The organism is Niveispirillum lacus, assembly GCF_002251795.1.
Taxonomy (GTDB): domain Bacteria; phylum Pseudomonadota; class Alphaproteobacteria; order Azospirillales; family Azospirillaceae; genus Niveispirillum; species Niveispirillum lacus.
On the sequence record NZ_NOXU01000031.1, the window covers coordinates 283052 to 340148 of the forward strand.

54 protein-coding genes (1 of these 54 only partly in view) are annotated in these 57097 nt (G+C 61.5%); 33 read left to right on the top strand and 21 right to left on the bottom strand.

Annotation, left to right across the window (positions count from 1 at the left end):
• The first annotated feature begins 280 nt into the window (after nt 1–280).
• On the top strand, nt 281–2089 hold the full coding sequence (sppA, locus tag CHU95_RS17075; RefSeq protein ID WP_094457542.1) for a signal peptide peptidase SppA: 1809 nt from the start codon (nt 281–283) through the stop codon (nt 2087–2089).
• A 213-nt stretch (nt 2090–2302) separates the two neighbouring features.
• Here the strand turns inward: sppA and CHU95_RS17080 are convergent, their stop codons facing one another.
• From CHU95_RS17080 to CHU95_RS17105, 6 genes are all read right to left on the bottom strand, one after another.
• Entirely contained in the window at nt 2303–3919 is a 1617-nt protein-coding gene (locus CHU95_RS17080) for a GGDEF domain-containing protein (RefSeq protein ID WP_094457543.1), read from the bottom strand.
• 79 nt (nt 3920–3998) lie between these two features.
• Nucleotides 3999–4508, bottom strand: coding sequence for a hypothetical protein (locus CHU95_RS17085; RefSeq protein ID WP_094457544.1), 510 nt, complete (start codon nt 4506–4508; stop codon nt 3999–4001).
• The gene (locus tag CHU95_RS17090) at nt 4505–6577 is read right to left on the bottom strand and encodes a protein kinase family protein (protein WP_245838356.1); all 2073 of its coding nucleotides are present in this window, start codon (nt 6575–6577) and stop codon (nt 4505–4507) included. Before CHU95_RS17090 ends, CHU95_RS17085 begins: the two co-directional genes overlap by 4 nt.
• Before the next feature lie 183 nt (nt 6578–6760).
• The gene (locus tag CHU95_RS17095; protein ID WP_094457546.1) at nt 6761–8089 is read right to left on the bottom strand and encodes a putative bifunctional diguanylate cyclase/phosphodiesterase; all 1329 of its coding nucleotides are present in this window, start codon (nt 8087–8089) and stop codon (nt 6761–6763) included.
• 133 nt (nt 8090–8222) lie between these two features.
• Complete coding sequence (locus CHU95_RS17100) at nt 8223–9488, bottom strand: GGDEF domain-containing phosphodiesterase (protein WP_165772240.1); 1266 nt, start codon at nt 9486–9488, stop codon at nt 8223–8225.
• Between the two features lie 392 nt (nt 9489–9880).
• A complete protein-coding gene (locus tag CHU95_RS17105; protein ID WP_094457548.1) occupies nt 9881–10741 on the bottom strand; it encodes an N-formylglutamate amidohydrolase in 861 nt (286 codons plus the stop codon).
• Between the two features lie 190 nt (nt 10742–10931).
• Between CHU95_RS17105 and CHU95_RS17110 the strand changes: the two genes are divergently transcribed.
• Complete coding sequence (locus CHU95_RS17110) at nt 10932–11894, top strand: M14 family metallopeptidase (RefSeq protein WP_245838357.1); 963 nt, start codon at nt 10932–10934, stop codon at nt 11892–11894.
• A complete protein-coding gene (locus tag CHU95_RS17115) occupies nt 11891–13006 on the top strand; it encodes an AbrB family transcriptional regulator (protein ID WP_094457550.1) in 1116 nt (371 codons plus the stop codon). Before CHU95_RS17110 ends, CHU95_RS17115 begins: the two co-directional genes overlap by 4 nt.
• Nucleotides 13007–13058: 52 nt before the next feature.
• On the opposite strand, the gene CHU95_RS17120 is transcribed toward CHU95_RS17115, so the two are convergent.
• Together CHU95_RS17120 and CHU95_RS17125 are read right to left on the bottom strand one after the other, a co-directional pair.
• Nucleotides 13059–14801 carry a hypothetical protein gene (locus tag CHU95_RS17120; protein ID WP_245838358.1) on the bottom strand — a complete coding sequence of 581 codons (1743 nt, stop codon included), beginning with the start codon at nt 14799–14801 and terminating at the stop codon, nt 13059–13061.
• 152 nt (nt 14802–14953) lie between these two features.
• On the bottom strand, nt 14954–15439 hold the full coding sequence (locus CHU95_RS17125) for a CreA family protein (protein ID WP_094457552.1): 486 nt from the start codon (nt 15437–15439) through the stop codon (nt 14954–14956).
• Nucleotides 15440–15623: 184 nt separating this feature from the next.
• Between CHU95_RS17125 and CHU95_RS17130 the strand changes: the two genes are divergently transcribed.
• Nucleotides 15624–16679: an SPFH domain-containing protein gene (locus CHU95_RS17130; RefSeq protein ID WP_094457553.1), complete on the top strand. Its 1056-nt coding sequence runs from the start codon at nt 15624–15626 to the stop codon at nt 16677–16679.
• A 21-nt stretch (nt 16680–16700) separates the two neighbouring features.
• Entirely contained in the window at nt 16701–17141 is a 441-nt protein-coding gene (locus tag CHU95_RS17135; protein WP_094457554.1) for an NfeD family protein, read from the top strand.
• A 5-nt stretch (nt 17142–17146) separates the two neighbouring features.
• Here CHU95_RS17135 and CHU95_RS17140 read toward each other — a convergent pair whose 3' ends face one another.
• Nucleotides 17147–17920 carry an NAD kinase gene (locus CHU95_RS17140; protein ID WP_207762528.1) on the bottom strand — a complete coding sequence of 258 codons (774 nt, stop codon included), beginning with the start codon at nt 17918–17920 and terminating at the stop codon, nt 17147–17149.
• A 57-nt stretch (nt 17921–17977) separates the two neighbouring features.
• Nucleotides 17978–19009 (bottom strand): GTP 3',8-cyclase MoaA, encoded by a 1032-nt coding sequence (moaA, locus tag CHU95_RS17145; protein WP_094457555.1) that lies wholly within the window; start codon nt 19007–19009, stop codon nt 17978–17980.
• Nucleotides 19010–19155: 146 nt separating this feature from the next.
• Here moaA and CHU95_RS17150 point away from each other — a divergent pair, with 146 nt between their 5' ends.
• Nucleotides 19156–21063 carry an AsmA family protein gene (locus tag CHU95_RS17150; protein WP_094457556.1) on the top strand — a complete coding sequence of 636 codons (1908 nt, stop codon included), beginning with the start codon at nt 19156–19158 and terminating at the stop codon, nt 21061–21063.
• Between the two features lie 49 nt (nt 21064–21112).
• Here the strand turns inward: CHU95_RS17150 and CHU95_RS17155 are convergent, their stop codons facing one another.
• Nucleotides 21113–22213 (bottom strand): aspartate-semialdehyde dehydrogenase, encoded by a 1101-nt coding sequence (locus CHU95_RS17155; RefSeq protein WP_245838359.1) that lies wholly within the window; start codon nt 22211–22213, stop codon nt 21113–21115.
• A gap of 304 nt (nt 22214–22517) precedes the next feature.
• On the opposite strand from CHU95_RS17155, the gene CHU95_RS17160 reads away from it, so the two are divergent.
• A complete protein-coding gene (locus tag CHU95_RS17160) occupies nt 22518–22877 on the top strand; it encodes a hypothetical protein (RefSeq protein ID WP_094457557.1) in 360 nt (119 codons plus the stop codon).
• Nucleotides 22878–22985: 108 nt separating this feature from the next.
• On the opposite strand, the gene CHU95_RS17165 is transcribed toward CHU95_RS17160, so the two are convergent.
• Nucleotides 22986–23168, bottom strand: a complete 183-nt coding sequence (locus tag CHU95_RS17165) for a DUF3553 domain-containing protein (protein ID WP_094457558.1) — start codon at nt 23166–23168, stop codon at nt 22986–22988.
• Nucleotides 23169–23268: 100 nt separating this feature from the next.
• Here CHU95_RS17165 and CHU95_RS17170 point away from each other — a divergent pair, with 100 nt between their 5' ends.
• The 7 genes from CHU95_RS17170 to CHU95_RS17200 all read left to right on the top strand — a co-directional run bounded on the left by CHU95_RS17170 (nt 23269) and on the right by CHU95_RS17200 (nt 30770).
• Nucleotides 23269–23883 (top strand): histidine phosphotransferase family protein, encoded by a 615-nt coding sequence (locus tag CHU95_RS17170; protein WP_094457559.1) that lies wholly within the window; start codon nt 23269–23271, stop codon nt 23881–23883.
• A gap of 309 nt (nt 23884–24192) precedes the next feature.
• Nucleotides 24193–26898, top strand: a complete 2706-nt coding sequence (locus CHU95_RS17175; protein WP_094457560.1) for a hybrid sensor histidine kinase/response regulator — start codon at nt 24193–24195, stop codon at nt 26896–26898.
• Nucleotides 26895–27392 carry a chemotaxis protein CheW gene (locus tag CHU95_RS17180; protein ID WP_094457561.1) on the top strand — a complete coding sequence of 166 codons (498 nt, stop codon included), beginning with the start codon at nt 26895–26897 and terminating at the stop codon, nt 27390–27392. The genes CHU95_RS17175 and CHU95_RS17180 overlap by 4 nt, the downstream gene beginning before the upstream one ends.
• Before the next feature lie 27 nt (nt 27393–27419).
• Nucleotides 27420–27785 carry a response regulator gene (locus tag CHU95_RS17185; protein ID WP_094457562.1) on the top strand — a complete coding sequence of 122 codons (366 nt, stop codon included), beginning with the start codon at nt 27420–27422 and terminating at the stop codon, nt 27783–27785.
• A 21-nt stretch (nt 27786–27806) separates the two neighbouring features.
• The gene (locus CHU95_RS17190) at nt 27807–29018 is read left to right on the top strand and encodes a protein-glutamate methylesterase/protein-glutamine glutaminase (protein WP_245838360.1); all 1212 of its coding nucleotides are present in this window, start codon (nt 27807–27809) and stop codon (nt 29016–29018) included.
• Nucleotides 29015–29827 carry a CheR family methyltransferase gene (locus CHU95_RS17195; protein ID WP_094457564.1) on the top strand — a complete coding sequence of 271 codons (813 nt, stop codon included), beginning with the start codon at nt 29015–29017 and terminating at the stop codon, nt 29825–29827. Before CHU95_RS17190 ends, CHU95_RS17195 begins: the two co-directional genes overlap by 4 nt.
• 193 nt (nt 29828–30020) lie before the next feature.
• Nucleotides 30021–30770: a substrate-binding periplasmic protein gene (locus CHU95_RS17200; RefSeq protein ID WP_094457565.1), complete on the top strand. Its 750-nt coding sequence runs from the start codon at nt 30021–30023 to the stop codon at nt 30768–30770.
• Here the strand turns inward: CHU95_RS17200 and CHU95_RS17205 are convergent.
• The 3 genes from CHU95_RS17205 to CHU95_RS17215 all read right to left on the bottom strand — a co-directional run bounded on the left by CHU95_RS17205 (nt 30745) and on the right by CHU95_RS17215 (nt 34150).
• Entirely contained in the window at nt 30745–31569 is an 825-nt protein-coding gene (locus tag CHU95_RS17205; protein WP_094457566.1) for a hypothetical protein, read from the bottom strand. The two genes, CHU95_RS17200 and CHU95_RS17205, sit on opposite strands and share 26 nt — an antisense overlap.
• 88 nt (nt 31570–31657) lie before the next feature.
• Nucleotides 31658–32326, bottom strand: coding sequence for an MlaC/ttg2D family ABC transporter substrate-binding protein (locus CHU95_RS17210; RefSeq protein WP_245838361.1), 669 nt, complete (start codon nt 32324–32326; stop codon nt 31658–31660).
• A 234-nt stretch (nt 32327–32560) separates the two neighbouring features.
• Nucleotides 32561–34150 (bottom strand): peptide ABC transporter substrate-binding protein, encoded by a 1590-nt coding sequence (locus CHU95_RS17215; protein WP_165772241.1) that lies wholly within the window; start codon nt 34148–34150, stop codon nt 32561–32563.
• Between the two features lie 212 nt (nt 34151–34362).
• Between CHU95_RS17215 and CHU95_RS17220 the strand changes: the two genes are divergently transcribed.
• Both CHU95_RS17220 and CHU95_RS17225 read left to right on the top strand, forming a co-directional pair.
• Nucleotides 34363–35004, top strand: a complete 642-nt coding sequence (locus CHU95_RS17220) for a beta/gamma crystallin-related protein (protein WP_094457568.1) — start codon at nt 34363–34365, stop codon at nt 35002–35004.
• Nucleotides 35005–35078: 74 nt separating this feature from the next.
• Entirely contained in the window at nt 35079–35942 is an 864-nt protein-coding gene (locus CHU95_RS17225; protein ID WP_094457569.1) for an HpcH/HpaI aldolase/citrate lyase family protein, read from the top strand.
• A gap of 97 nt (nt 35943–36039) precedes the next feature.
• On the opposite strand, the gene CHU95_RS17230 is transcribed toward CHU95_RS17225, so the two are convergent.
• The 3 genes from CHU95_RS17230 to CHU95_RS17240 form a co-directional block, all read right to left on the bottom strand.
• Nucleotides 36040–37854, bottom strand: coding sequence for an ABC-F family ATP-binding cassette domain-containing protein (locus CHU95_RS17230; protein WP_094457570.1), 1815 nt, complete (start codon nt 37852–37854; stop codon nt 36040–36042).
• Nucleotides 37855–38056: 202 nt separating this feature from the next.
• Nucleotides 38057–38695: a guanylate kinase gene (gene gmk / locus CHU95_RS17235; protein ID WP_094457571.1), complete on the bottom strand. Its 639-nt coding sequence runs from the start codon at nt 38693–38695 to the stop codon at nt 38057–38059.
• Between the two features lie 54 nt (nt 38696–38749).
• Complete coding sequence (locus tag CHU95_RS17240) at nt 38750–39682, bottom strand: YicC/YloC family endoribonuclease (protein WP_342744750.1); 933 nt, start codon at nt 39680–39682, stop codon at nt 38750–38752.
• A gap of 88 nt (nt 39683–39770) precedes the next feature.
• Here CHU95_RS17240 and CHU95_RS17245 point away from each other — a divergent pair, with 88 nt between their 5' ends.
• Nucleotides 39771–40532 carry an SDR family NAD(P)-dependent oxidoreductase gene (locus tag CHU95_RS17245; protein WP_094457572.1) on the top strand — a complete coding sequence of 254 codons (762 nt, stop codon included), beginning with the start codon at nt 39771–39773 and terminating at the stop codon, nt 40530–40532.
• Nucleotides 40533–40578: 46 nt separating this feature from the next.
• On the opposite strand, the gene CHU95_RS17250 is transcribed toward CHU95_RS17245, so the two are convergent.
• Nucleotides 40579–41385, bottom strand: coding sequence for a hypothetical protein (locus tag CHU95_RS17250; RefSeq protein WP_094457573.1), 807 nt, complete (start codon nt 41383–41385; stop codon nt 40579–40581).
• A gap of 252 nt (nt 41386–41637) precedes the next feature.
• Between CHU95_RS17250 and CHU95_RS17255 the strand changes: the two genes are divergently transcribed.
• From CHU95_RS17255 to CHU95_RS17315, 13 genes are all read left to right on the top strand, one after another.
• Entirely contained in the window at nt 41638–42300 is a 663-nt protein-coding gene (locus CHU95_RS17255) for a Fe2+-dependent dioxygenase (protein ID WP_094457574.1), read from the top strand.
• A gap of 125 nt (nt 42301–42425) precedes the next feature.
• The gene (locus tag CHU95_RS17260; RefSeq protein ID WP_094457575.1) at nt 42426–43175 is read left to right on the top strand and encodes a phosphocholine cytidylyltransferase family protein; all 750 of its coding nucleotides are present in this window, start codon (nt 42426–42428) and stop codon (nt 43173–43175) included.
• 147 nt (nt 43176–43322) lie between these two features.
• Nucleotides 43323–43835, top strand: a complete 513-nt coding sequence (locus CHU95_RS17265) for a MarR family winged helix-turn-helix transcriptional regulator (protein WP_165772242.1) — start codon at nt 43323–43325, stop codon at nt 43833–43835.
• A gap of 220 nt (nt 43836–44055) precedes the next feature.
• Complete coding sequence (locus CHU95_RS17270) at nt 44056–44499, top strand: protein tyrosine phosphatase family protein (RefSeq protein WP_094457577.1); 444 nt, start codon at nt 44056–44058, stop codon at nt 44497–44499.
• 279 nt (nt 44500–44778) lie between these two features.
• Nucleotides 44779–45009, top strand: coding sequence for a hypothetical protein (locus CHU95_RS22155; RefSeq protein WP_133065558.1), 231 nt, complete (start codon nt 44779–44781; stop codon nt 45007–45009).
• 355 nt (nt 45010–45364) lie between these two features.
• Nucleotides 45365–45988, top strand: a complete 624-nt coding sequence (locus CHU95_RS17280; RefSeq protein WP_207762529.1) for an energy transducer TonB — start codon at nt 45365–45367, stop codon at nt 45986–45988.
• A 53-nt stretch (nt 45989–46041) separates the two neighbouring features.
• Nucleotides 46042–46944, top strand: coding sequence for a MotA/TolQ/ExbB proton channel family protein (locus CHU95_RS17285; RefSeq protein WP_094457580.1), 903 nt, complete (start codon nt 46042–46044; stop codon nt 46942–46944).
• A gap of 2 nt (nt 46945–46946) precedes the next feature.
• Nucleotides 46947–47390 carry an ExbD/TolR family protein gene (locus tag CHU95_RS17290; RefSeq protein WP_094457581.1) on the top strand — a complete coding sequence of 148 codons (444 nt, stop codon included), beginning with the start codon at nt 46947–46949 and terminating at the stop codon, nt 47388–47390.
• A 44-nt stretch (nt 47391–47434) separates the two neighbouring features.
• Nucleotides 47435–47869 carry an ExbD/TolR family protein gene (locus CHU95_RS17295; RefSeq protein WP_207762530.1) on the top strand — a complete coding sequence of 145 codons (435 nt, stop codon included), beginning with the start codon at nt 47435–47437 and terminating at the stop codon, nt 47867–47869.
• Between the two features lie 173 nt (nt 47870–48042).
• The gene (locus CHU95_RS17300; RefSeq protein WP_094457582.1) at nt 48043–49317 is read left to right on the top strand and encodes a hypothetical protein; all 1275 of its coding nucleotides are present in this window, start codon (nt 48043–48045) and stop codon (nt 49315–49317) included.
• A 137-nt stretch (nt 49318–49454) separates the two neighbouring features.
• Nucleotides 49455–49751, top strand: coding sequence for an energy transducer TonB (locus CHU95_RS17305; protein WP_094457583.1), 297 nt, complete (start codon nt 49455–49457; stop codon nt 49749–49751).
• Between the two features lie 98 nt (nt 49752–49849).
• Entirely contained in the window at nt 49850–50053 is a 204-nt protein-coding gene (locus CHU95_RS17310; protein ID WP_054167050.1) for a twin-arginine translocase TatA/TatE family subunit, read from the top strand.
• A 162-nt stretch (nt 50054–50215) separates the two neighbouring features.
• Nucleotides 50216–51421: a DUF2336 domain-containing protein gene (locus tag CHU95_RS17315; RefSeq protein WP_165772243.1), complete on the top strand. Its 1206-nt coding sequence runs from the start codon at nt 50216–50218 to the stop codon at nt 51419–51421.
• Here CHU95_RS17315 and CHU95_RS17320 read toward each other — a convergent pair whose 3' ends face one another.
• Nucleotides 51422–52228: an ABC transporter ATP-binding protein gene (locus CHU95_RS17320; RefSeq protein WP_245838363.1), complete on the bottom strand. Its 807-nt coding sequence runs from the start codon at nt 52226–52228 to the stop codon at nt 51422–51424.
• The gene (locus CHU95_RS17325; protein WP_094457965.1) at nt 52225–52995 is read right to left on the bottom strand and encodes an MlaE family ABC transporter permease; all 771 of its coding nucleotides are present in this window, start codon (nt 52993–52995) and stop codon (nt 52225–52227) included. The genes CHU95_RS17320 and CHU95_RS17325 overlap by 4 nt, the downstream gene beginning before the upstream one ends.
• 544 nt (nt 52996–53539) lie before the next feature.
• Between CHU95_RS17325 and CHU95_RS17330 the strand changes: the two genes are divergently transcribed.
• The 3 genes from CHU95_RS17330 to mreC all read left to right on the top strand — a co-directional run.
• Nucleotides 53540–55099 (top strand): 2-isopropylmalate synthase, encoded by a 1560-nt coding sequence (locus CHU95_RS17330; RefSeq protein ID WP_094457585.1) that lies wholly within the window; start codon nt 53540–53542, stop codon nt 55097–55099.
• A 311-nt stretch (nt 55100–55410) separates the two neighbouring features.
• Nucleotides 55411–56448 (top strand): rod shape-determining protein, encoded by a 1038-nt coding sequence (locus CHU95_RS17335; protein ID WP_054167055.1) that lies wholly within the window; start codon nt 55411–55413, stop codon nt 56446–56448.
• Between the two features lie 112 nt (nt 56449–56560).
• Nucleotides 56561–57097, top strand: the 5' portion of a protein-coding gene (mreC, locus tag CHU95_RS17340) for a rod shape-determining protein MreC (RefSeq protein WP_094457586.1). It continues 342 nt past the right edge of the window; the window shows 537 of its 879 coding nt (coding positions 1–537); the start codon lies at nt 56561–56563; its stop codon lies beyond the right edge, outside the window.

Sequence of the window (57097 nt, forward strand, 5' to 3'; positions counted from 1 at the left end):
TACAGCATATGGCGCGGGCGTTGCGGGCGGGAAAGCCCCTCAGCACGCGACAAAACAGGCGACATGCAAAAAACCTTTGCCGACGCGACGGATCTTTCCGGCATCGAATCGGCTGCGCCGCATACGCTGGACGCCCGGCCGGATCGCGCCATATTGCATCTGTGGTACGCGCCCAGGCTGCGTGCGCAAGAACAACATCGTAACCGGGTTGTTTCACCGCTAGCCCTTAGGGTGTGATCCCAGCTAGACTGTGACGGTTCGGCATCAATCGGAACGGGTCATGCGGATCATTCTTCGCGTCTTTGCGATCATCGGCTTCCTGTCGGTGCTTCTCGTCGCCGGGGCCATCGGTCTTGGTTACCATCTCGCCAGTCGGCAGCCGAAGTTGCCGGACACCATTGTCCTTGAACTGGATCTGGAAAAGCCATTGGCGGAAGCGCCGGCCACCGATCCAGTGGCGGGCTTGCTGGGCAACCAGCGGGACACTGTGGAGCAGGTGGTGCGCACACTTAACCGGGCGGCCAAGGACCCGCGGGTGAAGGGCATCATCGCCCGCACCGGCAATGGCGTTCATTCCTTTGCGGTTACGCAGGAGTTGCGTGACAGCATCGCCAAACTGCGCAAGGAGGGGCGATTCGCCATCATCCATGCCGAAAGTTTTGGTGAACTGGGCAATGGCATGCAGCCCTATTATCTGGCGACGGCGTTTGAGCAGATCTGGATGCAGCCGATGGGCGATCTCGCCATTACCGGCATGCAGGCGGAGTTGGCATTTCTGCGCGGCACGCTGGACAAGCTGAATGTCGAACCGCAGTTCCGCCAGCGTGAGGAGTATAAGTCCTTTGCCGAGCAATACACGGAAACTGGCCCGACACCTGCCAACCGTGAAGCGGTCGACAGCCTGGTCGGCGATCTGTTTAACCAATGGGTCAGCGATGTCGCACTGGCCCGCGGCCTGAACGAAACGGCGGTGCGTGCGGCGGTGGACAAGGCGCCGCTGCTGGACGCCGACGCCGTAGGGGCCAAGCTGGTCGACAAGTTGGCCTATTGGGATGAAGCGGTGGACTGGGCCCTGGAAAAGGCCAAAGCCGGTGGGCCGGAAGTGGCCAAGCCAGAGCTGGTCAGCCTGCACGATTACAGCCGTAGTCCGCCGGAGATGGACCTGTCGATCACCGAGGCGCCGCTGGTTGCCATGATTGTCGGCGATGGCGCCATCCTGCGCGGTGACAGTCAGGCGGACCCGCTGTCCGGTGCGGAAACATTCGGTGCCGCCACCATTGCCGCCGCCTTTGACGAAGCCATCGAGAATGAGCAGGTCAAAGCCATCCTGTTCCGTGTGAACAGCCCCGGCGGCAGTGCGGTCGCATCGGAAGTGGTGCGCCGAAAAGTGTTGAAGGCCAAGGCGGCTGGTAAGCCGGTCATCGTGTCGATGGGGTCTGTGGCTGCCTCTGGCGGCTACTGGGTGTCGATGGGGGCCGACCGTATCGTAGCGGCACCGGGCACGATTACCGGTTCCATCGGCGTCTTGGCCGGCAAGATGGTGTTGCGTGGCCTGACCGACTGGGCTGGCGTCAATATCGAGCCGATCAGCCGTGGCGCCAACGCGGGCATGTGGTCATCCAACACACCGTTCACACCGGCCCAGGAAGAGCGGTTGAATGCTTTCCTGGATTCGACCTACGCCTCCTTCACCCAGGGTGTTGCTGATGGTCGCAATCTTCCCCTGGACAAGGTGAAGCAGATCGCCAAGGGCCGTGTCTATACCGGTCGCCAAGCGAAGGAACTGGGGCTGGTGGATGCGCTGGGTGGCTATGCCACCGCGTTGGCCGAGGTGCGCAAGGTGCTGAAGTTAGCAGAGGATGCGCCGTTACGCGCCATCACCCTGCCGCAAAAGCGTTCGCAGTTTGAGTTCCTTCTGGACATGCTTTCCGGGGATGCGCGCGTGTCCCTGGGTGATGCAATGGCCGCGCAGGTGACCGACCGTACCCTGGCGCCATATCGCCCCACGATTGCGGCCCTGGCCCCCTATCTCCGCACCGATCAGGACATGGTGGCCGTGATGCCCGCCATGGTGCGGCACGGGTTCTGAGCTGTGACCCTGTTGCGGTGATCAGGATCTGATGGTCTTGATCACCGCTCGTCATGGGCGGCGTCATCATCCATCGGTTTGGCTGGACCACATCATCCGGATGGCCGAAGGGCGGCGCCCACCGACGCCCCAGTTCGCGACAAGATGTCCCTGTCGCAGTTTGGCGTGAGACCAAGGTTGCCTGCGGCTCCGTTTGTCCACAGGCACCTTGGGTTACGCCATGACCACGCGGTTGCGGCCTTCCAATTTGGCCGTGTACAGGGCGCGGTCGGCACGGTTCAGGACCTGATCAAGGCTTTCGCCCGCGGCCAGCATGGCGACCCCGACGCTGACGGTGAGGAACCGGTGTTCCATCGGTTCGGCGTCATGTTTTTCGACCTCCACCCGCAGCCTTTCGGCCACAGCCAACGCCCCGGCTATATCGGTATCGGTTAACAATACCGCGAATTCTTCGCCGCCGATTCGGGCCATGACATCCTGTTCCCGCAGCGCCTGCCGGCTGGCCTTGCAGAAGACCACCAGGCTGGCATCGCCGGCGGCGTGGCCGAACTGGTCATTGATCGACTTGAAATGGTCGATATCCAGCATCATGAGGCATAGGGGCGTGCCGGTCATCCGAGCCCGTGACACCTCCTTCTGCGCGGTTTCGAGAAAGGACCGGCGGTTGGGCAGACCGGTAAGACCATCCTGACTGGCCAGGACCCTGAAATGGGCTTCCAGCCGCGACCGTTCAGCCACCTCCATGCGCAGACGCCGGTTCAAGGCCCGAAACCGCGCTGTGACAAGACCGATGGCCGCTGTCAGCAGGCCCAGGACCCCCAGGGCTGTGTATAGCCATGTCATGTCCGGCTTCTGATCAAAATCATACAGAAAGCCTGACAGGTCGGTGTCGCGAGGCACCAGGCCGGCGGCAGCAAAACCCTCTGCGATGTGCCGCCAGCGCCCGTCATGCATATAGCCGACCTCAACCATATCGGCCATCATCAACCGGGCCATTTCCTCCGCTTCGAAGGTCAGGCGTGACCGCTCCAATCCGGGCGCATAGGAGCGGCGGATCAGGTCGATGGCGGCGGCGGGATCGGCCAGCGCCTCACGCCAGCCGCGCAAACTGGCCTTCCGGAACGCCTGCACGACGGCGGGGGCCTCGCGGATCATCCGGTCCGACGTGAAGATCGTATCGCCATAGAAGTCGATACCCGCGGCCCGCGGGGAGAAGACTTGGTAGGGAATGCCTGCGGCGCGCAGATCGTAAGGCTCGCTGGTTGTGTAGGCGGTGATGGCGTCCACCTCTCCCTTGATCAGCGCATCCACCGAACCGCTATGCGGGACAATTGTCAGCATCCCGACAGGCACCCGCTCGGCCGCCAGGTAGGCCAGCAGTTCCTCCGCATGGGTTTCCAGCATCAGACGGTGGCCCGGAAGGGCATGGACATGAGGCGGACCGGTATCCGTGCGCGTCAGCAGGACAAACGGGGAGTGCTGCATCAGAGCAGCCAGGGCCACTATCGGTCGCCCCTTCACCCGTTCCACCAGCAGACCAGCCGAGCCAACGCCAAAGTCGGCTTCACCACGGGCCACGCGTTCGACGGCATCGATGGTGGGGCCACCTTCGATAATGCTGACATCCAGCCCGGCTTCACGGTAATAGCCGCGCTCCAGCGCCAGATAGAAACCGGCCCCCTGGAATTGATGTGTCCATTTCAATTGCAGACGAACCGGCGTCAGCAAACCGTCACCAGCGGCTTGTGCCCAAGCAGGAGGTAGCCCGGCAAGCAAAGCCACCAGCAGGGTCGACAAAGCCAGGATCAGAAATTGCAGACGTTGAGGCATCGCCGACCGTGACGGAGTGAAGCTTGTCAGGCTACACCAGGATGTCTGGATCGGCGGCCGTCAAAACCAGTTCAGAAGGTTATTTCGGCTGATCGTCCATCAGCCCAGCCGGCTCCGGCAGATCACTGTCAGACCGGCCCATGACATCGGTTCCCCAATCCGCAATCAGCAGTCCGCGGCGTTCCTCCAGTTCCTTGATCCTGGACTGGCTACGCAGGCTCATTACCGCTGCAACGATCTGTGGGATGAAGAAATACATCAGCCAGCCGATGGCCGCTGCGCCGAACATCACCAGCCAGGTGGCCGGATCGGCCAGCATGCGCAGTGTGACGGCCATTTCATGACCCTGCTGCCATAGCCGCACGACATAGGGGGCGACACCGCAGAGATTCATCGCGCCGACGGTCAGCGCCGCAGATTTTTCTGGGTCGCGGTCAATCAGATAAGCCACGAATGTGGGGGCCAACCCCGCCAGAAGCAGAACAGTGGTCGGCATCATCATCAGTCCGGCCGGTGCCAGCAGCACCAGAAGCAGCAGCGCTCCGCCACCGCTGGGCCGTTTCGGCCGTCGGGTCAACGACCTGGTCATGGCATCCTCAACATATAGATCACGGTACCGACCATGGTGACGCCGGCCAGGATGGCGGTGACGACGGCCGCAACCTGGCGGCCCGTCCCCTCCGCCATCCCATTTTTGTCATCAGCCGCCGCGCGGAGCTTCTCAATCTGTCGGGTCAGGCTTTCATATTGCCGCATCGCTGCCAGGAAGCCTTTGTCGTCGGCGCGGATAGCATCGACATTGTCGACGATCCGCACCAGGGCATCCAAGACCCCGTCGCGCGCCACCTGTGCCACCTCTGCCTTCATCCGGTCCCGTGTCTCCCGGTTCTTGAACCGTTTGAAGACTGGGTCCATCAGGGCCACCAGCCAGTTGCAAAGGTTAGGCAGCCGGGCCGGTCCAAAGCGATTCTGCACATCGGCCAGTACCGTGATCAGCGCAATCATGCGACGGGCTGGGTCATGCGGATTGGACAGCGGCACCAGCAACCGGTCGTTCAGTTTCTTGTGGTGGGTGGTGATGTAGCCCAACACATGCCGATCCACAGGGTCGCGGCCGCGATTAGGCTTGGTCGCAATCTGGTCCAGCGCGGTCAGCAATTCCGCCGGCGACAGCACATAATAATCCCGAAGCTGTGGCGACAGGCAAGGACAGGCGGGACAGAGTTCGTAGACGATGCGTTCGATGCCAAATCCCATACCGACATGTTCCAGCAGCGCCCGATACCCGTCATAGGCCTGAACCATCGGCACATATTCCGGCCGGAAATCGGTCTGGCAATTCACCCAGAAATGCGGAAACTGGGCGAGGACGAATTCGGCGTAAGGCTGGATATTGGTATTCTGCCAGATGGCTTCGGCCAGGGCCGGCCCCAGGCCGTCAGGCAGGATGGAGAGGCCGCGATAACGGATGGGGGCGGGCGGGTCCAGGGCGATGGACACACGGGTGACCAGCTTGTCTTCCTGGCTCGCCCCCCGCCCCCCGACGCCCGCCGACGCAATGGCGGTCTGCATCGCTTCGGCCCGCGCCTCATCCCCGACAGAACGGCGCACCCATTTTTCAACATCGCCGCGCTCAATCAGGGCAGCGGCAGCCGCGCTGGCCCGTGTCAGGGACCGGGACAGCGCCCGGCAATGCATCAACTCTTCACCCTGGAATTCGAATGGGCGCGCGCCGCGCCGGGGAACCTGCGGCTGTTTGGGCGACATGCGCCGGCCTTGCAGCCACAGGTCCAGGTCAGAGACCGACCAGCGCTGTTTAGGATCGTCGATCATCAGCCCGCGCAGCGGTTCCACAAGACTTTGCGGCAGGCGGATCTGACTGGTCAGGGCAGGGTAAGTGCCCTTGTCCATCTTCAGCTTCAGGATGCTTTCATCATCCAGGTCGGCCAGGGGATTGCGGCCCAGATGCAGCATCAGCAAAGAGACGCCCAGCGCATAAAGGTCATCGCCGATGGTACCCGGCCCCCGTCCGGCCGGCTGGGCCATGCCGCGTTCGATGGTTTCGACCAGCAGGGGCTGACCGTAACCCACCGGGGTGGATAGGCAATCACCGATGCAGATCACAGGGGATGCCGGGTCTTTATGAAACAGGTTGGTCGGCCGCACGGCGCCGCAGGTCATGCCCCGCGCATTCATTTCCCGCAGCGCGAACAGCAGGGTTGGAATCACCGATCGGATGATCTGATCGTCGGGCAGCGGATCACGTGTTTCGGTCATGTCCTGCATAACGCGCCGACCTCCCGGCCGCTCATAGATCAGGACAAATCGTTTTTTTCCCTCCGGCGACCAATCGACCGTGCCCCAGTCCAGCAGACGCAGAAGCGCCGGATTCTCGACACCGCGGTAGGTTGCCATCATATCGATCCGGGCGGGAACCGAACGGTCAGTAACGATGGCGAACGCTTCGGTCTTGCGATCCCGGGATAAGCGAGCGGCATAGGCGGCTCCCCCCGCCGCATCCAATGCCGGCATGGGTGTTCCAGGCATGATCTCGCAGCGCCCGCCAAGGTCGACCGGCATTGCGGGCGTTATCGCCTCCAGGCTACGCCGTGAGGGTACGGGGGCCGGCTTTTCGTCGGGATCGGCGCTGCTGGCCATGAGAGGGGGTGGGCTCACTCTGGTCGGAATGGCGGGGTCTGGCTCCGCCCGATCATCGCAAACCATGTGCCATTGCACAATGCCGCCCAAAGGGGCTGTCTGCTCCCAGCCTTTTTGCAGAGGGACCTAGAGCCCAGCGTCTCCTGTCACGTGCCCGATGGGTCATACCTATCGGGGCCGTTATCAGTGCCCGTGCCGCAGTTCCAAAATCTGATCGGGGTCCAGTGGTCGGTAGTAAAAGTAACCCTGGCCATAATCACATCCAGCATCGGCCAGAGCCACCAACTGGTTCAGATGCTCGATCCCTTCCACGACAGTCTCCATGCCCAGTCGGCGCGCCAGGTCGACGATAAAATGAACGATGGCCAACTGCCGCTCATTTTCCACCACATTATCGACGAAGCTTTTGTCGATCTTCAATGTTGTCGCCGGACAATCCACCAGCAGCGAAAGGGCGGAATGTTCGCGTCCGAAATCGTCTACGGCAATGCCAAACCCTGCCTTGGCGATCTGGCGGACCTGGCCCATCACCGTGTCATTGCTTAACAGCCCTTCCGTAATCTCGACCTCCAATCGTTCATGGCGCAGGTCCAAACGCCTGCATTCACGGATCAGGGTCTCCAGCACGCAAGGCCCGTCATTTTCTGCCCCCAGTTGCTGGGGGGACACATTAATGGACATGCTGATGTCCTGGCCGTGGCGTTGCCAGGCGCTTTTCTGATTAAGGGCTGTTCGCGTCAGCCATTCTCCAATGGGAAAAATGGCCCGTGTGCGTTCCGCCAGCGGTATGAACTCTGCCGGGGAGACCCGACCCAATTCGGGATGCTGCCAGCGCAACAGGGCTTCCACCCCAATCACCTTGCCCGCACGGATGTCTATTTTAGGCTGATAGACAAGTGAAAGGCCGCTGCCATCACGGGCAAACCAAAGCCCATCCTCAATAGCACGCTGCCGGGCCAACCGGCGGCGCATGTCGTCGGCGTACCATCCCACCTGCCGTTGTGTGCGCTGGGCATCCTGCTTGGCGGACCGCGCTGCCATGATCAACATATCCATGTTGTCAGCCGGGTCGGTTACAGAGGCGACGCCGCATGACAATGAAAGGTGGCAGATCGCCATCTCTATCCGTAGCGGTGTTTCCAGGGCACGGACCGTCTCCTCGATCCCGATCTGCCCGTCCGTCAACATCGCGGCAAATCGTTCACTGTCAAACCGGGCCAGCAGCGCCTCCTTGCCAAAGACCGCCCGCATCCGGTCGCGCATCGTGGACAGCAGGATGAGCGAAGCATCATACCCAAGACGGGAGATCAGCCCGTCGTAGTCATTCAGTTCCAGATAAATGACAATGGCGCCACGTCCCTGAAGCGGCATTTGCCGCAACAAGCGGTTGCCCTCCGTCACAAAGCCATGCTTGTTGTAAAGGCCGGTCAGCGGATCGTGCAGGAGTTGTGGCGCGTTGTAAGCGCAGGTGCAGTCCTCAGGCTGTTTTACGGTTGGAAGCAAACGTTCCATGAGCTGCACCGGCTAAAGTTCATAAAATAGCTTAGTTCGACTCTATTCTTAATCCATGTTTCCAAAGGTTCAGGTTTCCTGTTTTCTTGTTTGGCCACTGCGATCATTCAGATTTCAGGTGATAAATATGGGATCAGGCATCTGCCTTCAGGCCAAGGATGCGATCACCACACATGGGGCGATAGTAGAAATAGCCCTGAGCAACGTCACAGCCACAACCAGCAACGGCCACCAGTTGTCGAATGTCTTCAATGCCTTCCACGACTGTCCGCATGCCCAACCCATGGGCCAGTTCTGTGATGAATCGGATAATGGCAACCTGTCGGTCATTGCGCACGACGTTGTCCACAAACCCTTTGTCGATCTTCAAGGTGCGTGCTGGGCTTTCGGCCAGCAACGACAAGGCGGCGTGGTCACGGCCGAAATCATCAATGACAATGTGGAACCCAGCATCAGCCAGGGTCCGAACCTCGTCCATTGCCGCCCGGTCTGGCAACAGGCTCTCTGTAATTTCCAGTTCTACCATGGACCGGTCCAGGTCAAGACGATCACATTCATCCGTCAGGATGTCCATGACCGGGGTGCCGCCGGCCCCTGCTGCCAGTTGCGCGGGTGAGACATTGATACCCACCGACAGATCCAAACCCTTGCGGCGCCACTCGGCCTGCTGGTTCAGGGTTTCGCGGATGATCCACTCACCCAGCGGGATGATGGTGCGTGTCCGCTCGGCTACCGGCACGAACTCTGCGGGCGAGACCGTTCCCAGTTCCGGGTGGTGCCAGCGCATCAGTGCCTCCACGCCGGTCACCTGTCCGGAGAGGATGTCCACCTTGGGTTGGTAAACAAGCGCCATTCCGGCACCGCCCCGGCTTTCCCACAGGCCGTCCTCAATCGCCCGACTTCGGGCCAACCGTCGGCGTTGGTCGCTGGAGAACACGGAGACCAGATGGCCGGCGGTCAGCGCCTCGCGGCGGGCAATACGAGCAGCGATCAACAGCATATGCATATTGTCCGCCGCCTCGGGATAGGGAGCGACACCGCAGGTGATGGACAGGTGGTAGGCGCCATTGCCAATGATCACCGGCGCGTCCTGTATCCGTTGCAGCGCCTCAAACTCGTGCGTTGCATCAGGCAGCAACACAGCAAACCGCTCACAGTCAAAACGCGCCAAGAGGGCATCATGCCCGAACGCCATTTCCAGTCGCCGCCGTATGGCGTGTAAAAGGTCCATCGCCTCCGAACAGGTCATTCTGGAAACAAGGCCTTCGTAATTGTTCAACTCTATGAACACTACCTGTGGATGGTGTCCGGCGGCGGCAAGTCCTGGCAGGCGGCGGTTGCCTTCACGGATGAACCCGTCATTGTCCAAGAGACCGTTAAGCGGGTCACCACGCGTCAAACGTCCATCCAGGTGAGCGGCCGCCGGAGCGCCCGGCCCTGGGCCAGTTTGATGTGCCAATGCCTGCTGATCCACCTGACATTACCTCAAATCGCCCAATCAAAAGCTGCACAAGGTGCCAAATCGCCTAGCGTATGTATGCCAGCGTGATTATGCCCATTTGCAATCATTTGCATCTATTGTAGGCGAACGGGGTACACTTGTCAGATGTCCAGAGGGATAGGGGTATGTTTCAAATAAGGAACAAATGATCGGTGTTGCGATATACGATTTCCTGACGGTTTCCAAGTCCAGATGCCGTCTGGATACACGGAGATCCGCAACGATATCTTATTTTGTCTGGGTTTTGCGCTCCGCCCGGATCGGAATCTTGTTTCCGATTAAGGCCGCGATTATTCCGCAGCAAGTCCGGCAGTCCGCGCCAGTGCATAATCCCGCAGCACATGGACCAGCGCAATCAGATCGTTCCGAAGCACCTGGAAGCCGGCATGGATCTCAAGTGTCTCTTCGTTCATGTAGAGACGGCGGTCGATTTCCAATTGCAGGGAATGCCGGCCGCGGGCCGGATTGGAATAGCGTCGTACCAGTTCGACGCCCTTGTAGGGATCGTTCAGGCGGACGGTGTAGCCCATGGACCGCAGCGTATCAACGACCAGCCGCGTGAAGCCGCGCTCGGCTGTAGACCCGTCACGGTCGCCGATGACAAAGTCCGGTGACTGTCGTTCCGGACCGATCACAAAGGAAGGCATGGAGTGACAGTTGATATGATAGACGGCGCCAAACTGGCTAAAGATTCCATCCATGGTTTCCGACAGGAGGTCATGGTAGGGGCGCCAATAATTCTCAATCCGTTCCTGCACCACCGCGACCGGCAGTCGACCATCATACATGGGTATGCCTGGCCGGCAGAGATGCCGGACCAGTCCCATGCCTGCCAGACTTTTGGACGAGGGGTTGACAGGCGCCGGCCACTCCCCCTCCAGCATCACCGGGTCGATATCATCGGGTGCCCGATTCACATCGATGTAAGAGCGTGGAAAGAGAGCGCAGAGAAGGGTCGCCCCCAGGTCCGGGACCATGGCGAACAGTTCATCGACATGTGTATCCTCCGCCTGCCGCAATAAGGGGAAAGGGCAGGTGAAGTCGAAGTCGGCAGGGTAACGGGTGCCGCTGTGCGGGCTGTCGAACAGCAAAGGGACCGGGGGCCCGACCGGATCGTGCCGGACGACCACATCGTCGATCACCAAACTCATTCAACCTGTCCCCGGCTCCGGAAAGTCGCGATGAAGATGCTGCGGGAATGAAACCGCTCTTTCATCGTAGTGACTTGGAACCTATACCTTGGCTATGGGGCCGGCGTCGATAGTGCAGAAGACATGTCTGCCTTTGTTGGTCCCGTCTGACCAGTCCAGCCATTCATATTCCCGCCGGCGGGAGAGGGGCATGGTGCGTATCGAAGCCTTAACCGATCGTGATCTCCGGCCCCCCGATCTGTCCGCCTGGGCGGCGGGAAACTGTGGTACACCGTTCGTCCACCGGTTCGACAGCGCCCGACCGGGACCGCATGTCGTGATCAATGCCCTGATGCATGGCAACGAGTTTTCCGGTGCTATCGCTGCGGCCACGCTGCTGTCGGCTGGTATCCGCCCGACCTGTGGACGGCTGACCTTTTGCTTTGCCAATGTGGCAGCATTCGCGCAGTTCGACCCCCTGTTCCCCATCATGTCCCGCTATGTGGAAGAGGATATGAACCGGGTCTGGGCGCCCGGGTCGCTGGCCGATGGGCCGGACAGCCACGAACGGCGGCGGGCCCGCGAGCTCTGGCCGCTATTCGCCTCGGCTGATCTGGTGCTGGACCTGCATTCGATGCAGCATGACCGTGTTCCACTCATGCTGTGCGGCCGGTCATCCCGTGCACGCGCCGTTGCGCGCCATGTCGGCCTGCCGGGGATTGTTGTTGCCGACGCGGGACATGTGGGGGGGAGCCGCCTGATTGATCATCCCCGCTTTACGGAGGGCGAGGCAGGGCCGGTGGCGCTGCTGGCTGAATGTGGGCAGCATTGGGACCCGGCCAGCGCCGACACTGCCCTGGCGGTCACGGCGCGGTTCCTTCTTGTCTCCGGGATTGTCGCTGCGGCTGCGCTTGACCCATGGCTGCCATCCGCTGAACCGCCGCAGCCCCGGCTTGTCGAGGTGACGGAAACCATTACGGTGGTGACTGAGCGTTTTCGGTTCCTGAAGGAATATCAGGGCATGGATGTCATTCCGGCTGCCGGCACAGCCTATGCCCTGGATGGGGAGGTGCCGCTGCACACCCCCTATGATGATTGTGTGATGATCATGCCTGCACGCCGCAAAGCTGACCGCGGGCAGACAGCGGTCCGATTAGGGCGTTTCGCGGGATGACCTCACCCGTTACCGATCCCGTTCCGAACCTTCACCATCGCCGTACCGACTGGTCGGGCTTTATCACCGCCATGGTGCTGGGGACGGCCGGCGGATTTGTCTGCTTCAAACTGCATGTGCCCCTGGCCTTCATGATCGGGGCGATGCTGGCCACGACCATTGCCGCCTTGGCGGGTGTGCGAACCATGGTGCCGCCCAGCCTGCGGGACGGTCTTGTGATTGTTCTGGGCATCATGCTGGGCAGTTCGTTCACCCCGGCACTGCTGGGTCATCTGGCCGAATGGTCGGTCAGCCTTGGGTTCATGGCCGTTTATATCGTGATCGGGGCGGCGGCTGGCACCTTCTATCTGCGCCGATTTGCCCGCTATGACCCGGCCACTGCCTATTTCACGGCCATGCCCGGCGGGTTCACCGAGATGGTGATGATGGGGGGTGCGCTGGGCGGTGATGATCGCTCCATCGCTCTGGGCCACAGTCTGCGGATCATGCTGGTGGTCATGAGTGTGCCGTTCGCCTTCCAGGCGTTGCCGGGATATGATGCCGCAGGCCGGGACTGGAGCCTGCATGGGCTGGGCCCCTATCCCTGGGAACTGACTATCGCTGACTATGCCATGATCATGGTCTGTTTCGTCGGGGCCCCGGGGGCACAGAAACTTCGGATACCGGCCGGTGTCCTGGTGGGCCCCATGCTGTTGTCAGCCGTGCTGCACCTGACGGGGCTGACAGCGGCAAAGCCGCCGGGCCTGCTAGTCGCGGCTGCGCAGGTGGTGATCGGTGCATCCATCGGCGGCCGGTTTCAGCACGTACCGTTGATGCTCATCGCGCGCACCGCCGGGGTGGCGGCGGGGTTGACGATGGTCCTGCTGCTGGTGACGCTAGGCCTGTCGCTGTTGGTACATTTTCTGACGGGTCTGAGCCTGGCGGCCCTGATCCTGGCCTATGCGCCCGGTGGGTTGGCGGAGATGAGCCTTGTGGCGCTGGCGCTGCACGTCGATGCGGCTTTTGTCGCCACACATCATATCGTGCGCATTGTGCTGATCATCCTTTTGGCACCTGCCGCCTATCACCTCTGGCGGCGCTGGGGGGTGCGGGATGCCCCGCCTGCGACCTGAACAGGTGCCGACCCAGCCGTCACTGATGGCGAACGGTGGGTCGGCGCCACCCTTACATGAACTGCGCCTGTCGCAGCAGTCCGTAGAACTGGCGCAGGGCGTTGGCCTGTTCTTGCGGCGTGTTCAGACCTTCGACGAACTTACCATCGAAGTTGGGCTGACGCAGATGCCCCACAATCTGGTCGCGGACCATTTTGCGGGCCTTGGGGCTGGACAGCACATCGTTGGCGGCGAACTGCATCAGCCGGGTGGCGCGGATACGCAAGGACGCGGAAGGATCGTCCAGACGTTCGATCACCTTGGCCTGGGCGATGTAGCTGGCCACGATCTCGTCCACCCGGTCGGCCAGCATGATGCGTACATCGTCAGGTAAAGCCGATCTGCTGACGCTTGTATAGAGGGAGGCCATCGCCTGCATCTTCGGCTTCAAAGGGACCTGCAAGCCCACCAACTGGTTCACATCACGGTCTGTAGACAGCAGCGGGCGCAAGCGCGCCACCACGGTCTCCATTTCCCGTTGACCCACATCGCCGCCCGCCAGTTCCGCCAGGAACAGGGCGCGATCACGCAGGTTGGGCAGCAGTCCCATCACCCCCTCGATCGAGAGACGCCGGCCTTCGCCCCCGCCCTGTTCGATAAACCGCAGGTAACCCAGCGCCAGGGCATCGGCTACCCGCGCCCCCCCGAACAGCCCCGCAGGGGTGATCAGTCGCGCAGCAATGGTGGTAAAGCTGGTGCGGTTGCGATCCGGGTCGCGGGCCAAAGGCGTGGTGCCCCGCAGAGAGCGCAGGAAACCTTCCAATACCACCTGCCAGGTCTGTGGTGCATGACCCGACCCCAACCAGTTGCTCAGCACCTTGGCGATGGGGGGAGCCATTTCCCGCTCAGTCGGCTCAAACTTGCCTTCCAGCAAGTCCAGCATCCGTAGCAGGGCAGTCGCCAGATCCGGCTGCCGGCCGAGAAGGTCCTGAAGCACAGACGGAAAGCTGCTGGCATCTGCGACCAGTGTATCAATGATGTTAATATGGGCCGTCCGGTTCTGGGCGGCATCACCAGCCGATTCCAACAGCCATTCTACTTTGCCCAACAGGTTGCGGATCTGTACCAGATCGCGGCAAAGGATAACTTTCGACAGGTAATCGGCTTCCGCATCATCACCGTTGCACAGGGCATCGACCTTTTCCAGCGCCCCGCGGAATCCATCCTGTTTTACACTGAAGCCGACGCGCTTTTGTGCTTCCTCTGCCTTGGTGCGGAGGTCGGTGAGGCTGGAATAGATCAGGTCGCGACGTTCGCGCACGTCTTGCCCGGTAACTTTGCCCTGGATGCTGGCCACGCGCCCCACGGCGGTGGGGATCAAATTCTCAAAATTGATGGCGCGCTTCATCTCGGCCGCGTTGTACAGCAGTTCCGAGGCGGTTAGCGCCTTATCCTCCAGATATTGCCGTAACAGTTTGGAGATGGTCTGGCGGCTATCCGCTTCGAGATAGGCACGCGTATCGGTGCAGACAGGACTGTCCTCGACAGGCTGGACCGAGATGGTCTTGCCTTTCTTCTCCCGCATTTCAGAGAAGATGATGGTTTCTGTTGCCGGTTTCCCAGGGACACCGGCGAAGTCGCGCACGATGCGCACACCGTCGCGGTTCGGCAGTAACTTGGTGGCCAGTGCCCTGGCCTCTTCTTCCGTGGCCAGACTGTCTTCGATGACCCAATGGTCCGATTTGAACGTCTGGACCTCAAAATTCAGGCGCCGACCAATGGCTCCGCCACTGCCGCCCCCGAGCAGGTTGGACACCCACATAACCTTGCCCCCATTTTGGAGTATGCATTGTCCCTTTGGGATAGGGATACATACCACCGAACGGCTCGCTAATTAAACCTTGTATTAACCCATTTGTGGGTTTTTGACAAAGAAAAGCGGGAAAAGGGCGTGGCCGAGGCCAGGGTTTACCTGGGCTTTCCCTTTTCCCAGACCGGATTGGCCGCGAACAGAGGCACCGTGGAAATCGACATTTTCGCCGATGCGTCCTTCACCTGCCGGCTATAAACCACATAGATCAGGGTGTCGTTGGCCTTGTCATAGATACGGCGTACTGCAATCGACTTGAACACAAGGCTCTTGCGTTCGGAGAAGACTTCTTCCCCGCGCCGGGACAGATCAATATCGCCGATGACCACGGGGCCGGTTTGACGGCAGGCGAGCGACGCGTTGGAGGGGTCCTCAAACCAGTTTCCTTTCGACAACCGGTCCCAGACCGACCGGTCGAAATCCACGATGTGGCATGTGATGCCCTTGACCGCAGGGTCGGGAAAAGCCGTGATATCCAGCTCGTTGCCGGTCCAGTCATTGCTGAACTCCCCCACCACTTCCTGGGCCGCCGATGGAAGCACCAGGGCCAGAGAGAGAAGAAGGGCGGTCAGGGGGCGGCGCATGATGGTGCTCCAGGTTCTGGCAACAGGTGGGCCGCAGGCTATGCTGACCGGGTCCTGGGGGCAAGCAGAGGCTGGAAACGGCCCCTTGAGAAAATCGGTTAATGGTTGTGTGTGCTCACTTGCGCTCGCCTTTTACCCTTCCCACATGCCATACCGGGCTTATGGTTAAAGGGGGGGCTGACGAATGGAATTGTTGATCTTTGCCGGTGTTGTTGCCTTGTTCGGTGCCATTCTGGCCTTTGCCGGTATCAAAACGGTACCGCAGGGCATGGAATACACGATTGAACGGTTTGGCCGTTATACCCACACGCTACGCCCCGGGCTGCATTTCATCGTGCCTTTCATCGACAGCATCGGCGCCAAGATGAACATGATGGAGATTGTCCTGGACGTGCCCAGCCAGGAGGTCATCACCAAGGACAATGCCATGGTGAAGGTCGATGGCGTGGTGTTTTATCAGGTGCTCGACGCAGCTAAGGCGGCGTACGAAGTCAGCCAGTTGCAGGTTGCCATCCTGAACCTGACCATGACCAATATCCGGACCGTCATGGGCTCCATGGACCTGGATGAGTTGCTGTCGCAGCGCGACCGCATCAATGCCCAGCTTCTGCATGTGGTGGATGAGGCGACACAGCCCTGGGGCATCAAGGTCACCCGCATTGAAATCCGCGATATCCAACCGCCACGTGATCTTGTCGACAGCATGGCCCGGCAGATGAAGGCGGAACGTGATCGCCGTGCCCTGATTTTGGAAGCAGAAGGCGCGCGGCAGTCGGCCATCCTGAAGGCGGAAGGTCAGAAGCAGGCGGCAATCCTGGAGGCGGAGGGCCGGCGCGAGGCCGCCTTCCGTGACGCTGAGGCACGAGAGCGCGAAGCAGAGGCCGAGGCTGCGGCCACCCGCATGGTGTCTGATGCTATCGCCGGCGGTAACGTCCAGGCCATCAATTACTTTGTGGCCCAACAATATCTGACCACTTTCAAGGAATTTGCGCACAGCCCGAACCAGAAGGTCTTCTTCATGCCGATGGAGGCGACCGGCATCATCAGTTCCCTTGGGGGCCTGGCAGAACTGGCCAAGGACGCGTTCAAGGGCGATGGCAGCGGCGGCCTGCCCCCGCCCCCTACGCCAGCGCCGCCGCGGAAGCCGGCCTCATCGGGTCTGCCGAGCGCCGGTGCTAGCACTGCTGAACAGTTGGCCGTCACTCAGCCGTCGCCCTGGGGCGACAATACCGGAGCCTGACCGCAGGCAGGGGAGGGTTACATGGAAGGTTTTCGTGTTCTCTACTGGCACTGGTGGGGGCTAGCCCTGATTTTGGCCGCACTGGAAATGTTTTTGCCCGGCGCAGCCTTCCTATGGATCGGCGGGGCGGCCGCCATTGTCGGGCTGCTGGCCCTGTTGGTCGATGTCGGCTTCGCGATTCAGTTGTTCCTGTTTGGCGCGCTGGCGGTGCTGGCCTGGTTTCTATCGCGGCTGGTGGCCCGGCGTGACCCGACGGATGTTCACGCCGCCACCCTGAACCGGCGTGGTGAGCAATATCTGGGTCACGTGCTGATCCTGGATGCTGCCATTGAAAATGGCTTTGGCCGGGCGCGGGTCGGCGACACGGTGTGGCGTGTCGCGGCCGCTGCCGATCTGCCGCAAGGCGCGCGTGTGCGTGTCACCGGGGTGGATGGTGCTCTGCTGCTGGTGGAGGCCGCCTGAGGGGTTCAGGGCGCGAATTGTTCCTTCAGAATGCGCTCCTCCAGGGCCATCTCCGGGTCGAACAGCAAGGTACAGGTCACTTTGCGATCTTCGCTGATCTCTACTCGCGCCACATCACGCACTTCGGTAAAGTCGGCCACGGCGCTGACCGGGCGTTTGGCGGGTTCCAACACATCGAACTGAATGCGGGCCGTATGGGGCAACAGGGCCCCGCGCCAGCGCCGAGGACGGAAAGCGCTGATCGGGGTCAAGGCCAGGATATCGGCGCCCAGCGGCAGGATGGGGCCGTGGGCGGACAGGTTGTACGCCGTACTGCCGGCAGGGGTGGAAACCAACGCCCCGTCACAGGTCAGTTCCGGCATCCGTTCCTTGCCATCCACAGTGATCCGCAGTTTTGCGGCTTGCCGGGTTTCGCGCAGCAGCGAGACCTCGTTGAAGGCCAGACCCTCAATCTCTGCCCCGTCGCGCGTTGTCGCCTTCATGCGCAGCGGATGCAAAACAACGCGTTGTGCCCGCATCAGGCGGCGGGTCAGCCCATCCTCGCTATATTCATTCAGCAAGAACCCGACGGAGCCGCGATTCATCCCATATACGGGCACACCACGGAACAGACAGCGGTGCAATGTTTCCAGCAGGAAGCCATCGCCGCCCAGGGCCACCACAATGCCGGCTTCCTCCGGCGGGACCCCGGCATAACGGATGGCAAGCCTGTCCCTGGCAGCGCGCGCGTCCGGCGTATCGGCGGCAACGAAGGCGAGCGGCACGGGGGTCTGTGACAAAGCGATGTTCCCGGTATCACGGCGGAGAGTGACAGTACCCCAGGCTGGGGCGGTTTCTCAACCGCCGGTGACGCTCATATGACGCCCGACCGCTGGCCCTCGGTCACGGCCGATGATGAAATCATGGCCCTTGGGCTTGCGGGTGATCGCGTCGCGGATGGCTTGGTGCAGCAGATCATCGTCGGCGCTGGCGCGCAGCGGTGCCCGCAGATCGGCGGCATCCTCCTGCCCCAGGCACATATAAAGGGTCCCGGTGCAGGTGACGCGGACCCGGTTGCACGCCTCGCAGAAATTATGGGTCATGGGTGTGATGAAACCCAGGCGGCGGCCTGTTTCCCGCACCGTGACATAGCGGGCGGGCCCGCCCGTGCGATGCGTGCTGTCCAGCAGGGTCCAGCGCTTTTCAAGGTCAGCGCGCACATCGCGCAGCGACAGGAACTGCTCTTCACGCACGGCCCCGCCGCCATTACCGTCCATATCGCCCAGCGGCATCACCTCGATCAAAGTCAGGTCAAAGCCCTTTTCCCCGCACCAGGCCAGCATCTGGTCCAGTTCCTGATCATTGACGCCCTTCAATGCGACCGCATTGATCTTTACTGCCAAGCCGGCCGTCCGGGCCGCCTCCAGCCCGTCCAGCACCTGGGCCAGCCGGCCCCAGCGGGTGATCTGTGCGAACCGGTCGGCGTCCAGCGTGTCGACCGACACATTGATCCGGCGCACTCCGGCGGCGCGCAGATCATCGGCATATTTGGCCAGTTGGCTGCCATTGGTGGTCAATGTCAGTTCATCCAGGGCGCCTGACGCAACGTGCCGTCCCAGGGACCGGATCAGTTCCATGATGTTACGGCGGACCAGGGGCTCTCCCCCCGTCAGGCGCAGTTTGCGCGTGCCTAGCGCCACAAAGGCAGAACAGAGCCTGTCCAACTCCTCCAGCGACAGGATGTCGGCCTTAGGCAGGAAGGCCATATCTTCCGACATGCAATAGACACAGCGAAAGTCGCATCGGTCGGTCACCGACACCCGCACATAGGTGATGGCGCGGCCGAACGGATCGACCAGAGGGGCGGGGGCGGGGGAAATCTGGCTCATCGTGCCTTGGATATAGCGCCAATGGCGTCCGGCTCCAAGGATGACCCGCACGAAAGATACTGCTTTCGGCCTTGTCTTGGGCTGATCCGGCTGGAACACTGGTTTCAACGAAATCAATCCGTTCCTGACGAGACAGACCTGAAGCCATGCGGAAGTTCGCCTTCATCCTGTCCATGGTGCTGTTGGTGCCGATCGCGGCGGCCGTCGCGTTGCCGTTTCTGGTACCCGTTGGCGCGATCGTCGCCGAAGTTGAACGACAGGTGGAGACGAAGACCGGCCGGGCGCTGACCATCAAGGGCAGGGTTGATCTGGCTTACTTCCCGTCCATCGCGGTGACGGCCGATCAGGTGCATTTCGCTGGTGTGCGACAGGGTGAAGATCTGCTGGCTGTGAAGCAACTGGCGGTTCGCCTGCGCCTCATGCCCTTGCTGCGCGGCAAGGCCGAGGTGGAAAAGTTCGTGCTGACCGAGCCGTCCATCGACCTGACAGTGGACAGGCAGGGCAAGCCCAATTGGGACCTATCCCTGGCCGATAGCCCGACGGAAGCCGGCCCCGGTTTTATCGCCGATCTTTCGCTGACCGAGGTGGAGGTGGTCGATGGTCGCGTCCGTTACCACGACCTGCGGACCGGTATGGTGCGCGAGGCGACAGAGGTTAATGTCGCTCTCTCCCTCCCGGATCTGGACAGCGCCATGGTGGTGGAAGCGTCCGGCCTGCTCAACGGTACGCCGCTGTCGTTGGACCTGGGAATCGAACCGGTCCGGCCGCTTCTATCGGGCGGGGTGGCGGGCCTGAACCTGCGGCTGGTGGGTGCTGCAACGAATGTGGTGGTGACGGGGCAGATGCAAAGGCAGGGCGAAGCGCCCCTCGCTTTGTCGGGTGACCTGTCGTTGGATGTTGCATCCCTGGCCGACCTGATCAAGGCAGCGACGGCGACCGTGCCGTCGGACCTGCCTGTCAATGACCTGACCCTTTCGGGCAAACTGGCCGGCACTCTGGCACGGCTGGCCTTGACGGACCTGGTGGCCAAGGCCGGTGACCTGTCTGCCACGGGTGCATTGTCAGTCAGGCTCGACGGTGCGCGTCCGGCCTTGGGGGGTAACCTGTCATTGCCCCGGCTGGAGTTGGACCGTTATCTGCCGGCACCGGGTGCGACCGATCCGGCCTTGCCCGCGCCGGAGGTGGGTCCAGCAGGGTGGAGCAAGGAACGCATTGACCTTGCCGTCCTGAAAACCGCTGACCTAGACCTGACCCTGCACCTCGCCGGACTGTTGGTGAAAGGGGTGGAGGCGGGGGCCACCACCTTGACCTTAAAACTGAGCGATGGTCGGCTTCATGCCGGGTTGGCCGAAACAGCCCTGTTCGGGGGCACGATGAGCGGAAAAATGACCCTGGATGCCGGAAGGCAAACCCTTTCGTTGGCGGTTGCGGCCACGGCCAGGGGGATGCAGGCTGAACCGTTGCTTACGCGTTTTGCGGACTTCGATCGGCTGTCGGGCACCATGGAAGGCACCATCGACTTTCGCACCTCTGGCGCCAATCAGCAGGAACTGGTGGGCGGCCTCAACGGTGCCGGCACCGTTCTGTTCCGTGATGGAGCGGTCAAGGGGATCAATTTAGCGCAACTGGTCCGCAGCGCCATTGGCCATGGCAGCGAAGCGCCGCCGCAGACGGACTTCGCCGAAATGGGTGGCAGCGTTGTTCTGGCTGATGGCGTTGCTACAACTGAGGATTTCCGCCTGCTGGCGCCGCTGCTGCGTGTCAGCGGCAAGGGTACTGTCAACCTGCCCTCCAAGCGGGTGGATATGCGGCTGTCCTCCCGGTTGGTGGGCAGTCTGGAAGGGCAGGGGACCAGCCGCGTCGATGTTGATGGCATAACGATCCCGGTACGGGTACGCGGGCCTTTTGACAACCTGTCCTGGACGCCCGATCTCTCCTCCTCTGTCAGATCGGCGCTGAAGGACCCGAAAAAGGCCCAGGAGCAGTTGGAAAGGCTGAGATCGAAGGAAGGGGCGAAAAGCCTGCTGAACAGCCTGATCGGCAACAAGCAATAGGTGCGGAGAGCGGGTGGTGAGGGGATATCCCCCCACCACCCCGGATCTCTCACCCGACCAGTCGCTGCAGGATCTGCACGGCGTTCAGGGCCGCACCCTTCAACAACTGATCGCCAGCCAGGAACAGGGCAATCGAGCGTCCGGACGGATCGCCGACATCACGGCGGATGCGGCCGACCAGGACATCCCCTTGGCCCGAGGCTTCATTGGGCATGGGGAAGTGGTTGGCCTCAAGCTCATCCACAATCCGAACGCCCGGCGCGTCCTTCAGGATGGCGCGGACTTCTTCAGGGCTCACCGCATGCTCGAACTCCACGGTAACGGCCATGGAATGGGCGCGCAGAACGGGGACACGCACGCAGGTGATGCTGATCAGCAGGTCGGGGCGGCACATGATCTTCCGCGTCTCCTCGATCACCTTTTCTTCTTCACCATTGTAGCCCGTCTCGGGATTGACGGCAGCGTTATGGGAGAAGACGTTGAAAGCGTAGGGGTGCTTCAGTACACGCGGTTCATAATGTTCGCCTGCCAGATAGGCCGCGGTGGAAAGGCGCAACTCTTCCATGGCGGCGGCACCCGCACCGCTTGCCGCCTGATAGGTGGCGATGTTCAGGCGGCGGATCGTGTGACGGGCATTCAGCGGGGCTAAAGGCACCGTTGCAATAATAGCGACGCAGTTGGGGTTGGCGATGATGCCGGGCTGGGCCGGGATCACGTCCTGGTTGACCTCCGGCACGACCAGCGGGATGGCTGCATCCATGCGGAAGGCGGACGAATTGTCGATGACGATGGCTCCTGCTGCCACGGCCTTGGGAGCGAACTCCTTCGAGACCCCGCTGCCGGCGGAAAACAGTGCATAGTCGATGCCCCGGAAGCTGTCATCTGTCAGCTCCTCAATCACCAGCGTACCATTGCCGAATGGAACGGTCTGACCTGCCGAGCGCTTGGAAGCCAGCAGGCGGACTGTGGCGAGGTTCAGGCCCGATTTTTCCAGGCAATCGCGGATTTCAACGCCAACTGCACCGGTGGCACCCACCACGGCAACAGATATAGCCCGGCCAGCGGCTTGGTTCAGGCCTTCGGGGGCAACGCGGATATTCATGGGACCCTGTTCCTTCAACGGCTGTGCCGGCGACAGGGTCTGGTCCATCCTTGGCCACCCCGTCCGTTCCCGGCGGGGCATCTGGCTTTCTGTCGAACCGCGTTAGACCGCGCTCATGACAAAAGGCCCGCCCCGCAGGGTGGTCTTTTTAGTCATGGTAGTGGTGGTCTGAAAGCGCTTGGACATGGGTGAACGATGCCGAGACACCAGCCATGTGTAAACCCGCCATCGATGCGGAGTACGCTTGCGCGAACTGCATGGCACAGAGTTTCCAGACTAATTGTTGCGGTTTTCTGTAGACGGTGGGACTATATAGGCGAGAGTGATTGTACCTGAAGGGTGCGTGTTGAACATGTCCGTGGAACTGAACGATCCCAAGACCTTGGAAGCTATCGGGATTCTGGCGGGTGCCCTTGATGATGTCACGGGACCGGAACGCCTGGAATGCCTAATGGCGGCCAATGCCTTGCGCCAGGTCGTGGAAACCCGGTCGGAGAACGCGCTGCAGTTCGCCCAGCAGGCTTTCGAGTCCCTGGACGAAGGCGTTCGGCGCCGGGTGGAGACTGACGCCACCACAACCGCCATTAAGGTTGTCGAACAGGCCAACAAGAAGCCCAACCCACGAATGGTCCGTGCCCAGCGGCCTAAGGCCAGTGGCAGCTTCCTGGATGCCTTGAACGGCGGGCAGCTAAAGACCGAGCGTAAATGGTGACCGTTTGGTTACCCGATTACGAACGGTAAGCCCTCCTGTGTAAAAAGCGCCCATGGTCGGGCGCTTTTTTTATGGTTGAACTGGCAATGGTGTCGGTCTGGGTCGCTATCATTCTGCGTCGTCAGGGTCGACAACCCTGAGCGATATGGCCGCCGCGTTGATCAGCAGTTTGCCGGCATGTTCGAAATTCACGGTCACCCGCTGCCCGACAACGGATTGCACCTGACCCAGGCCCCAGTCAGGCTGGGCCGGATGGCGAACAAAAACGCCGGGGGTCAGAAATTCGGACATTGTCACAGTTTCCAGAACAAGGGACGCGCCTTATCCTAACGCCAGGTGACACAGCAAGCCATGCCCGAATGGGCCGGCAGCTTTTGTGCTGAGGATAGGGATGAGCCTGGGAATACGGGCGATGGAGCTGCTTTGCTCCCGCCTTTGCCATGATCTTGTCGGCCCTCTCGGGGCCATCAATAACGGCGTTGAGCTTCTGGATGAAGGTGGCGATGCCGGTGACGAGGCGCTGGACCTGATCGCCGGCAGCGCAGAGACGGCGACGGCACGGTTGCGCCTGTACCGGCTGGCGCTTGGGGCAGCCGGGGGGCAATCCTTGTCTGCCGCCGATGCCCGCGGGGCGCTTGAGGGCTGGTTCCGGGGCGGTAAAGTGCGCCTGGAATGGCTGGTACAGTCCGCCCCATCGGCGCCGGGTCTCTTGAAACTCGCCCTTCTGGCCGCGTTGCTGGCAGAGGAAAGCCTGCCGCGCGGCGGGACCATCACCGTGTCTAGTGGCGAAAAGGATATTGCAGTACGCGGCATGGGCGCTGGTTGTGCCCTTCGTCCGGAAATGGCCCCAGCGCTGGCCGGGCAAGTGGCGGAAAGCGATTTGGGCCCACGTTCCATCTTGTCGCATGTCACCCCGTTGCTGGCAGCCGCCTATGGGCTGGATATCAGCTTTGACACCGTGCCTGCCGGCGAGGTCGTGTTCCGACTCCACCCAGCTAAAGGGTGATACCACTTTAGGATTTGATGGGAATGCGGCAGCGGATGGGCCGCTCAACCGTGCCGGGCGTACCGGTGGGGGGCCGACTTTGGCATTGCGGCAGATCAAGATGGTCGAACCTAACCGAAAAGAGGTAATGTTCCCCTTGCCAAAGCCATGCCCGACAGGCCATCAATTCCCTTGTGCCGATACGAATTTAACCGAAATCCGAGACTCTTCATTTGGCCGACGGGCGGCCGGCGCGTACAAGGGTGCTTCACCGGACTGAAGACCGGCGTATGACGCGGAAACTGTGATTTCCCGAACGGGGCGTGGACCATGGATGATCTGCTGAGTGAATTCCTCACTGAGACCAATGAGAACCTCGCCGTCCTCGACGTCGAGCTGGTGAAGCTGGAGCAGAACCCCAACGATCCGGGGCTGTTGTCGAACATCTTCCGTCTGGTTCATACGATCAAGGGCACCTGCGGGTTCCTGGGTCTGCCCCGGCTGGAATCGGTGGCGCATGCCGCCGAAAACGTGCTGGGCAAGTTCCGGGATGGCGAACTGCACGTATCTCCCTATGCGGTGTCGCTGATCCTCGAATCGCTGGATACGATCAAGGGAATCCTGTCTGTCCTGGAAGCGACCGAGGCGGAGCCGCCGGGTGGTGATCAGGATCTGATTGACCGGCTGAACGCTATGGCCGAAGGCAAGGAGCTTCCCAAGGTGGCGGCTCCGGCGCCTGTCGCGGCCGAGCCCACCCCGCCCGCGAACGATCCCGATGAATTGTTCACGCCGGTGCCGGCCCACCTGACCCATACATTGGCGCCGGTCGCACCGCCGCCCCCGCCGCCGCCGACACCGGCGCCGGTTGCAAAGGCAGAGCCGCCGGCTCCGGTTGCCGAAGTCGCGCCTCCCCCGCCACCCCCGCCGCCGCCGCCCCGTGCCGAGCCGCAGGATGATGTGCGTGGGGAGTCCAAGGAAAGCGCCCTTGCCCAACAGACGATCCGCGTGCATGTGGACCTGCTGGAAAACCTGATGACCATGGTTTCCGAGCTGGTGCTGACCCGCAACCAACTCCTCCAGATCCTGCGTTCGCAAAAGGATAGCGAGTTTGCCGCCCCCCTCCAGCGCCTGAACCATGTGACCTCTGAGTTGCAGGAAGGCGTCATGAAGACGCGCATGCAGCCCATTGGCAACGCCTGGGCCAAGCTGCCGCGTCTGGTCCGCGATCTCAGCCACGAACTGCACAAGAAGATCGAGCTGCAGATGCTGGGCGCCGAAACGGAACTGGACCGTCAGGTCCTGGAACTGATCAAAGACCCGCTGACCCACATGGTGCGCAATTCCGGCGATCATGGTCTGGAAGTGCCAGCCGACCGTCTGGCCGCCGGTAAGTCCGAAACGGGCCGCATCACCCTGAACGCCTACCACGAAGGCGGCCACATCATCATCGAGATCGCGGACGATGGCCGTGGTCTCGCGCTGTCCAAGATCAAGGCCAAGATTGTCCAGAACGGCTTGGCGACCGAGTCTGAACTGGCCCAGATGTCGGACCAGCAGATCCAGCAGTTCATCTTTAAGCCCGGCTTCTCCACCGCTGCCAAGGTGACGTCCGTGTCCGGTCGCGGCGTGGGCATGGATGTGGTGAAGACCAATATCGAGAAAATCGGCGGCACCATCGAGATGCGGTCGATCGAAGGGCGCGGTACGACCTTCACCATCAAGATCCCGCTGACCTTGGCCATTGTCTCGGCCCTGATTGTCGAATGCGCGTCCGAACGGTTTGCCGTACCCCAGATCAGCGTCATCGAATTGGTTCGTGCCGCCAGCGACAGCGAACACAAGATCGAGCGTATCAACGGTGCGCCAGTGCTGCGTCTGCGCAATCGTCTGCTGCCGCTGGTCAGCCTGCAAAACCTGCTCAAGCTGGGCAAGGCCGAAGATGACGACAAGCGTGAGACGTTCATCGTTGTCAGCCAGGTTGGCAATTACACGTTCGGCATCATTGTTGATCGCGTCTTCGATACCGAAGAAATCGTTGTGAAGCCGGTAGCGCCCATCCTGCGTCATATCGAACTGTTCTCGGGCAATACGATCCTGGGCGATGGTTCGGTCATCATGATCTTGGACCCCAATGGGATCGCGACGGCATCCGGTTCCATGGGCGGTACTGCCGACAATGCTGCGGCGGGTTCGCAGGAAGTGGCGAAGTCGGCCCGTCGGGAGGACGACAAGTTGGCGTTGCTTCTGTTCAGCGCTGGGGAAGGCGGACCGAAGGCCGTGCCGCTCTCCCTGGTTGCCCGCTTGGAAGATATCGACCTCAACCAGGTCGAATTGTCGAATGGCGAACCGGTGGTCCAGTATCGCGGCAAGCTGATGCCGCTGGTACCGATCGATCCGAACTGGAAGATCGTCCGCGACAAGCGTCAGCCTGTCGTTGTGTTTGCCGACGGCGACCGGTCCATGGGTCTGGTCGTGGACGAGATTGTCGATATCGTCGAAGATCGTTTGCAGGTCGAGTTGGGCACGGAACGCCAAGGGTTCCTGGGTTCGGCCATCATCGCCAACAAAGCGACCGACGTTATCGATGCTGGTTTCTACCTGACCCGTGCCTTCAAGGATTGGTTCGGTAACAATCATGAAAGCTTCGAGGATGATCGCCAGCATCGTGTGCTGCTGGTCGATGACAGCCCGTTCTTCCGCAATTTGCTGACGCCTCTGCTGACCGTCTCCGGTTATGATGTGACGGCAGTGGAAAGCGCGGATGAGGCCCTGGCCTTGTGCGAGTCGGGCGAGGATTTTGATGTCATCGTCTCTGACATTGAGATGCCGGGCATGAGTGGCCTGGACTTTGCCCAGGCAGTCCGTTCCAGCGCGCGCTGGTCGGGTACGCCGATGGTGGCTCTCTCCAGCCATGCGGCCCCGCGTGATCTGGAGCGTGGTCGCCAGGCCGGCTTCAATGACTACGTCGCCAAATTCGACCGTGAAGCCCTTCTCTTCACCCTGCAGCAGACCATCACCGAGAAAGGTGCCGCATGAGTGCCCGTCTCCCCGCCGTCAAAAAGGCCGGTTCCCAGGAAGTCGCCGTTGTAAAGAACGAGGATTTCGTTACCGCTACCATCGCGAACCAGCTCTTCGGCATCCCGGTCCTGCAGGTCCAGGATGTCCTGGGGCCGCAGAAAATCACCCGGATTCCTCTGGCCCCGCCAGAGGTTGCCGGATCGCTGAACCTGCGCGGTCGTATCGTGACGGCCATTGATGTGCGGTTGCGGCTTGGTCTGCCGCCGCGCCCCGCTGATGGCAAGCCGGTGATGAGCATTGTTGTCGATCATAAAGGCGAGCTTTATTCGCTGATGGTCGACAATGTCGGTGAAGTCCTGTCCTTGTCATCAGACGATTTTGAGCGCCACCCCGCCACCCTGGACCCCCGGTGGCGCGAGATTTCGACAGGCATCTATCGCTTAAAAGAAACATTGCTCGTCGTTCTGGATGTCTCAAAGCTGCTGAATTTTGCTAACATCGAAGCGGCCTAAACCGCATCCGGCAATCGAGGTCCGTTGATGAAGTCCTGTCTGGTCGTCGATGACAGCCGCGTTGTCCGCAAGGTCGCGCGTAAGATTCTGGAAGAACTCGGCTTTTCCTGTGAGGAGGCCGAGGATGGCAAGCAGGCCATGGAGCTTTGCGCCAAGCGGATGCCCGACGCCATCCTGCTGGACTGGAATATGCCCGTCATGACGGGTATCGAGTTCCTGCGTCGGTTACGGAAGATGACCGGGGGTGAGAGCCCCCGCGTGGTCTTCTGCACTACTGAAAACGACCTGGCGCATATCCAGGAAGCCCTGTCGGCCGGTGCCAATGAGTACATCATGAAGCCGTTCGACAGTGACATCATCCAAACCAAGTTCCAGCAGGTCGGCCTCCTCTGAGGCTGTCCGGGATTGCAGGCAATGAACGAGCTTCCCGGAAAGACGGCGCCGACAGCAGCGCCAGCCGGATCAGAGCCCTACCGGGTCATGGTGGTGGATGACAGTGCCGTCATTCGCGGCCTGTTGACACGTTCGCTGGAAGGCGATCCGGAGGTGAAGGTTGTCGCCTCCGTCGCCAACGGGCAAATGGCGATCAACACGCTGCAACGGCAGACGATTGATGTCATCGTGCTGGATATCGAGATGCCGGTGCTGGATGGACTGTCTGCCCTGCCGCATCTGCTGAATGTCGATCCGCATGTGAAAATCGTGATGGCGTCGACGCTGACGGCCAAGAACGCCGATATCAGCTTGCGCGCGCTGAAGGCTGGTGCGGCGGACTACATCCCCAAACCGTCGTCAACGCGCGAGCTGACCAGTGCGGATGATTTCAAGCGTGAGTTGACGGAGAAGGTCAAGGTTCTGGCCATGGCAGCGCGGAAGGCCGATCCGCGCAAGGGTGCCCCTGTGCCCGCCCCAGCGCCCGGTGCAGCACCCGCGCCGCGGGTCGCGCCGGTCGGGAACATCGCCCCCACCACAAGCTTCACCCTTGCGACGCCTATCCGCCCCAAGCCGGAACCGGGCCCGATCAGCCTTCGCCCCCTGCCGGAATTCCGTCCGGATATTCTGGCGATTGGCAGTTCCACCGGTGGCCCCCAGGCCCTGTTTGAGGTGTTGAGCCATCTGAAGGATGTCAAACAACCCATCCTGATCACCCAGCATATGCCTGCGACCTTCACCACCATCCTGGCCGAACACATTACCCGCCAGTGCGGCGTGCAATGTGCCGAGGCCAAAGAAGGCGAAGTGATAGTTGGCGGCCGCGCTTATGTGGCACCTGGCGATTTCCATATGTTGGTTGTGCAGAAGAATGGACAGAACTGTTTGACCTTGACCAAGGACCCGCCGGAGAATTTCTGCCGGCCAGCCGTGGACCCCATGTTGCGCAGCATTGTGCGTGCCTATGGCAAGCGGGTATTGGTCACCATTCTGACTGGCATGGGGCATGATGGTCAGCGGGGTGCGGAAGTCGTGGTGGCCGCCGGCGGTGCCGTGTTGGGCCAGGATGAACCCTCCTCGGTTGTGTGGGGTATGCCAGGAGCGGTGGCGAATGCGGGGCTATGTAGTGCCGTCTTGCCATTAAAGGAAATCGGGCCTTACATTCGGAAGATCGCATTGAGGCAGGCAGCATGAAGGTCGAAGATTTCGATATGTTCTGCACCCTGCTGAGGCAGCGGTCGGGTCTCGTTCTGACCCCCGATAAGGCTTATCTGCTGGAAAGCCGGCTAATGCCGGTTGCCCGCAAATGGTCAATGAAGGGACTGGATGAACTGGCTTCGGCGGTGCGCACCAAGCGGGAAGAGGCACTGCTGCGCGACATCACGGAAGCGATGACCACAAACGAGTCGTCCTTTTTCCGCGACCAGAAGCCCTTTGATCAGTTCAAAGCCGTTGTGCTGCCGCAACTGCTGGCGAATCGTGCAGCCAAGAAGACCTTTCGCATTTGGTCGGCGGCCTGTTCCTCCGGTCAGGAGGCCTATTCATTGGCGATGCTGCTGAATGAAGAAGGGCCGAAACTGGCGGGGTGGCGGATTGAAATTGTCGGCACCGACTTGTCAGGCGAGATGGTCAATAAGGCGCGTGCTGGCCTTTACACCCAGTTTGAGGTGCAGCGCGGCCTGCCCATCACCATGCTTGTGAAGTATTTCAAGCAGGTTGGCGACAAATGGCAGTTGAATGACGATATCCGTCAGAAGGTGCAGTACAAGGAGTACAACCTGTTGACTGACCTGACCCCGCTGGGTCAGTTCGATGTCATCTTCTGCCGCAATGTTCTGATTTATTTCGACCAGCCAACCAAAGGCAAGGTGCTGGAGGCTATGGCAAAATTGCTGCCACCGGATGGCATTTTGTATCTGGGTGGGGCCGAGACCGTATTGGGTATCACGGATAAGTTCAGGCCGATGGATGGCCAGCGCGGTCTTTACATACTGGCAAAGTAGGGTCGTCGGTTCTTCCGAGCCGCAAGGAATGATGTCACGGAATCATGGCAAGGCGCCAACTCCCGCCGCCGGGAGAAACGGCGCGATGTAATGCGGCGTCATCTTTCTATCCCCATGCGCCCGTTCGCAAGGGGTAATTTTTTGCTAATCTGTGCAGGTAGAACGTTCATCTGGCGTCACTGGTCACAGGCTTATGCACCGTATTGTCCTCCTGATCCTGGCCGCCCTTTCGCTGTCGCCGACCCTGGCGGCGGCGGAAACGGTGCGTTTTGGGTTACGCGAGGCGGCCCCCATGGTGCAGACCCTGCCTGATGGGCGGTTGACTGGTCTTGAATTCGAATTGTTGTCGGCCATCTTCGCTGCGGCTGACATGCAGATAGAACCTTACCTGGGCTCCAATGCCCGACTGGCCCTGGCGGCTTCTGAATCTGTGGTCCAGGGGTTTGCGCCGGTGGTGGGCAGCCCGCCGGACGGGCTGCATCTCACGGACAGTTACATCACCTACAATAATGTAGCACTGACCCTGGGGGCACGGGGCATCAGACTGACGCAAACCGCTGATCTCAGTGGGCTGCGGGTCATGGCATTTCAACGAGCAAACAAGGTGCTGGGCCCCGATTACACCGCTGCCATCGCCCAGGCAGCCGATTATCGTGAAGAACCGGTCCAGGCCCTGCAGGCCAAAGGCTTACTTTATGGCCGCTACGATGTGCTGATTGGGGAAAGCCGGGTTCTGACGTACCACATCGCCAAGGTCTTGGAGGCTGCTGGCGAGCAAACGCAGCGTCTGCCAATCGTCGAACATCGTCTGTTCCCCCCGACCAGATATTGTGCTGGTTTCCGCGACCCCGCATTGGTCACCCGGTTCAATGACGGTTTGCGACGCGTCAAGACAGATGGCACTTATCAGGCAATCCTCAACCGCTACGATGCGACACAGTAAAAGCGGGTCCGTTCTTACCGGCCTGGTCAATCCGCAAGGCCCGGACGCGGTTGACGATCGACCAGCCGTTGGATAGCTCGCCAACCGGCGCCACGGTCCAGTCCCATTCTTGCTCTCCGGCTGGCAATTCGGCACCAAAGAGCGGGTCTTCCATCTCCGTAACCTGTCCGTCGGGGGCGATCACCCGCCGCTGTACGTCGCCAATCAGCAAGGTGGGACAATTGAACGCCCGCAGGTGATCCAGATGCGCCGTGACGATGGCTTTGGCATAGGTGGCCAGGTCCGTATCTGGCCAGCGTTTCGCAGCCTGCCGCAAGGGGACCAGCGGTAGTTGTGACACAAGGTTGGCAGAAACGACCAGGCCGACCCCGGCTTCTTCGACAAACGCGTTACAGGCAGGCTGAGGTAATGTGGTCTGCGCCGAATCCGTCAGAAGCGCGGCGACGCCGGTCAGGTCGCGTTCCATCAATTCGATTGCGCTGTGCTGCCGCGTCAGTCGCAGAGCGGCCGGCGGGTGGGCCACATCCACGAGAATGACGCGGGCAAAGCGCGCCAGCAGTTCCGTCATGGGCAGGTCCAGGCACGGCCCGGACCCCATGATGACGGCGGTATCCCGGTTATCGGGAACCTCTGCCATCGCGGACAGGATGTGGGTGCGGGTGGCTTCCTGGTGCGCGCGCCAGGCGGCGGCACAGCGGGCCGCGCGCGCCACACAGGCAACAGCAGCGTGGCGATAGCCCAGCCGTACAAAGACGGGAGCGCAGCGTGTGCGCAGGCTGATCAGGATCTCACGAAGCATTACCAACCAGCGCTACAAGAAAAGGGTCCGCCCCGATGCCCCGGAGCGGACCCGTCCCATATCACAGGCGCGGTCAAGGCGCCTGCCGTTACTTTACCTGTGCTGTCTGGATACGCTGCCGCAGGGCCTCCAGCAGCGCTTCAAACTTGCCGCCATTACTTTCGATCAGGCTGGCGAATTCGGACCGCTGCGTCACACTCATCGATACATTTTCCACGATAACGTCGATGATTTTGTGGTTGCCATCCCTGGTGCGGACACGCCAGGAGACATTCACCGGCGGTTGCCCACCTGGACGCAGAACCTGGGAGGTGACAACAGCATCGTTTTCTCCCGAGGGCTGTGCGCCTGTGACCTTGAATTTCTCGCCCGCATACTGGCTGAAACGTTCGGCATAGACCTCCACGATCATCTGCTCGAACAGGCCTTGATATTCTTTCTTCTGGGCGTCGTTGGCGAGGTTCCAGTAACGGCCCAGCACGAAGCGGCTGATCGTGTTGATATCGAAATTCTCGTTCAGCAGGTCGCGGAAAACGGCCTTCGCCTGATCCTTGCTGATCTTGGGGTCGGCCAGGGTGGCGATGGCCTTGTCACCCAACGACTGGACGAAATCGGCCGACGCCTGTGGCCCTTTGACGTTCTGCGCAAAGGCGGGCGTCGGGGCCAGCACCGGCACCGCGACAGCGGCCACGCCTGCCAGCATCAGCAGGGCGGCGCCAACCAGCGGCGAATGACGGTGGGGGGTCTGCTTGTTCACGTCTTCTATCCTCTGTTCCTTGTCGCTACCATGACCCTCGGGCGGTTCACCCCGCAGTGACGTGCGTCACGACCGACAATCCTTGGTATCAACCATTCATTGCCTTCATGGATAGTCGGCAAATGCGTCCGATATACGGCGCAAAAGCCATATCGCGATGGCACTGGCATTGTGAACCGCGTTCGGTGCGGGGCGGATACGAAGAAGATGCCAGGGCCGTTGGTTGCGGGTGCATCACGGACGCGACAGGTAGCGCGCCGAATGCAGGTCCAGGGGGTTGTCGACCCAACCTTTCAGGGGCGGGCTGACCAGTCGCCGGCTGGATTGGCGCATGACCGGGATCATTGGCATGTCCTGGATCGCAATCTTTTCCGCTGCTGCCAGCTTGGCATGGAACTCCTCCAGGGTCACAGACTGGTCCACCGCCTCCATTGCCCGGTCCAGGGCTGGGTTGATGTAGCCAGGGCCAACCGTGTTGGCCCGTGATCGCAGCAGGTTCAGATATTCCGTGACCAGCCCCACCGCCCAGGTGATGCGGACGATGTCCTGAAATGTATGTTCCTTCATCCGGCTGACGACGATCTTGAATTCCTGGTTCGACAAGCTGGTCTTCACGCCCAATGTCTGCTGCCACATGGCAGCCACGGCGACGGCGACCTGTCGGTTCAGTTCGTTGGTGTTGTAGAGCAGTTCCAGCGACAATGGATTGTCTGGGCCATATCCTGCCTTCGCAAACAGTGCCCGGGCCCGGGCAATCCGGTCGGCGGCCGGCAAGTCAGCCCAGTCCGGCTTTGGCGGGGTATAGCCAACCAGCCCTTCCGGCGTCATCGAAAAGGCCGGCAGTTCACCGCCCTTGGTGATTTTTTCGACAATCACCTTACGGTCGATCGCCATGGAGAGGGCCACACAGAGGTCAGGATTGTCCTTCCAAGGGGCCTTGGTCAGGTTGGGGACCAGGAAGAACGTGCTGGCACGGTAGGCCAGCCGCAGACTGTCGGCCAGATTGGTGCGGGCCCAATCCAACTGCGTCGGCGGCACTTCTTTGGTGGCATCCAGTTCGCCGGCACGGAAGCGCTTCAGTTCGGTCTGCAGGTCCTCGGTGACGTGGTAATTCACACCTGCGACCGCCACGGACGCCGCCGCATGGAAATGTGGATTGGCCGTCAGCGCATAATGGCTTTGGGGTACTGCCACTGACAGCATGAACGGCCCATTGCTGACCAGCTTACCCGGCTGCGCAAAACTGCCGCCATGCTTTATCATGGAGGCGCGGTGCAGCGGCGACAGGATCCAGTAGGCTGTATAGACAGTCAGATCGGGCTTGGGATGTTCAAGCGTGACCACCAGTGTTCGATCATCCAGCGCCGTTACACCCAGCGTTGCCGGGTCTTTGCCCTGTTGCAGGATGGGCAGTGCATTTTTGATCGGGGCGATCCATTCCGGCAGTCCCAGCAAGGTACTGGGCGTTACGGCCCGGCGCCAGGCAAAGACGAAATCGTCGGCGGTCACCGGTGTTCCATCGGACCATTTTGCATCGCCCCGAAGATGGAAGGTCCAGGTCAAGCCATCGGTGCTGGTTTCCCATCGTTCCGCCACACCCGGCACGATGGTCCCATCGGCGGCGAAGCTTGTGAGCCCCTCCCACAGTTCAATGAACAACTGACCGGCGACGATGGTGGTGGATTTATGCGGGTCCAGTGTGTCCACATCCGGACCAAGGCCAATATCCAACACAGGCTTACCCTGCGCGAAAACAGAACGGGGAGAGAGAAGGGGAAGGGCGGCCCCGGCCGCCAGCACGCTGCGCCGCGATAGTCCACGCATGATCAAGCACTTGGTCCTTTCCATTCTGGACAGTTGGACACTGGACCGTTGCCGCGTGCCTGTCGAGGTCCCATAGCACCGTTCCACCCTTTTACCGCCGCGGTGGCGCCCTTGGGCTGCCACAAAGCCAGATGAGGATGGATTGAAGGCCGGGATCTTCCGGCTGTACAGGTGGGAGCGGCCCCCGGACAGGAACGGGTGCCGGTTTGGGGATGAAGCGCTGGTTGGCCATGATGGCCGCGGTGGTGACCTTGGGCACGGTGTCCGTGGCACAGGCCGGTTCGGTGACGTTGTTCTCTGAACCCCATTTCCGCGGCGACCGCATCACCATTCACGATAACATCGATTCGCTGTCAAAGCTGCCGCCCTGGAATGACCGGACCCGGTCGCTGATCGTCAATCGCGGCACCTGGGAAATCTGTAAGGATAAACGGTACGACCATTGCCGGACCCTGGTCGACGGGGCCCGTGTTGCCGATGTGGCCGAGGTGAAGAATTTGCGTGGAGGTGTCAGTTCGCTGCGCGAAATCTCCCGCCGGGACGAGCGTGATTGGCATCATGGTCGTGATGAGTGGGGCTGGCAGCCCCCGCCGCCGCCGCTGCCCCCCCCGCCGCCGCGCCGCTATGATGACGATATCATCTGGAATGGTGGTGGAGGCGGCTGGTCCGGTGACCGGGTAACCAAACGGCCGCAGAATGGGTGCCAGACACAGGTCGAACGGGCCTTCATTCAACGATACGGCTACCGCGGCCGGACGCAGTTTACGGGCGACAGTGTCGAGGGCACAATCTGGTGGGAAGGGGAGCCCTGGCGCTACCGCTGTGCCGGGGGCCAGACGAATATCTGGAAATGACCCCCCACGTCTCGTTGCCGGGGCTGGCCACCGTCGGGTAGGCTGGCCCCGTTGATGATTTGGGATCAGGCATCATGCATATCCGCCCCCGCCGTTCCGCCCTTTACATGCCCGGCGCCAATGCCCGCGCCTTGGACAAGGCCCGATCCTTACCGGCCGATGTTCTGATCCTGGACCTGGAAGACGCCGTGGCGCCCGATGCCAAGGAGCAGGCCCGTGCCCAGGTGATGGCGGCGGTGCATGAAGGCGGCTATGGCAGCCGGGAGCTGGTGATCCGCGTCAATGGATTGGACACGCCCTGGGGCCATGGTGATCTGGTGGCGGCCGCGACCTCGGGTGCGGATGCTGTCCTGATCTGCAAAGTGGACAGTGCGGAAGGGGTACGACAGGCCGACCGGGTGCTGCGTGCCGCCGGCGCGCCGGAAAACTTGCGTCTTTGGGTGATGATGGAAACGCCGCGCGCCATGCTGGCGGCGGGGGAGATCGCGGGGGCTTGCCCGCGCATAGAATGTCTGGTCATGGGGACGTCGGACCTGACCAAGGACCTGAACGCGCTGCCCACCCGCGACCGGCTGCCCATGGTGACCAGCCTGGGCCTGTGCCTGCTGGCCGCCCGTGCCTATGGCCTGACCGCCATTGACGGGGTGCATGTCGATCTGGACGATGCCGAGGGGCTGGCGGCAGCCTGCCGTCAGGGCCGCGAACTGGGGTTCGATGGCAAGACCCTGATCCATCCCAAGCAGTTGGACGCCGCCAATGAGGCCTTCGCCCCGTCAGTGGAAGAGGTCACCCGCGCCCGGCGCATCATCGCGGCGCATGCCGAGGCCGTGGCCGCCGGCAAGGGCATCACCCTGGTTGATGGCAAGCTGATCGAGGCGCTGCATGTGGAGACGGCGCGGCGCGTCGTGGCGCTGGCCGAGGTGGTGGGGGTGGGGTGAGCCGTAGGTCAGGCCGGGGCGGATGCCTCGCCCTGACAGCAACGGATCGAAGGCCTCTCCTGTCAGGGCTCGCCTTTGGCTCGACCTGACCGCGTGGTTACCCCTCCAACTCCTCCTTCAGTGCCTCCAGCTCCAGCCAGCGTTCTTCCGCTGCTGAAAGCTCGCCCTGTGTCGCCGACAAATCCTCCGACGCCTTGGCAAATCCCTTGGGGTCCTTGGCGTAGAAGGCGGGATCGGCCATCTTGGCGTTCAACTGGGCGATCTTCTTTTCCAAAGTCGCCATTTTGCCCGGCAGCTCTTCCAGTTCCCGGTTTTCCTTGAAGGACAGTTTCTTCTTGGCCTTCGGCGCCGCCGTGGCGGCCGCAACCGGTTTAGCGGCCACCTTGGCGGCTTCCGCCGGTTCGTCGGCCTTGCGCTGGATCAGGTAATCGCTGTAGCCGCCGGGATATTCCGACACGTCGCCATCGCCTTCCACGGCGATGGTGCTGGTGACCAGCCGGTCCAGGAAGTCGCGGTCATGGCTGACCAGCAGCAGCGTGCCGTCATAATCGGCCAGCACTTCCTCCAGCAGGTCCAGCGTATCCATGTCCAGGTCGTTGGTCGGCTCGTCCAGGACCATCAGGTTGCTGGGCTGCGCGAACAGCTTGGCCAGCAGCAACCGGTTGCGCTCACCCCCCGACAGGGCGCGCACGGGCTGTTCCATCATGGAGGGGTCGAACAGGAAATCCTTCAGATAGCTGGAGATATGGCGCGGCTTGCCGCCCACCCAGATATTGTCGCCGCCTTCGGGCAGCAGCACCTGTTTCAGCGTGTCGTTGGGGTTCAACTGGGCCCGGCGCTGATCAAAGACAATGGTTTGCAGGTTGGTGCCCAGGCGGATGTTGCCGCTGTCGGGCGCGATCTCCCCCATCAGCATCTTCAGGATGGTGGATTTGCCGGCCCCGTTCGGCCCGATCAGGCCGACCTTGTCGCCGCGCAGGATGCGGGTGGAGAAGTCGCGGCAGATGACGCGCTCCCCGGCATCGCTGTGGAAGCTTTTGGAGATGTTTTCGGCTTCCACCACCAGCTTGCCGGAACTATCGCCCTCCGCCACCGCGAAATTCACTTGGCGTGATTTGATGCGGTCGGTGCGTTCCTGGCGCATGTCCTGCAGGCGGCGGACACGGCCCATATTGCGGGTGCGGCGACCGGAAATGCCCCCCTCCCACATCCATTTCAGCTCGGCCTGAATCTTTCGGTCCAGCTTGTGATAAGTGGCTTCCTCTTCCTTGAAGATCTCATCCCGCCAGGTCTCAAACTCGCTGAAAGGCCGCTCGGTGGTGCGCAGCACGCCGCGATCCAGCCACAGAATGCGCTTGGACAGGTTCTGCAAGAAGGCCCGATCGTGGGAGATCAGGAGAAGCGCGCCCCGGAACTGCTGCAGCTCCTTTTCCAGCCAGAGGATGGTGGGGATGTCGAGATGGTTTGTCGGCTCATCCAGCAGCAGCACGTCGGGTTCATCCACCAGGGCGCGGGCCAGGGCCGCGCGGCGTGATTCGCCGCCCGACAGGGTGGCACAGGCACGGTCGCCGGGCAGGTCGAGCGCTTCCAGAACGGCGTCGACACGGTACTGCATCGGTTCAGCCTGACCGCCGGCCACGAAATCGGCCACGGTGGGGAATTTGGAGAAATCCGGCTCCTGCGCCAGATAGGCGACGCGGGCACCGGGTTGCAGGAAGCGCTCCCCCGTGTCGATATCGATCTCCCCCGCCAGACATTTCAGCAAGGTGGATTTGCCCGAGCCGTTGCGGCCGACCAGCGCAATCTTCTCCCCCCGCGCCACCGACACGTCGATGCCTTCGAACAGGGTGGTGGAGCCCAGATGGACCGAGGCGCCGGCCAGCGAGATGAGGGCGGGGTTGTTGGGGGCCATGGAGGCGTCACCGGTATCGAAAGCGTTTGAGGGATGGCCTGCGGACAGTGCAGGTTCGGTCGCGAAGGTAGGCGTGTCAGCTACATTGCTTTCCCCGCGAAAGCGGGGACCCAGGGGCCACAGGAACGACGTCGCGGTGCCCTTGGCCCCTGGACCCCCGCTTTCGCGGGGGAGGCAATGAAGGCGCGACGCTGAATAGCGCTCAACCGAGCTTACCGACCTGAAGCGAGCGCACAAAGTCGGACAGGCCGACCTGACGGCGGCGCTTCAGGCGTTCGGCCTTCAGGATGGCTTCCACGGATGCGACGGATTCGGCCACGTCCTTGTTCACGATGACATAGTCATATTCTGACCAATGGCTCATCTCGTCATTGGCCTTGGACATGCGGTGGGCGATGACCTCGGCGCTGTCCTGGGCGCGGTTGGTCAGGCGGCGTTCCAACTCGGCCGCACTGGGCGGCAGAATGAAGACGCGGACCAGATCGGTGCCGGCGCTGTCGGAAAGCTGCTGCGTGCCCTGCCAGTCAATATCGAACAGCACGTCGCGCCCGGCGCGCATGGCCTCTTCCACTGGCGCGCGCGGGGTGCCGTAGCGGTTGCCGAAGACATTGGCATGTTCCAGCAGTTCCTTGCGCTGTACCCGCGCCTCAAACTCCGCATGGTCCACGAAATAATAATGCACGCCCTCCTGCTCCCCTGGACGCATGGGGCGGGTGGTCAGGGACACGGACATGGACAGGTTGTCGTCGCGTGTCAGCAATTCGCGCGAGATCGTGGACTTGCCGGCACCGGACGGGGAGGAAAGGACCAGCATCAGGCCGCGGCGATGGATCAGGGACATTTTGGGGACTGCCAAAGGGGGTGGAGGGTGGGACGAGGGCGGACGGAGAACCGCCTACTCGATATTCTGGACCTGTTCGCGGAACTGTTCGATCACGGCCTTCAGTTCCATACCGATGCGGGTCAGCTCAACATCGGCGGATTTGCTGCAGAGCGTATTGGCCTCGCGGTTGAATTCCTGGCACAGGAAATCCAGCCGCCGGCCCACAGCCCCGCCATCGCGCAGCATGCTACGGGCCTGAGAAATATGGGCCCGCAGGCGGTCCAGTTCCTCGCGCACATCGGCCTTGCTGATCAGCAGTGCTGCCTCCTGGGCCAGCCGATCCTCGGCCACGGGCGGCACGGCATCCAGCAGGGCCTGGATCTGGCCGCGCAGCTTGGCGCGCAGGGATTCTGGTTGCAGTGAGGAGGTGGCGGCGGCAGCGTCGGTCAGGCGCTCAATCTCCGCCAGATGGTCCAGCAGGACGGCGGCCAGATGCGCGCCTTCACCGGTGCGCGCCTCCACCAGCCGGTCGATGGCGGTGGCGACGGTGGCGGCGATGGCCTGTTCCAGGGCCTGACGGTCTTCCTCCGTCTCACGCGGTTCGGCACTGTCGATGACGCCGCGCACCGACAGCAGCGTGTCGATGGCGGGTGGTGGGGCATCCGGACCCCCAATTTCGCGCGCCAGTTCCAGCACCTGGGCCAAGAGGTCGCGATTGATGCGCAGGGCACCGGCATTCTCCAGCCGCGTCAGGTTGACCGCGACATTGACATTGCCGCGCGTCAGCCGCGCCTCAACCGCGGTGCGGATGGCAGGTTCCACCCCATCCAGGCCAGCGGGCAGGCGGCAGCGCAGGTCGCGGCCCTTGCCATTGACGCTGCGCGCCTCCACCACCCATTGCGCCCGCTCGTTGGAGCCGTCGGCGCGGGCGAAGCCGGTCATAGAAATGACGGCACCCTTGCCGTTGGCGGGGCCGGTCTTGCGGGCGGCGGGATTTTGCGTCACATCAGGCTCGATCTTTGGGGCGGCTGAAAGGCGGTTTATATCGCTCCGCCGCCCTAGCAACAAGGTTTCCACCGGTCGAGGCCCCGTCATGCGTGATCCGCGCGTCATATTCATCACGGGTGCCTCGTCCGGCATCGGGGAGGCTTTGGCCCTGTCCTATGCCGCAAAAGGCATCCGCCTGCTGCTGACCGGTCGCGATGCCGGCCGGTTGGCGCAGGTGGCGGGGCGCTGCCGTGACCAGGGGGCCGATGTGGTGACCACCAGTATCGACGTCACCGACCGGGCGGCGCTGGCCGACTGGATCATGGCGCGCGACGAAGAGGTGCCGGTCGACCTGGTCATCGCCAATGCCGGTATTTCGGCCGGAACCGGTGGCGGGGTGGAGACCGAGTCCCAGGCGCGTGCCATTTTCGCCACCAATCTGGACGGGGTGTTGAATTCTATCCATCCGCTGATCCCCGCCATGGTGGCGCGGAGGCGGGGGCAGATCGCGTTGATGTCGTCCTTGGCCAGCTTTCGCGGCATGGCGGGGGCAGCGGCCTATTGCGGGTCAAAGGCGGCGGTGCGTGTCTATGGCGAGGCGCTTCGCGGGGATCTCTCCCGGCATGGCGTGGGGGTCAGTGTCATCTGCCCCGGATTCGTGGTCAGCCGCATGACGGCGGTCAACCGCTTCCCCATGCCGTTCCTGATGGATGCGGAACGGGCGGCCCGCATCATCCGGCGTGGGCTGGTGGCGGGGAAGGGCAGGGTGGCCTTCCCGTTCCCCACCTACGCAATTTCATGGCTGCTGGGCGTGCTGCCGCCCGGGCTGGTGGATATGATCCTGGCCCGGGCGCCCCGGAAAGGGTGAGGGTGGGTGTCGCAAGCGGGCCAAAGCCCGCATGCGACAATGGGGTTTACCGAATGCGCGACAAGGCCAGCTGTGCCTTGGCCGTCTGACCAGCCAGGGCATCCAGCGCCACTGGCAGAGTGGCCGGGCGCAGGGCGGTGGGGTAGGCCTTCAGCAGCAGGTCGATGGCGGCCACCACATCCGGCGGCAGCGGCACGCCGGCCTTCACCAACGCTTCGGACCGGGCCTTGGCCGTGATGGCAAAGCCGTAACCGTCCAGATAGGGTTCGAATTCCGTGTTGGCGCTGGCCGACCGGTACTGGAGCGCCGCGCGTTCCATCATGCCGGCCAGCAGCTTGGCCTGCACGGCCTTGGCGCTGTCACTGCTTTTCGGGGCCTTGGCGGCGGTGGCGTCCAGGGCGGTCAGCACGGCCTTGGCTGCCTTTTCCACCTCTGCCGCCGGCGCATTGGCCAGCGCCAGTTCCGAGGCCTTGCTCATCTCGTCCTGGAAGGGTTTGGCGCCCAGGGCCGTGAAGACGGGTTCCAGATCGACATAGATCTCTGAAATCGGGTGGGCGAACATCTCGCCCGCCGCCTGATGCCGGTCTGCCTTATAGGCGGCAAGCCCGGCATGGTAATGGGCGGCGGTCACATCCAGGGCCGAGATGAAGGCCACCGGGTCCTTGGCGGCATCGGCGGCGGAGATGCCGCCTTCGCCACCCTCTCCGCCTTCACCGCCCTCGCCCCCCTGGGCGACCTGCAGGGCGATGGCACCATCCTGGTGCCATTGGGTAGGGGTATCGGCGAGTGCTGTACCGCCGGCCAGAACCGACAGGCCGACGCCGACCCAAAGACGGGGCTGAAGCTTGATCATGGACCCAACGCTCCCATGCATGGAATATGAAGGTGATATGGGGCGGGACCGTGCCATGATGGGCAATCAATTGCAAGTCATTCGCAATCTTATATCAATCCGCCGTGATGCCGTCCGATTGCCAGCATCACGGCAGCCCTCAGACGCCGGGCGCGCGCATCCGCGCGCTTGGCTTGCGGCACACGAGCGCCGGGCCGCCAGTCTGCGGATTGGTATTAAACGTTCGCCTTTTCCTGCGCGGAGCCTCTGACCATGATCCTGCCCATTGCCAATATCCTCACGCAAGATGACGTGACCTTGATGGTGGAGCGGCTGGGGGCCGGTCGGTTCCAGCCGGGTGCGACCACGGCCGGTTGGCATGCCAAGCTGGTCAAGGACAATGAGCAGTTGCGTGGTGATGATCCGGCCCATGCCGATCTGCGCGCCCTGGTGGAAGGGGCGGTGCGCCGCCATCCGGTGGCGGCCATGGCGACGCGGCCGAAGGCGTTCGGTCCCATCCTGTTCGCGCGGGCATCGGGTGGACAGCATTATGGCAGCCATGTTGATGACGCCCTGATGGGCGGGTTGCGCACGGACGTATCTTTCACCCTTTTCCTGGCCGATCCCGCCAGCTACGAGGGCGGGGAGTTGGTGATGGAGACGGCGGCGGGGGATGTGGGTTTCAAGCTGCCGGCAGGGGCAGGACTGTTTTACCCCTCCACCACCCTGCATCGGGTGACGCCCGTCACTGCGGGACAGCGGCTGGTGGCGGCAGGGTGGATACGGTCCTTTGTGCGCGACGCGGCGGAGCGGGAGCTTCTCTTTGACCTCGATACGGCGCGGCAGGCCATTTTCAACCGCGATGGCAAGAATACCGAGTTCGACCTTCTCTCCAAATGCCTGTCCAACCTGATCCGCAAATGGGCTGAGGATTGAGGGCGGGCAGGGGCGGGGATCACGACGAAGCCGCTTGTCATCCCCGTCCTTTCGCGGCAATGTCCGCGGCATTTTTCGTGGTGTGGCCGGCGTGATCGGACACCCTTTGTGGAGCCTGGGTCAAAGTGAAAGCCATCATCCTGAGTGCCGGCCAGGGCAAGCGTCTGATGCCTCTGACGGAAGACCGGCCGAAATGCCTGATCGACCTGTCGGGCCGCACCCTTTTGGAATGGCAGATCAGGGGTCTGGCGGCGGCTGGCGTGACCGAGGCAGTAGTGGTCACGGGCTTTCGTGCCGACCGGGTGGAGGAGGCGTTGGCCGGCATGGATGTGCCGGGCATCACGACCCGCACACTCTATAATCCGTTCTATGCCCTGGCCGACAATACGGCGAGCTGCTGGGTGGCGCGGGCGGAGATGGATGGGCCTTTCCTGATCCTGAATGGTGACACTTTGTTCGAGCCGGAGATCGCCAAGCGTCTTCTGTCGGGTGCGAAAAAGCCGATCACGGTGACGATCGATGCCAAGGACGGCTATGACGCCGACGATATGAAGGTCCGCACCGACACCGATGGCAACCTGATGCAGATCGGTAAGACCTTGCCATTGGACATTGTGAACGGGGAAAGCATCGGCTTTTTGTGCTTCAGCGCCGACGGCGGCAAGCGCTTCGCCGCAGAAGTCGAGAAAACCCTGCGCACACCTGAGGGTCTGCGCCGCTGGTATCTGTCCGTCATCGACACCATCGCCAAGGCCGATGGCAGCGTGGGTACCGTTTCCATCCAGGGCCTGGAATGGGGCGAAATGGACTTCCCCGCCGATGTGGACAGCAACCGCCTTCTCACTGCTGGATGGATCGGCCGCAGCGGGGGCTAACCTTTGCTGCCGATATCCATGAAGCCGGTCTTTAGAGTGGCTCGGATATGGTTGGACAGCGAAACATTTAATTGATCCGTGTCAATGCGCCCTCCCCGGGTCGCGGTCAGGATGACAGCATCCATTGACCAAATACCGGGGACCATCATGCCGCAAGATACATTCCGCTTCCGCGCCGAGGATGCGATTTCGCTCAATCTGATGGATCTTGCCAACATTATCGCGCATCAGTGCGAGGAGATGCTGGCCGAGGCCAACCTGACGGCACCGCAATGGACGGTGCTGATGAATGTTGCGGGTGATGCTAATTTCCAGGATGGTGCGCGCACCCATGACGGCATCTTCTCTTCCGAGATCGCCTCGGCACGGGGTCTGTCCCGCCCCCATATCTCGGCGACTGTCACTGAACTGATCCGCAAGGGCCTGATCAGTCAGCAGGACGATCCGCAGGACCGCCGCCGCAAGCTGCTGCGTGTCACGCCCGAAGGTCTGGAGGTGCTGCGCCGCCTGCAGCCCAAACGCCAGGGCATTAACGATATGTTGTTGCGCGACCTCACGCCCGATCAGCGCCAACGTATGCTGGATCTACTGGTTACAGTTCGACGTCGCGCCCGGGGTATTGCTGATCAGGTCACCGCCCCCTTGCGCATTGCTGGCTAATCCCCAAATGGGAGCCATGCTTGAAGAGAAAAGCCGGGCAGGGTTGCAGTTGCGTATGTTGCGACGCAGCACGAAGCGCCTATTTATGCATCGCAAGTGCGAACAAAATCGGCAGCCGGGTGGGGATGAAACCCCCCTGTTTTGTGATCCGGTCGCCGTAATTTCGCCCTTATCGGTCGGTCATAAGTAGCTTGCTTTCACTTATACGCGCGGGGTCGTCATGGCTTTGGATGCACGTCCTTTGGTCGATGGTCTGTCGGTCTCGCCGCAGGTGACGGAACAGGATATCCGCGACGCGCACGAAGCGGGTTTCCGTACCATCATCAATAACCGTCCGGACGGGGAAGAGCCTGGACAGCTCTCCTCCGCCCAGGCGGCTGAGATTGCCCGGTCGTTGGGCCTCACCTACGTCTATCAGCCCGCAACTGGTCCTACGCTAGAGCAGGTTGCGGATGCGTTCGGCCATGTATTGGCCACGTCACCAGGGCCGGTTCTGGCCCATTGCCGCTCCGGGACACGCTGCACGATTCTCTGGGCGCTCGCAGAAGCGAAAGCCGGAAGCCGCGATAGTGAAGCAATATTGCGTGCCGCGGCCTCTGCTGGATACGATCTGTCCGCTTATGCCCCTCTTATTGCGCGTTACACACAATCGCGGGCGGAATAGTGCCGTCATCCCCCTTAAGGCCATTGTGTTGACCGCAACGCTGTGAGAGTGTCGCTTCCGGTTTCGGCCTTGGGGCCGATTGGTGGAGGCGACACACGAATGATGCGCGGATGGGCCCACGGGCTCCTCGCACTTCTGTTCTTGGTCATGGCGTTCCAGAGCGGGATACTGCTCCGGAGCGACGTTCGCGCTTCACTGCATCTCCCCCAACTGCCCTCTCTCCATCTTTTGATCGGACAGGCTCTGCCTGCCAGCCAAGGCCCTGATCGTTGGGCTGAGGTGGCGGCGACCGTCTCGCGTCCGGTGGGCCATGGTAAGCGCGAGCATGATGCGGGCGGTGACGATCCTGTCACGCTTCCAACCCTGCTCGTCGTTGCCATCGCTCTATTCTACGCCCTGCCTCTACGCGGCAGTGACGTGGCCCGCGCCCTTCGTATCGGTTTGACGCCGGAAGGGCGCCATCGGGAAGCCGGGCGCTGCCCGACCGGGCCGCCGGCCTTTGCCGGATAAACCTGGCGGTCGGGCATGGCATATGGAAGCCTGTCTGATCCGCTTCTGCCCATTCCCAAATCGGCTCTGACCACCGTTCCCCCACCCAGGAACCAAGGTCAAAGTCTTCGCCTCCGAACGCCGCTTCCTTGATAAGGCATGATCCCTTGGGATTAGCGCCGATACAGGGATACGGCCCATGGCCACGCCAAGTGGTTGACACAAAAAAGCCGGCTTTAACCAAGACCGGCGGGTGTCACGCTCTTGAATGTGTGCTATGGCGGAAACCCCATCCCCCTGTGGATCGAGTGACCGACCGATGTCCTACCTGTCGCAATCGTCTTATCGGCGGCAACAGCCGCAGAGTTCAGGGCGGTTGGTTGGCATCGCGGTGGTTATTCTTCTGCACGTTGGGGTGATTTACGCGCTGGCTACTGGCTTGGCTCAGAAGGCGGTCTCAGTGATCGCCGATCCGATCAAGACAGAAATCATCGAGGAAATCGCTCCACCGCCGGAAGAAGTCCCGCCGCCGCCCCCGCCGCCCAAGTTCGATACGCCGCCCCCGCCGTTCATTCCGCCGCCTGAGATTCAGATCTCGCAGCCGCCGCCGCCGACGTCTACGGCGATCCAGACGACGACTGCCGAGCGGCCCCCGGTGGTGCAACCCCCGACGCGTATGGTGGCCCCGCCGCCACCGCCGACGGGTGGCAAGATCGATGTGAAAAGCCTTGCAAGGAACCGGCCTGAATATCCGGCTCAATCGATCCGTCTGGAGGAAGCCGGTACGACCGTCATGCGTCTCTATTGCAACGCAGATGGCCGTATCTCCGACGCCACGATCGAGAAGTCGAGCGGATTTGAGCGCCTGGATCAGGCCTGGATGAAGGAAGCCAAACGTGGCCGGTGGAGGTGCGAACCGCCGACTGTGGATGGCAAGCCCCAAGGTGCCTGGATTCCGAGCATGGTTCCGCTCACCTTCCGCCTTGAAGATGCGCGCTGATCACCATCGCATCGACCTCTATCGAAACACGTAAGTCTGAAAGCAGAGCTACGATGAACAAGCTGTTCACCCTGGCGGGCATCAGCCGCCTCGCCGCCGCCGCCGCCGTTGCCGCTACCTTGTCGGCCCCGGTCTTCGCCCAGTCCACGACCCCGACCGAGCCGGCCCCCGCCGCTGCTGCTCCGGCCGATCCCGCCGCCGCCCCGGCTGCTGATGCTGCTGCTCCGGCTGCCGATGCCGCTGCACCCGCTGACGCTGCTGCTGCTCCGGCTGAAGAGCCCGTGAACCCGTACGGTCTGCAGGCCATCATCGACCATGGTGACTTGGTCGCCAAGAGCACGCTGGTCATCATGCTGCTGATGTCGGCTGGCACCTGGTACATTTTCGTTACCAAGCTGATCGAACAGTCCAAGCTGATGTCGCAGGCGAGCTTCGCCGAAAAGAACTTCTGGACGGCCTCTTCGGTCGCCGAAGGCGCTTCTCGCCTGAAGGAAAACTCGGCCTTCCGCGGCATCGTGGAAGATGGTCTGCGCGCGACCGAACATCACGATGGCGCCCTGACCGACCATATCGACCTGCACGAATGGGTGACGATGTCCCTGCAGCGTTCGGTTGACGCCGTGAACGCCCGCCTGCAGAGCGGCCTGTCGTTCCTGGCTTCGGTCGGCTCCACCTCTCCCTTTATCGGTCTGTTCGGTACGGTGTGGGGTATTCTGAACGCCCTCGTGGCCATCGGTCTGTCGGGTCAGGCCTCGATCGATAAGGTTGCCGGCCCCGTCGGTGAAGCACTGATCATGACCGCTATCGGTCTGGCTGTCGCCGTGCCCGCCGTGCTGGCCTACAACTGGTTGACCCGCCGTAACAAGCTGGTCATGGACCGTCTGCGTAACTTCTCTGCCGATCTGCACGCGCTGCTGATCGCCGGCCAGAAGTCCAAGACCGGCCGGAGCGCCTAACCATGGGGATGAGCGTCGGCCCCGCCGATAGTGGCGAAGACTCAGTGGTGTCGGAAATCAATACGACGCCGCTGGTGGACGTGATGCTCGTTCTGCTGATCATCTTCCTGCTGACCATTCCTGCTGCCATCCAGACCATCCCCGTGAAGCTCCCTGAGGAGTCGAACGTGGTGACTGTGACCAAGCCGGAAAACGTGACGATCGGCGTGGATCCGGACGGCAACATTTATTGGAATGCTGCCCAGTTGCCGGATTACAACGCGCTGTTCGAGCGGATGAAGGAAGTGGCGGTGCTGGTTCCGCAACCTGAGATCCACATCCGTGGTGACAAGGAAGGGCGGTACGAGTTCGTTGGCAAGGTCGTGGTGACCTGCCAGCGGGCTGGCATCCTCAAGATCGGCTTTATCACCGAGCCTCCTGCCGGGGCGCTGAGCGTCAAACGTTGACGCTTAGCCTTCCCCCCGACGGGATTGAAGGATAGGAGGCCCCCATGGGTATGAGTGTTGGACCGGCAAACGCCGAAGAGGGTAATGTCACGCCGGAAATGAACACCACGCCGTTGATCGACGTGATGCTCGTGTTGCTGGTGATGCTCATCATCACCATTCCCGTGCAGACCCACGCGGTGAAACTTGACATGCCGGCTGGTCCGCCCCCACCGCAGCAGAACGTGGTTGAACCGGAAGTCATCACCATCGAAGTCGACTTTGATGGCACGGTGATCTGGAACGGCACCGTTTTGAACAGCCGCGAGGAGATGGAACAGCAGATGACACTGAAGGCTTCGCAGCAGCCGCAGCCGGAAGTGCATCTGCGTCCCAACAAGCTGGTTAAGTACAAGTACGTGGCGGCTGTTCTGGCGTCCGCGCAGCGGCTCGGCCTGAACAAGATCGGCATGGTTGGTAACGAACAGTTCATGGACTGATCGGCACCAGAAGTAAGGGGCAAGGCGGACCTTCGCAGGTCCGCCTTAAACCTGCCCAGATCGGCTGATTGCATTCGGATAGCGGTCAGGTGGCTGACCGTAAGACAACCCGTCGAATGGGACCCATCGCGAAGAGACACGCGACCTGTTCGCCCGATACCGAGATAGAGACAATGATCCGCACCCGTCTTTTTACCGCCGCCCTTTTGGGAACGGCTTTGGCCTTTGGCTCCTTCGCCGCCATCATGGCACCGTCTGAGGCCTTTGCGCAGAAGGCGAGCGGTGACAAGAAGGCGTCAGGCGAAACGGTTCGCCCGGAAGTGGGCACACCGCTGCAGGCCGCCCAGGAGCTGGTCAAGCAGAAGAAGTACAAAGAGGCATTGGTGAAGGTTAAGGAAGCCGACGCCGTTCCCAACAAGACCCCGTTCGAAGCGTCGACGGTTCTGCAGTTCCGTGTCGCCGTTGCGCAGGCGGCCGGTGACGCCAATGAGCTTGAAAAAGCCATGGAGGCGCTGATCGCGACCGGTGCGTTGCAGCAGGCCCAGCAGGGTCAGTATGCGCTGGTGCTGGCGCAGAGCTTCCTCACGGACAAGAATTTCCCCAAGACCATCAGTTGGGCGCAAAAGGCCATCAGCCTGGGTGCAAACGAGAGCCAGGCTCGCACCATGCTGCTGGCGGCCTATTTTGAGAGCAAGGACTACGCCAACGCGGTCAAGGAGATGAGCCTCAAGATCGCCACCGCGGAGAAGGCCGGCCAGAAGCCGACCCAGCGCGACCTCGAGATCCTGGCCAGTCTGCAGCTTTCGAATAACAACGAAGCAGGCTACACCGCTGTGCTGGAGCGCCTGGTCGGTATGTATCCGGAGAAGAAGTACTGGGAAGATTTGCTGAACCGCGTTCAGCGTAAGCCCGGCTTCAACCGCGATCGTCTGGCGCTGGATATTTACCGCCTGAAATACAGCATCGGGCTGCTGGAATCGGCTGGTGAGCTGATGGAAATGGCCCAGCTTTCGTTGCAGGCTGGTAATCCGGGTGAAGCCCAGGCCGTGATCGACAAGGGCTACACGTCCGGTGTCATGGGCACCGGGCCAGAGGCCGAACGTCAGAAGCGCCTGAAGGACATGGCCGCCAAGCAGGTCGGCGACGACAAGAAGGCGCTGGCCCAGACCGAAAGCGAAGCGCTGGCTGGGGCAAATGCCGGGCCGATCCTGCGTGTCGCCGAAGCTTATGCCGGTTATGGCCAGTTTGATAAGGCCGCGACCTTGGCTGAAGCCGCCATTGCCAAGGGCAATCTGAAGAACCCTGACGATGCCCGTCTGCGTCTGGTGACCTACTACCTGGCCCTGGGGCAGAAGGCAAAGGCAGAAGCCACAGCCAAAGCGATCAAGGCAACGGATGGTCCGGCCGATCTGGCCCGTCTGAGCCTGCTTGCCGCCAAGGCAAAGTGATGTGACGTGAGGCGGACCAGCGCCGGACTATGGTCGTTGGTCCGCCTTACCACGCCGTCCTGCCATCCGTACGCGGGGAAGCAGTCCTGTTTCCCCCAATACCCCGGTTGTGACTGCCGGGTCCCGACGGACGTACCATGTCGGATTTGGAACCTCTCTTCCGCCCCCGACTGCAATATCCTGAACGTGCCCTCCGTCTGAGGCGCGAAGGTCGTGTCATTGTCGAGTTTCGCATCGGCAATGATGGCGCACCGCAGGATGTGCGTGTCGTGGAGGCCATCCCACCGGGCCTGTTTGAGCAGTCGGCCTTGCGATATGCAGCCGGTCTTCGTTATCACCCTGGGGAAAAACCGCCGCACCCGGCAGAAACCATGGGTCGGGAACGGGATCGTCAGCGGCTGGAAGTGCGGTTTGAAATGCGGGGACAGGCCTGATCCGCATTCCTCACGACCGATACATCTTTTAAACCGACCAAAGATTTCCTATTTGTAAGGCGACGCGTCGAAGCGGGCCATGTAACTGGAGAATTTCCATGGGCGCCATGAGCCTCTGGCACTGGATCATCGTTCTTGTTGTCGTGCTGCTGGTCTTTGGTGCCGGTAAGCTTCCCAATGTCATGGGCGACATGGCCAAGGGTGTGAAGGCCTTCAAAAAGGGCCTGAAGGAAGGCGAGGAGGAGGCCGCGGCCGACCCTAAGCTGACGGAAAACAAGCCGGGCGAAAACGCCCCGCGCTGAACCCCGTTGAGCACAGCGCCGTCATTTTGACGAAGCCGGACGCGTCTTGCGGCCGGCTTTTGTTGTTTGGCGGACAAACGCTGACACAGCTTCGGGATCAATGACGACGGCTTGGTTGTGCTATAACGCGCCCTTCGGCAATGAATAATGATCGGGACAGGGATGAGCGATAGTCTGGAAGGTCTGACGGCGGCAGATGTCCAGCACCTGGCCAGTGATCGGACGCCGGACGCTCGCATCCAGCTTCTGGGCAAGTTGATGCGGATTGCCGAGCAGGCCCTTCTTGCCGAGACAGAGCGTACCCTGGTCCGCGATCTGCTGGTCCGTCTGGCCCACGATACCGCACGCCAAGTGCGTGAGGCGGTGGCTTGGCAGATTTACAACAGCCCGCTGCTTTCCGATGATCTCGCCCGCGATCTTGCGTTGGATGTGACATCGGTGGCTTTCCCCGTCTTGCGTCACGCCGGCAATTTGGATGACGGTCTGCTGCTGGAGGTTATCGGGGCCGGTCAGAGCGATAAACAGATGGCCATCGCCGCGCGCGCCCATCTGTCTTGTGACGTTGCCGGTGCTCTGGCGGAGGTGGGCAATCTCGCCGTCATTGCCACCCTGGTGGGGAATGAGGGGGCCGACCTCTCCGACCAGTCCCTCCTGTCTGTTGCGGAGAAGTATGCCCATGTGCCCCTGGTCGCTGAACCGCTGGCGGGAAGGGCCTATCTACCGGCAAGTGCCGTGGAGCGCATGGTGGCCCACGTCTCCGAAAAGGTTCGGGATCTCCTTGTCGAACGCCACCGGTTATCGCCGGTGATGGTTGCCGAGATCGTTGGACATGGTCGCGACGCGGCAACCTTAGCCCTGCTGCGGCCAATCTCCCGGCCCGGCATGGAAGCTTCGGCACTGGCGGTACATTTGCACGAACAAGGTCGATTGGGGGTTTCGTTGCTGCTTCGCACCTTGTGCGGCGGTGACTTTGATTTTTTTGCAGCGGCAATTGCCACCAAATCACGCGTCCGCAAGGCGAACGCATTGTCGTTATTGTTGGACGGCAAATGGGAGGGCATGCGGGCGCTGCTGGACCATGCCCACGTACCCAAGCATCTGTTCCGACCTTTCCAGGTGGCGATGCGTGTTGCCCAAACCACGGGTTACCGCGGCGATGCCGAAGGCCGCTTAGCTTTCCAGACCGAGGCGCTGGGCCGTATCTATGCGGAATGCGGGCAGTCAGAGGAACGGGCGATGGACAATCTGCTGCTGCAGCTTTTCGATCAGAAGGGCGACGCGTTGGTGGACGCCGCCATGGATATTGCCGGCATGCCGTTCTTGCCAGTCCGTGGAAATGTGCCCCGAGGCGGATCGGGTCATACCTAATCAGAACGCCCGGATTTGCATCTGGATCGGGCCTTCGGCGCGGCCATGGATGAACTGGTCGACATAAGGATTACCAGAATCGTCAATCGCCGACACCGGCCCCACCCAAATCAGCCGGCCCTTGTAGAGCATGGCGATGCGGTCGGCAATCTTACGCGCGCTGGCCATATCATGGGTGATGGAAAGGGCGGTGGCGCCCAAATCCTTGACGCATTTGACAATCAGATCATTGATGACATCGGCCATGATCGGGTCCAGGCCCGTGGTCGGTTCGTCAAAGAAGATGATTTCAGGCCGTGTGCAGATGGCCCGAGCAAGCCCCACGCGCTTCTGCATGCCGCCGGATAATTCTGAAGGAAACAGATTGGCCACATCGGGTCCAAGCCCCACGGCGCCCAGGGTTGCGACAGCACGCTCCTTGGCTTCGCCGCGCGCCATGCGCTGCCCCTGGATCAGGCCGAAGGCGACATTTTCCCAGACTGGCAGGCTGTCGAACAGGGCGGCGCCCTGGAACAGCATGCCGAACTTGGCCATGGCGCGCTCACGCTCACGTCCGCCGATATGAGTTGTATCCTGGCCATCAATCCGGATTGTGCCAGCATCGGGTTGAATGATGCCCAGAATGCTTTTCAACAGCACGGACTTGCCGGTGCCGGAACCGCCGATGATCACGATGCTTTCGCCGCGTTGAACATCAAGATCAATGCCGTCCAGCACCACCTTGGGGCCGAAAAACTTCTTCACGCCCTTCAGCGCGATCTTGGGCACATCCATTTCCTGTGTCAGTTCCAAGGGCGCCATGGTCATGAGAAGAAAATCCCCGTCAGCAGATAATTCAGCACCAGAATGAGAATGGAGGCAGACACCACCGCATTGGTCGTAGCGGCACCAACCCCCTGTGCGCCCCCACGCGAATTGTAGCCATGGTAACAACCCATCAACGAGATCACGAAGCCGAAGCAAGCCGCCTTCACCAGACCCGAAACCACATCCATGAATTCGAGGTACTGCCAAGTATTGTTGATGTAGCTGGATGCATTAAAACCCAGTCGGTACACAGCCACAAGATAACCGCCGAACACACCGATAATATCGGCGACCAGCACCAGAATGGGGAGCATGGTGGTGCCTGCAATCAAGCGTGGAACCACCAGATATTTATAGGGATTGGTCGAAAGGGTGGTCAGCGCATCCACCTGTTCGGTCACCCGCATTGTACCGAGTTCGGCCGCCATAGCCGCACCAATGCGTCCTGCCACCATCAGGCCGGCCAGAACCGGCCCCAACTCCCGCGTGATCGACAGCACAACCACGGTTGCAATCGCACTTTCTGCCGAGAACCGTGAAAAGCCACTGTAACTTTGCAGCGCCAGCACCATGCCGGTGAAGACAGCGGTCAGGCCGACCACCGGCAGGCTGTAAAAGCCGATTTCCACCATCTGCCGGCCGATATGGCGAAAATAGAAAGGCGGACGAAGGCAATGGGCCAACGCAGTGAAGGTGAACAGGGCCAAGTGACCCGCCGCTTCCATGAAGGTCAGGGTAGCCCGGCCAATCGCACTGAGGAAATTCATGAACTTGGCCTTCTCCTTGCCGGAACCCAACCCATCGCTAGACAATGGGGTGTCTTCTGTCAATGTCGAGGGGGAAGGGCGCGGGGGAGCCATGTATGGCGTATCGCAGTGCACCCAAGCCGGCCCCGCATGGAGCCTTTGCATTTCTTTCCTTGTGAAGGTTCTTGCCGCGCCGGTGATTTCGCCTTAAAACCGAAACATGTAACGAGCTGTCGATCTGATCGGCGGTCTTGAACCTTTTCAGGATGGACGGTCCCCCGTGATGGCGGCAGACCACAAGATGGAACAGCAGGTCAGCACGGGCGCTCGCGCCCGCGCCATTGCTGTGTCCACCTCCATCCGCAGTGGCCACCCTGTCCCGGCCACGAGCCTACGACTAATTTCCCCCTGAGCGCCCGATGTCGTGCCGCCATCGCCGCGGTGCGGCCCGCGATCAGGGGCACAGGTGCCAACCGGGCACCGCCAGCAACCAAACAGTCTTTCTATTTTATCGGCGTGACGTTCCGCCATGGACCGCGACCGATGTGCCGCAAGGGACCAGGACATGACCATCATCCGCGACAGCAACCGCGTCATCATTTTCGACACGACCCTCCGCGACGGCGAGCAGGCCCCCGGCTGCTCCATGAATTTGGATGAGAAGCTGCGCATCGCCACCGTGTTGGAAGAAATGGGCGTCGATGTGATTGAAGCCGGTTTCCCGATTGCATCCAATGGTGACTTTGAAGCGGTACGGGAGGTGGCCAGGACGGTCAAGAATGCCACCATCGCCGCCTTGGCCCGCACTGCGCGCGCCGATATCGACCGTGCCGCCGAGGCATTGCAGTTGGCGCAGCGCAAGCGCATCCACACCTTTATCTCCACCAGCCCGGTTCACATGAACTACATGCTGAAGATGACAGAGGAAGAGGTGTTGCAGCGGACCATTGACTATGTCGGTTACGCCCGCAACCTGACCGATGATGTGGAATGGTCGGCCCAAGATGGGTCGCGGTCCGATCGTGATTTCCTGTGCAGATGTGTTGAGGCGGCCATCAAGGCGGGCGCTACCACCATCAATATCCCAGACACGGTCGGTTATGCTCTTCCCGAAGAATATGCCTCCATGTTTAAGGATGTGATGACCCGCGTCCCCAACTCGGACAAGGCTATCTTCTCCGTCCATTGTCATAACGACCTGGGCCTGGCCGTCGCTAACTCCCTGGCGGGTATCGGGGTGGGCGTGCGTCAGGTGGAATGCACCATCAATGGCCTGGGTGAGCGCGCCGGTAATGCGTCGCTGGAAGAGATCGTGATGGCGCTGCGCACGCGCCATGACCTGATCGGCTGCACCACCGGCATCAAGACAGAGCACATCACCCGGATTTCCCGTCTTGTATCCACCATCACCGGTTTCCAGGTGCAGCCCAACAAGGCCATCGTCGGTGCCAACGCCTTCGCGCATGAAAGCGGTATCCATCAGGACGGCATGCTGAAACATGCCGAGACTTATGAGATCATGACCCCGGAATCGGTGGGTCTGAACCGGTCCTCCCTGGTCATGGGCAAGCATTCCGGCCGCGCCGCCTTCCGCGCCAAGCTGAAGGAACTGGGCTATGATGATCTGGGCGAAAACGCGGTGAATGATGCGTTTGGCCGATTTAAGGATCTGGCCGACCGCAAGAAGGACATCTATGACGAAGACATCGTCGCCATCATGGATGATGAGGTCGGCCGTCAGCATGACCGTGTCCGGTTTCAGGCACTGCATGTTGTCGCCGGTTCGCGGGGTCCGCAACATGCGGTGCTGGAACTGGAGATTGACGGCCAGCCAATTCCGCCTGTGGTTGCCTTTGGCAATGGTCCGGTGGATGCGGTGTTCAATGCCTTGAAGCTGGCTTTCCCGCATGAGGCGAAGCTGCAATTGTATCAGGTGCATGCGGTGACCCAGGGAACAGATGCCCAGGCGGAGGTGACCGTGCGCCTGGAGGAGGGCGGCAAGACCGTTAATGGCCAGGGAGCGGATGCCGATACCTTGGTGGCAAGTGCGCGGGCTTATGTGCATGCGCTGAACAAGCTGATCACCAAGCGCCTGAAGACAGCGCCGGTAGCCATGTCCGCCTGACGCGACTCCGATTCCCCGTCCCCCGATCGGTTTACCCCGGAAACCCCCGCCCGTACGCGTCTGGCGGGGGTTTTTGCCATCTTCTCGCCATGATTGGTGCAATTTGCAGCCCGCTGGGCGGGGTAGCGGGACTGGATGCGAGCCTCATGCGGCACTGCGAAGCAGATGGGCATGGAAATTCCGTAACTCGGGCTTTCAAGGCTTGAGGGTGCTGCCCCAAATGGTCTATGCAACAAACGCGGTCCGGCATATCCGGGGCCCGATCGCACCACGGGCGGCAGAATCCGGACAGTCAGAGATACGTTTCACCCATGTTTTCAAACCTGCTCGGTATGTTCTCCGCCGACATGGCGATCGACCTTGGTACGGCGAACACGCTCGTCTACGTGAAAGGTCGCGGCATCGTCCTCAATGAACCGTCAGTTGTCGCCATCCGCGACCTGCGGGGCAAAAAGCAGGTCCTTGCCGTGGGTGACGAGGCCAAGCTGATGCTGGGCCGCACACCTGGAAACATCCAGGCAATCCGGCCGCTGCGCGATGGCGTGATCGCCGACTTCGAGGTGGCGGAAGAAATGATCAAGCATTTCATCCGCAAGGTGCATAACCGCCGCAGCTTTGCCAGCCCTGAAATCGTGATCTGTGTGCCGTCCGGTTCCACCGCCGTTGAGCGCCGTGCCATCCAGGAAAGCGCTGAGGCCGCTGGTGCCCGCCGCGTTTCCCTGATTGAAGAACCGATGGCTGCCGCCATCGGGGCGGGTCTGCCGGTGACCGAGCCGACGGGCAGCATGGTTGTTGATATTGGCGGCGGCACCACGGAAGTGGCTGTCCTGTCGCTGAACGGTACTGTCCATGCCCGTTCGGCCCGTGTGGGCGGCGATAAGATGGATGAAGCCATCATCGGCTATATTCGCCGCCACCATAACCTGCTGGTCGGCGAAGGTTCCGCTGAGCGGATCAAAAAGGAAATCGGTTCTGCCTGTCCGCCGGAAGATGGCGAAGGCCGGGTGATGGAAATCAAGGGCCGTGATTTGATGAATGGTGTGCCCAAGGAATTGGTGATGAGCGAGCGGCAGATTGCCGAGAGCCTTGCCGAACCGGTCAGCCAGATCATTGAGGCTGTTAAGGTCGCCTTGGAGCACACGGCCCCCGAACTGGCGGCGGATATTGTGGACAAGGGGATCGTCCTGACCGGTGGCGGCGCGCTGCTGGCCAATCTGGATTATGTCCTGCGACACGCCACCGGCCTGCCGGTGTCTATCGCCGATGATCCTCTGTCCTGCGTCGCGCTCGGTTCCGGTCGCGCCCTGGAAGAGGAAAGCCTGCGCAACGTGCTGATCCGCATGTATTGATCGATCGTCTATTGCGATCCGATATTTACAGCGCCGCGTTGAAGCGTTACTTTCACGTTGTTTTGTAAGCCGTCATTATGGCGGCTTACCCGATCACGGGACACCAACCCCGGTGAAGACACGCAATAGCGGTTCCGTCGTGCGAATTGCCGCTCCCGTCTGGGGGATGGTTCAACGATTCTACTTTCCGCTGCTGATCCTGGCCGCCATCGCCTTGATGATGATCGGCCATGTGAATAGTACGGCGGTTGAACAGGCGCGCACACGGGTAACGGATGCGGTGTCGCCGGTGCTCAATGTCATGTCCAGGCCGGCCGCCAGTGTCGCTGACGCCCTGGAGTATTTCCGCCAACTCGTTGATCTGCATGATGAAAACGCGCGCTTGCGCGAGGAGAATGCCCGCCTGCGTCAATGGGAACAGGCGGCGCTGCGTATGGATGCGGAAAATCGATCCCTGCGGTCGCTGCTGTCATTCAAACCTGACCCTGCGGCCACTGTTGTGACTGGCCGTGTTGTCGGTGACCCTGGTGGCGCCTTTGTCCGCACTGTGGTGGTCACGGTCGGTGAGCGTGAGGGGGTGGAGCGGGGGCAGGCTGTCATGTCCGGCCAAGGGTTGGTCGGGCGTATCGTGCAAGTGGGTGACTGGTCG

Bases quoted from the DNA above. Each gene is read 5' to 3' on its own strand.
- CHU95_RS17125 (WP_094457552.1), bottom strand. From the start codon at position 15,439: ATGCGCCGCCCCCTGACCGCCCTTCTTCTCTCTCTGGCCCTGGTGCTT.
- CHU95_RS17190 (WP_245838360.1), top strand. From the start codon at position 27,807: ATGAACGAGCTTCCCGGAAAGACGGCGCCGACAGCAGCGCCAGCCGGA.
- CHU95_RS17300 (WP_094457582.1), top strand. From the start codon at position 48,043: ATGATCCGCACCCGTCTTTTTACCGCCGCCCTTTTGGGAACGGCTTTG.
- CHU95_RS17255 (WP_094457574.1), top strand. From the start codon at position 41,638: ATGATCCTGCCCATTGCCAATATCCTCACGCAAGATGACGTGACCTTG.
- CHU95_RS17320 (WP_245838363.1), bottom strand. From the start codon at position 52,228: ATGACCATGGCGCCCTTGGAACTGACACAGGAAATGGATGTGCCCAAG.
- CHU95_RS17215 (WP_165772241.1), bottom strand. From the start codon at position 34,150: ATGCGTGGACTATCGCGGCGCAGCGTGCTGGCGGCCGGGGCCGCCCTT.
- CHU95_RS17170 (WP_094457559.1), top strand. From the start codon at position 23,269: ATGAGCCTGGGAATACGGGCGATGGAGCTGCTTTGCTCCCGCCTTTGC.
- CHU95_RS17165 (WP_094457558.1), bottom strand. From the start codon at position 23,168: ATGTCCGAATTTCTGACCCCCGGCGTTTTTGTTCGCCATCCGGCCCAG.
- CHU95_RS17225 (WP_094457569.1), top strand. From the start codon at position 35,079: ATGCATATCCGCCCCCGCCGTTCCGCCCTTTACATGCCCGGCGCCAAT.
- CHU95_RS17090 (WP_245838356.1), bottom strand. From the start codon at position 6,577: ATGGCCAGCAGCGCCGATCCCGACGAAAAGCCGGCCCCCGTACCCTCA.
- CHU95_RS17230 (WP_094457570.1), bottom strand. From the start codon at position 37,854: ATGGCCCCCAACAACCCCGCCCTCATCTCGCTGGCCGGCGCCTCGGTC.
- sppA (WP_094457542.1), top strand. From the start codon at position 281: ATGCGGATCATTCTTCGCGTCTTTGCGATCATCGGCTTCCTGTCGGTG.
- CHU95_RS17245 (WP_094457572.1), top strand. From the start codon at position 39,771: ATGCGTGATCCGCGCGTCATATTCATCACGGGTGCCTCGTCCGGCATC.
- CHU95_RS17110 (WP_245838357.1), top strand. From the start codon at position 10,932: ATGGTGCGTATCGAAGCCTTAACCGATCGTGATCTCCGGCCCCCCGAT.
- CHU95_RS17220 (WP_094457568.1), top strand. From the start codon at position 34,363: ATGAAGCGCTGGTTGGCCATGATGGCCGCGGTGGTGACCTTGGGCACG.
- CHU95_RS17265 (WP_165772242.1), top strand. From the start codon at position 43,323: ATGCCGCAAGATACATTCCGCTTCCGCGCCGAGGATGCGATTTCGCTC.
- CHU95_RS17290 (WP_094457581.1), top strand. From the start codon at position 46,947: ATGGGGATGAGCGTCGGCCCCGCCGATAGTGGCGAAGACTCAGTGGTG.
- CHU95_RS17195 (WP_094457564.1), top strand. From the start codon at position 29,015: ATGAAGGTCGAAGATTTCGATATGTTCTGCACCCTGCTGAGGCAGCGG.
- CHU95_RS17135 (WP_094457554.1), top strand. From the start codon at position 16,701: ATGGAAGGTTTTCGTGTTCTCTACTGGCACTGGTGGGGGCTAGCCCTG.
- CHU95_RS17085 (WP_094457544.1), bottom strand. From the start codon at position 4,508: ATGACCAGGTCGTTGACCCGACGGCCGAAACGGCCCAGCGGTGGCGGA.
- gmk (WP_094457571.1), bottom strand. From the start codon at position 38,695: ATGTCCCTGATCCATCGCCGCGGCCTGATGCTGGTCCTTTCCTCCCCG.
- CHU95_RS17205 (WP_094457566.1), bottom strand. From the start codon at position 31,569: ATGCTTCGTGAGATCCTGATCAGCCTGCGCACACGCTGCGCTCCCGTC.
- CHU95_RS17335 (WP_054167055.1), top strand. From the start codon at position 55,411: ATGTTTTCAAACCTGCTCGGTATGTTCTCCGCCGACATGGCGATCGAC.
- CHU95_RS17200 (WP_094457565.1), top strand. From the start codon at position 30,021: ATGCACCGTATTGTCCTCCTGATCCTGGCCGCCCTTTCGCTGTCGCCG.
- CHU95_RS17160 (WP_094457557.1), top strand. From the start codon at position 22,518: ATGTCCGTGGAACTGAACGATCCCAAGACCTTGGAAGCTATCGGGATT.
- CHU95_RS17325 (WP_094457965.1), bottom strand. From the start codon at position 52,995: ATGAATTTCCTCAGTGCGATTGGCCGGGCTACCCTGACCTTCATGGAA.
- CHU95_RS17155 (WP_245838359.1), bottom strand. From the start codon at position 22,213: ATGGACCAGACCCTGTCGCCGGCACAGCCGTTGAAGGAACAGGGTCCC.
- CHU95_RS17130 (WP_094457553.1), top strand. From the start codon at position 15,624: ATGGAATTGTTGATCTTTGCCGGTGTTGTTGCCTTGTTCGGTGCCATT.
- CHU95_RS17180 (WP_094457561.1), top strand. From the start codon at position 26,895: ATGAGTGCCCGTCTCCCCGCCGTCAAAAAGGCCGGTTCCCAGGAAGTC.
- moaA (WP_094457555.1), bottom strand. From the start codon at position 19,009: ATGAGCCAGATTTCCCCCGCCCCCGCCCCTCTGGTCGATCCGTTCGGC.
- CHU95_RS17250 (WP_094457573.1), bottom strand. From the start codon at position 41,385: ATGATCAAGCTTCAGCCCCGTCTTTGGGTCGGCGTCGGCCTGTCGGTT.
- CHU95_RS17080 (WP_094457543.1), bottom strand. From the start codon at position 3,919: ATGCCTCAACGTCTGCAATTTCTGATCCTGGCTTTGTCGACCCTGCTG.
- CHU95_RS17150 (WP_094457556.1), top strand. From the start codon at position 19,156: ATGCGGAAGTTCGCCTTCATCCTGTCCATGGTGCTGTTGGTGCCGATC.
- CHU95_RS17115 (WP_094457550.1), top strand. From the start codon at position 11,891: ATGACCTCACCCGTTACCGATCCCGTTCCGAACCTTCACCATCGCCGT.
- CHU95_RS17310 (WP_054167050.1), top strand. From the start codon at position 49,850: ATGGGCGCCATGAGCCTCTGGCACTGGATCATCGTTCTTGTTGTCGTG.
- CHU95_RS17095 (WP_094457546.1), bottom strand. From the start codon at position 8,089: ATGGAACGTTTGCTTCCAACCGTAAAACAGCCTGAGGACTGCACCTGC.
- CHU95_RS17305 (WP_094457583.1), top strand. From the start codon at position 49,455: ATGTCGGATTTGGAACCTCTCTTCCGCCCCCGACTGCAATATCCTGAA.
- CHU95_RS17185 (WP_094457562.1), top strand. From the start codon at position 27,420: ATGAAGTCCTGTCTGGTCGTCGATGACAGCCGCGTTGTCCGCAAGGTC.
- CHU95_RS17330 (WP_094457585.1), top strand. From the start codon at position 53,540: ATGACCATCATCCGCGACAGCAACCGCGTCATCATTTTCGACACGACC.
- CHU95_RS17105 (WP_094457548.1), bottom strand. From the start codon at position 10,741: ATGAGTTTGGTGATCGACGATGTGGTCGTCCGGCACGATCCGGTCGGG.
- CHU95_RS17175 (WP_094457560.1), top strand. From the start codon at position 24,193: ATGGATGATCTGCTGAGTGAATTCCTCACTGAGACCAATGAGAACCTC.
- CHU95_RS17295 (WP_207762530.1), top strand. From the start codon at position 47,435: ATGGGTATGAGTGTTGGACCGGCAAACGCCGAAGAGGGTAATGTCACG.
- CHU95_RS17270 (WP_094457577.1), top strand. From the start codon at position 44,056: ATGGCTTTGGATGCACGTCCTTTGGTCGATGGTCTGTCGGTCTCGCCG.
- CHU95_RS17285 (WP_094457580.1), top strand. From the start codon at position 46,042: ATGAACAAGCTGTTCACCCTGGCGGGCATCAGCCGCCTCGCCGCCGCC.
- CHU95_RS17315 (WP_165772243.1), top strand. From the start codon at position 50,216: ATGAGCGATAGTCTGGAAGGTCTGACGGCGGCAGATGTCCAGCACCTG.